This window comes from Alteribacillus iranensis, from assembly GCF_900113025.1.
Lineage (GTDB): Bacteria > Bacillota > Bacilli > Bacillales > Marinococcaceae > Alteribacillus_A > Alteribacillus_A iranensis.
Genome location: NZ_FONT01000010.1, coordinates 1 through 56,669, shown reverse-complemented (window position 1 = coordinate 56,669; position 56,669 = coordinate 1). Strand labels below are relative to the sequence as shown.

Sequence of the window (56,669 nt, the reverse complement as noted above, 5' to 3'; positions counted from 1 at the left end):
CCACGACATCATTGGCATCGAGGATTTGCAGGTGTCGAACATGGTAAAAAACCGCCGCCTTTCAAAAGCCATTCATGAAGTTAGCTGGTCTCTCTTCCGTACGATGCTGGAATACAAAGCCGATTGGTATGGCAAAAAAGTCGTTGTCGTTCCAAGTAACTTTCCATCCAGTCAGCTATGCTCCGAGTGCGGATACCAGCATAAAGACGTCAAAGATCTCGCCGTGCGTGAATGGGAGTGTCCTTCGTGCAGAGCTCATCATGACAGAGACCTTAACGCCAGTAAGAATATTCGTAAAGAAGCCTTACGATTAACCGAAGGGACGTCGGGGATCGCCTAATCCATATCTGCTCCATAGAGCGGAGTTCTTAGGAATCTCCCACTTCAAGCAAAGCTAAGTGGGAGTAGTTCAAGATAATAGTTCATCCTGTCAGTTCTCAGTCTTTCTTAATATGTTAATCACCAAGCTTTTCTTTTAACGGATAAAAAGTGAGACTTTGAACAATAAGAGAAAGCATGATCATCATGAAAGCCCAGGACAGCAGACCATCATCGGAGCCGCCTGATTGGCCAGTAATACTTAATAACAGTGCAAGTGACATTGTGCCTTTGATGCCACCCCATGTTACTAGGGTGATGTCACCATTGGTGTAAGATTTCCGCCACGGTTTAACACTTTTAATCGTTGCCAGTAGAACGATTCCCCGTACAATAACTGATAGAAGAAATCCGATAATAACAAAAAGAAGACCATCCATTTGAATAAAATCAATACTCTCGATGCCAATGAAGACAAAAACGATAGATAGCAAAAATGGTTCCATAATTCCCCAAAAGTTTTTTAGGTCGCGTCTTAATTCCTTCTCCTCTTCTTCTTCTTTGTTAGTCAACTCTTTTGCCAGCAAAAGGCCGCTGACTACTGTAGCAATTACTCCAGAAACGCCGAGGGCTTCTCCGATATAAAAACTTCCATACGCAAGTAGGATTGTTAACCAGACCTGGTAGACGTGAAAAGTAATTTTGTGGATCCCTTTTGCGACAAACCAACTGATCAACAATCCAACGATTGCTCCACCAAGGGCAGTATAGAAGAAGTCCAAAATGAATGTCCCTATATGAAGAGATTGACTGCCGAAGTAATATCCGCTAAACAAGCTGAAAATAACTACACTTGTTCCGTCATTTAATAAAGATTCTCCTTCTATCGTCTCGGCAAGATGATGTTTATCGTTGCCCTGGGTTAGAATGGAAACGACCGTCACGGGATCCGTAGGTATCAATAGAGAGGAGATAAGCATAGCGCCAGCCAATGAGACACCAACCAGTAGTTGGCCGGCAGCATAAAGTGCGAATCCTAACATGACTGCAGTGATGGCAATGCAGACGGTACCTAATGTAACAATGATAGCAGCTTTTCTTTTTAGTTGGTCTTGAGGGAACTGGTACGCAGAAGTGAACAGCAGAGCGGGTAAAATCCAATGAAAAATAAATTCTTTCGTTAATTCCATGGAGGAAAAGTATGGAAATACAGCAAGGAACATACCAGCTGCTATTAAGATAATTGGGGCAGGAAATTTCTTCTGGTTTTTGTCTAGAGCGAACACAAAAAATCCAATGGCAGCAATAGTCATTAATTTATAAGCGTCCATTCCTATGTCTCCTTCTTACAGATACTTACAGATCTATTAGCCTAAAGAACAAGCCATCAAACATTGTTTCGGAATATGCTATGATTGGCAAAGAAAAGTAACTTTAGAAAGGGTTTTTTTATGAATAAATCGTTGATACTTGCAGAAAAACCTTCTGTTGGAAAAGATATAGCAAAGGTAATGAACTGCCGGAAGCAAGGAAACGGCTTTCTAGAAGGGGATAAATATATTGTGACATGGGCATTTGGTCATTTAGTTACCTTGGCAGAGCCTGAAGCTTATGAGGCTCGTTATAAAACATGGCGTCTTGAAGATCTTCCTATGCTGCCATCTCCGTTAAAGCTTTCTGTTATCAATAAGACTGGTAAACAGTTCCGCACCGTAAAAGCACAATTAAACCGGAAAGATGTTAGTGATGTGGTTATAGCGACCGACGCAGGGAGAGAAGGAGAGCTCGTGGCACGATGGATACTTGAAAAAGCGAAAGTAAAAAAGCCTATAAAACGGCTTTGGATTTCTTCGGTAACCGATCAAGCTATAAGAAAAGGATTTCAGCAGCTGCAAGAGGGGAGAAGGTTCGACTCTTTATACGAGGCGGCTCAGGCAAGGTCAGAGGCGGATTGGTATGTCGGAATGAATGCGACAAGAGCACTAACGGTAAAACATAATGCCTCCTTATCTTGTGGCAGAGTTCAAACACCAACATTGGCAATGGTGCATGAACGGGAAGAAGAGATTAAATCATTCCAGCCCGCTTCTTATAAAAAAGTTTTCGTCACATTAGGTAATGGACTACATGCATGGTATCAGGATAAACGTGGAAATAATCGTATATTCTCTGGCGTAGATGCAGATAAAATATTAGAAAATGTAAAAAGCGAAAAAGCAGTAGTTACTAAAGTGAAGAGGAAAAAGAAAGTGGAACCCACTCCTCTCTTGTATGATTTAACAGAGATCCAGAGAGAGGCTAATAATAAATTTGGTTTCTCAGCAAAGGAAACACTAAATACATTACAAAAATTATATGAAAACCATAAAGTTTTAACATACCCGCGGACGGATTCGCGTTACCTATCTTCAGATTTAATCGATACGATACCTGAACGTTTGAAATCATGCGATGTAAAGCCATTCTCAAAGAATGTCTTGAAGATAAAAAAAGAGAAGTGGTCGATGGCCAGAACGTTATTTAATGATCAAAAAGTATCGGATCATCATGCTCTTATTCCTACAGAAGTGGCACCAGTCTTTTCTAACATGTCAGACAGAGAGAAAAAGATTTACAATTTAGTGGTCCAACGATTTATTGCTTCCTTTTATCCTGCTGCCGAATATGAGATAACAGACATTGAGACCAAAGTAAAAGAATATGACTTTGTGTGCAAAGAGAAGCAATTGACAAAGTTAGGATGGAAAGAAATTTACGAAAGGTCACCAAATGAAAAACTAGGAGGCGCCTTACCTCAAGTAGAAGAAGGTGCAGCTCTCTCCATTAAGCAATCGGGGACAGAACATGGAGAGACTCAACCGCCTTCTTCTTTCACGGAGGCTTCTCTATTAGCAGCAATGGTAAACCCGGAAAGGTTTATCAAAGAGAAAAATAAAAAAGACTTAGCTAAAACTTTAAAATCCAGCGGCGGGATAGGTACAGTTGCTACAAGAGCTGATATTATTGAAAAACTTTTAAATCACTCCATGATAGAGAAAAAAGGTAAATATCTTCACACCACTTTAAAAGGCAGACAATTACTCACATTAGCACCAGAGGAACTGGTTTCGCCTGCTTTAACGGCGGAATGGGAACAAAAATTATTAGAGATAGAAAGAGGGAACATTCATAAGGCTTCTTTCTTAAAGGAGATAAAACAGTATACTCAGGATGCCGTGCAAAGTATTAAGCAAAGCAAACAGTCATTTAAGCATGATAACGTGACAGGAACTCCTTGCCCTCATTGCGGAAAATTACTCTTAGAAGTTAAAGGGAAGAATGGGAAAAGAAAAGTGTGTCAGGATAGATCATGTGGGTACATAAAGAACATTTCGAAAACAACGAATGCACGCTGTCCTCAATGTAAAAAGCGGATGGAGCTCCGAGGGGAAGGAGAAGGGCAAATTTTTGTCTGCCGATGCGGACATAAAGAAAAAGTAACAACATTCAACGAGCGACGAAAACGGGAAAAACAAAACAAAGCTTCGAAACGAGACGTAAATAAATATTTAAAGTCACAGGACAAGGAAGAAATGAAGAATCCGGCATTAGCTGAAGCTCTAGCCAAGCTTAAAGGAAAAGATTAGTATTATAACTCGCATTTACACAAAGAACGTGCTATGATAGGATCAATGGTTTGAAGGTACGTGATTTTTTAGAATGAGAAGATGCTGGTTTTGAAGCAGGCTGCATTCCGTTCCATACCGGAATGCAGTTTTTTATTGTTTTAGTAATTAATGTTTGGAGTGTGCATCAAGAATTCTTAAAAATGATGTTTTTCTTTATTAATTTTCATGAAATATATAAATAAGGAACAACCTAAACCTAAAAAGAAAAAAGGAGTCATGTATAGTGGCATTATTTACAGAGTTACAGCTGGATGAACAAATTTTAAAAGCAGTAAATGAAATGGGATTCGAGGAAGCAACTCCCATTCAATCAGAAGTGATACCGAAAGTAAAAGAAGGAAACGATATCATTGGACAAGCACAAACGGGGACAGGTAAAACAGCTGCATTTGGAATTCCTCTTATTGAACAGATGAATACCGAAGAAAAACACCCGCAAGGATTAGTGTTAGCCCCAACAAGAGAGCTAGCTATCCAAGTAGCAGAAGAAATAAATCGTCTCGGTCGGTTTAAAGGGGTAAAAGCGTTAGCTGTATATGGAGGACAGGAAATTAGCAGGCAAATTAAAGCACTAAAGAGACATCCTCAAATTATTGTGGCAACGCCTGGTCGATTTATGGATCATATGAGAAGAAGAACAATTCGTCCTGCTTATATGAATATGGTTGTTCTGGATGAGGCCGATGAAATGCTCAGTATGGGTTTCATTGAAGATATTGAGACGATACTCGCAGAAGTCCCGGAAGAAAGACAAACGTTATTGTTCTCCGCCACAATGCCTAAGCGTTTGCAATCTGTGACAGAAAGATTTATGGAGAACCCAGAATCTGTAAAAGTAAAAAGTAAAGGATTAACTGTATCTAATATTGAGCAGAGATATATCGAGGTACCAGAAAAGCAAAAGTTTGAGACGCTCTGTCATCTGTTAGATATTACTCCTCCTGAGCTTGCGATCGTATTTGGCCGTACGAAGCGAAGGGTGGATGAACTGTCTGAAGCCTTGTCTCAGCGCGGTTATGCTGCGGAAGGGATACATGGCGACTTGAAGCAGGAACAGCGTGATAAAGTACTGCGGAAATTCAAGAACAAAACCATTGATATTCTTGTCGCTACTGACGTTGCGGCTCGTGGTTTAGATGTTAGCGGGGTCACTCACGTATATAATTTTGACTTACCTCAAGATCCAGAAAGCTATGTCCACCGTATTGGCAGGACAGGGCGAGCAGGTAAGGAAGGGATTGCATTTAGTTTCGCAACTCCAAAAGAAATTTCCCATCTTAAATTTATAGAATCAACGACGAAGAAAAAAATGATCCGTCAGGACATTCCTACTTTTCGCGAAGCGATGCAAGGTAGATATCAGCAAGCTGTCGATAAGCTCCTTGAAACTGTAAAGAATGAAGATATAGAGGAACTCGAGCATACTGCTAAGACACTGTTAAGCGGGTATGACCCGGTTACTCTCGTAGCGGCTGCTTTAAAAATGAACACGAAAGAACCAGACCAAGGAACCATTAAGCTTACGGAAGAAGCATCGCTTAGACCGAAAAAGAGCCGAGGAGACCGCAACAGAGGCGGCGACCGACGCGGAAGAAATAGAGGATTTAGAGGAAACCGAGGGAATAGGAAAAAGAGAAGGTAAATGAGAACAACACCAATTATGGAATGCCTGTCACCCGAATGAAGGGATAGGCATTCTTTTTTGCGTTTTCGAATATCGTTACAGAGAATACAGGGACTGTCTCAACCGCTCAAGGTCTCGGTGGAGAAAGCGAATATGATAAAATGACAAGATAGTGATAAAGGGGGCTGGGCTATGAGCATACTACGTGCTGAAGAACTATATAAAACATACGGGGAAAAAGAATTATTCAAATATATATCTTTTGTCGTGGAGAATAGAGATCGAATAGGTGTAATCGGCGTGAATGGCACGGGGAAATCTACTCTGTTAAAAGTGATTGCTCAATTAGAGAGCGTGGAATCAGGAAAGTTGTATCATGCAAACGATCTTAAAATCGAATACTTGCCGCAAGAACCATACTTAGAAGAGGAACTTAGTGTGTTAGAACAAATATATTATGGAGATTCCCCATTAATGAGAGCGTTACGGAAGTATGAACAGGCTCTTTACGAACTGAACCAAATGCCAGAGGATCAAGGGACTCAAGAGAAATTTCTTAAAGCACAACAAAAAATGGATGAAGAAGAAGCATGGGAAGCAAATACTACGGCTAAACAAGTACTTACTCGATTAGGAATTTATGACTTCACAAAAAAAGTAAAAGACTTGTCTGGAGGACAAAAAAAACGAACAGCCATAGCAAAAGCGCTTATCCAACCAACAGACTTACTTATTTTAGACGAACCGACGAACCACTTGGATAGCGAGTCTATTGAGTGGCTGGAGGAATATTTAAGTCATTACAAAGGAGCTATTTTACTTGTCACTCATGATCGTTATTTTTTGAACCGAGTGACAAATCGAATTTTTGAACTCGATCAAGGGAATTTATACATCTATAAGGGTAACTATGAATTATTTTTAGAAAAGAAGGCAGAAAGAGAAGCGTTAGCGGAACAACAGGAAGCGAAACGTCAAAATATATTGCGTACGGAATTAGAGTGGCTGCGCCGAAGCCCGAAAGCCCGAGGAACGAAACAGAAGGCTCGGAAAGGTAGAGCGGAAGAACTTAAAGACCAAAAAGGACCAGAGAAGAAAGAGTATATTGACTTTGCTGTTGGCTCAAAACGTCTAGGAAAAAAGGTCATTGAAGCTGAAAATATATCGATATCGTTTTCTGGGTCAAACATTATATCCGCTTTCACATATACTATCTCGCCTAACGAGAGGCTGGGGATCGTCGGACCAAACGGCAGTGGGAAGACTACTCTGTTAAATATTTTAGCCACACAAATTGCACCAGACAGTGGAACCATCGATATTGGTACGACAGTACAAATTGGCTACTATACGCAAGAAAACGAGAATTTAGATGAAGGGAAAAGGGTTATTGAGTATATTAGAGACATTGCAGAAGTCGTGGAAACAATACACGGACGCGTCATCACAGCAGAACAAATGCTTGAGCGCTTTTTGTTTCCGAGGCCTGTCCAATGGAACTATATTCACCGCTTATCAGGTGGGGAAAGAAGGCGTCTCTATTTACTGAGCATACTCATGCAAGAACCTAATGTGTTATTTTTGGATGAGCCGACTAACGATTTAGATACAGAAACATTAAGTATTTTAGAGACTTATTTGGAAGATTTCCCTGGGGCTGTAGTGACAGTTTCGCATGACCGGTACTTTTTGGATCGAGTCGTAAATAAGTTACTTGTTTTTGGTAACGATGACATCAATACTTTTTACGGAAATTATTCGGAGTGGCTGGAACAGAGAAGAAGTAGTACAGATCCTGTTACGGAAAAGCACAAGGACAAGCATTTACAGTCAGAGAAACCTTTAAGCTCCACGCGATCAAGAAAAAAATTATCCTATAAAGATCAGCAAGAGTGGAATGGCTTAGAGGATAAAATTACAGAATTAGAAAATAAAAAAAAGGAAATGGAACATCACATTGCTGAGGCAGGAAGTGATTTTGAGAAAGTGGAGGAGTGGACGACAAAGCTTCAGGAAGTCGAGAAAGAGCTGGATGCAGCAATAGAACGTTGGACCGAGCTGTCTCTTCTTATAGAGGAATTAAACAACTAAATTGTTCTAGTATAAGATGCCCGGAGTGCTGGATAAAATAAACCAATCCAGCATGTAGGGGAGAAAGATAGTTATGGATGTACAATTGCTGCTAGAATATGGATGGGTATTAGTTGTCCTTGTTTTACTTGAAGGAATTCTTGCCGCCGATAATGCTTTAGTTCTTGCCATCATGGTGAAAAATTTACCAGAAGCTCAAAGAAAAAAGGCATTATTTTATGGGTTAGCTGGTGCCTTTGTTTTTCGGTTTATTTCTTTATTTATTATTTCTTTTATAGTAGACGTATGGCAAGTCCAAGCAATCGGGGCAGTATATTTGTTATTCATGTCTATTAACCACCTCGCACGGAAAGTTTGGTTGAAAAAAGAAAATTCTGCGGAAAATAAAGCTAAAAATAAGCCGAAACGGAATGCGAGCTTTTGGGGTACGGTATTTAAAGTAGAGCTTGCTGATATTGCGTTTGCTGTAGATTCAATTTTAGCTGCAGTGGCGTTGGCAGTGACTCTGCCAGATACTCCTCTTCCTTCCATAGGAGGATTGGATGGGGGGAAATTCCTTGTTATTTTAACGGGGGGATTGATAGGCGTTGTTCTGATGAGGATTGCAGCATCAGCATTCGTCAGGTTATTAAAAAAGAGGCCTGGTCTCGAAGTTGCCGCGTTTCTCATTGTGGGCTGGGTAGGGATAAAACTGTTAGTCTATACCCTGGCTCATCCTGCTTTGAGCATATTGCCTGAGGAATTTCCGGAATCCCCCATTTGGAAAGTTACATTTTACGTAGTTTTGGTTCTAATTGCTCTTGGTGGCTGGTTTCTCTCTGGTACGACAAAAGCAGCGGAGTCGCATTGAGGAAAAAAACGAAGGGGTATAGGGGTACAGAAGGCCAAAAGGGGAAGCTCTTTTGGCCTGTTTCGCTAGTTTACATTTGTTTTAATTACTCCGCAAGCAATACGTCCTCCTGCATCACCAGCTTTGAGTGTTTCTTCATCGGGACCGCCCTGCTTACTATTTTCAGAATGGTATCTCTCTGGTATGTTAGCAAAATTGTCAGGGTTTGCATGCACGATAACAGATCGATTTTCATGTGCTAGTTGTTTTGCGTCGAAGCGATCTAAGGCAGCCAACAGGTATGCCGAGCCATCTTCTAAGGCGTATAGAGGAAGCATATCTCCTGCGTGATCAGGATGGCTTGTGTCCTCTGGGTTATAATGACCGCCGGCAGAGGCAAAGGGACCTTCAGGATCATAAGGGTCACACATCCCATTTTCGTGAATATGGAAGCCATGGAAACCAGGAGTGAGACCTGATTGAAGCAAGCCCTCTACTAGGACAGATTTGTCTTTTTGGTAAAAGGCGACCGTTCCTATTACATTTCCGTCTATGTCATGCATGATAGCCTGAGCAGACTTTTTATCTGCCGGGTCTCGAACCTCAGCTACTACTTCCTGCGCTTCGTCGGATGAAAATTTACTGTTTTCCATGGTTTGACTAATTGGCGGATGATCTTTGTCATTCAGCTGACATCCCCCAATTACGAAAATAAGGGTGGAAAGGAAAAGAAACTTGTTGTATTTCATCGTGTTGACCTCCTTTCCCCCTACTTTTTCCAAAATGCTCCGGTTTCATAATTTATTACCAACTTTTTTTAAAAAAAGCTGATGGAATCGAGGAAATGAGTTATAATAAGAACGGATTAGCTAGGAACCTCTAATAAAAATGTAAGGTGATGTAATTGACGAACGTGTTAAAAGTGTTAAGTGGGATATGGTTCATCATCTTAGTAATGCAAATCGTGGCTGGATTTAGTTCCTACATAGCAAATTTGCCTGATTACTTAGTTATTGTTTTCATGCTGTTGTTTTCCGTGCCGGTAGTGTATGAGTTTAAAAAAGGAATTGAACGTGAGCTTGAAAAAGACTCACCTGAACAATAAATAGCAGGGCCTTAGATTAGGAGGCTCTGCTATTTTTTTAATGTTACTAAAAGGGTGCTCATTTTGCTTCAGCAATACAAGGGTCGGGGATCATCTTTATGTATGACAACCTGCACTTTTCATTATAATTTTATTAAAGATATTTTGTTTTTAAGAAAAAATTATCAAAATGGACAGCATAATCATTGATTGGGACAAGCAAAATAGTGTATTGTTTTAGGCCGAGATCAAGAATTTTATTCGTACGTCTATAAAAATCAACAAATAGAAAGGGCAGCCATTATGTTTGATTCTATCTTAACCCATCTTATGCTAATTGGCCTGTTAGGCATTGGTTCTCAGTGGTTTGCGTGGCGTTTTCGGATGCCAGCTATCGTAGTTATGTCGGTTGCAGGGCTATTGATCGGTCCTGTTTTAGGTATAATGAATCCACAAGAAGATTTCGGTAATTTGTTTAACCCCGTAATATCAGTAGCAGTAGCGATTATATTATTCGAAGGTAGTCTGAACTTAGATTTTAGGGAAATTAGAGGGCTTGGTAAGTCTGTCTTCAGAATTATTACGCTTGGCGCCTTTATTGCATGGATTTTAGGATCCCTTGCTGCTTATTATGTAGCTGGTTTGTCGTGGGCAGTTGCTTTCATTATTGGGGGATTGTTTATTGTAACGGGGCCAACTGTGATATTGCCTCTTCTACGTCAAGCCAAATTAAAACCCCGTCCTGCCGCTATTCTAAAGTGGGAAGGGATAGTGGTTGATCCTTTTGGCGCGTTATTAGCAGTGTTTGCCTTTGAAATTATCACTTTTATAACAATGGATTCTGTTACGGCTGAGTCATTGCTTTTATTTTTCTTGGCTTCTTTGTTTGCTGTGTTAATCGGAGTGGCTTCAGGAAAAGTCATAGGTGAAATGTTCGAACGCGGGTATGTACCTGAATTTTTAAAGTCACCACTCGTGTTTGCCGCAGTTATCGGTTGCTTTACAGTGGCAGACGAAGTGATGCATGAAACAGGTTTACTCGCCGTGACAGCGATGGGAATGACAATGGCGAACGTTCATACAGCATCATTAGCAGAGATGCGACATTTTAAAGAAAATATTTCAGTCTTGCTTATATCGGGTATATTTATTATGCTTACGGCATCTTTAGACAGGGACACGCTGATGCAGGTCTTTGATCCTAATGTCATTTTCTATGTCATTCTCATGTTAATTGTCGTTCGTCCGATATCCATATGGCTTTCTACCATAAACACAGAACTTACCTTTAAAGAAAAAGCATTAATTGGTTGGATCGCGCCGCGAGGGATTGTGGCACTAACTGTAGCGGGTTACTTTGAAAACGTGCTGACAGAGTCAGGACATTTAGATGCTCCTATTGTAACCCCCCTTACGTTTGCTCTCGTCTTTGCTACTGTCTGTGCTCATGGCTTCACCCTGGCTCCGATAGCCAAAAAGCTAGGATTATCACTTGAAGGGAAGCCAGGTGTACTCATTGTAGGAGGCAGCCGCTTCACGACGGAGTTTGCCAAAGTTTTACAGGAGTTGGATATCCCTGTCTTGCTTACTGATTCTTCTTTTGAACAGTTGTTTAGCGCTAAAAAAGCGGGGGTACCTTATTATAGAGGAGAAATTTTGTCAGAACAGACAGAGTACTATTTAGATATGACTCCATACGATAAGTTGATTGCCGCAACAGATAGGGATTCGTACAATTCGTTAGTAGCTACGACATTTGTGCCTGACTTCGGCCGTAATAATATATTTCAGTTCAGCTGGCATGTAGATGAGAAAGATCATCCTAATGATCTTGTGAAGCGAGCAGAAGCACAAATATTGTTTGAAAAAGGGGCTACGTACGAGGAATTAAATCAAAGAGTGAATGAAGGATATGTTTTTCGTAAAACAAAGTTAACAAAACAATACACCTTCGAACAGTACAGCAAAGAGAGAGAAAAAGGGAATATCATTTTGTTTGTATTAAAACAATCTGGAAAGCTAAATTTCGTTACGACTAGTTTTACTATTAAACCAGAACCAGGTGACACGATTGTTAGTCTATCACCAACAGGAAAAGAGAAAAAGAAAATCGAGGAAAAATTACTCTCGCAGCGAAAAGAACAAAGAGAACAAAAGTGAGAAAAATTACGAGTGAGGGAAACACATGTATGAAAAAGGGTTAATGCTTGTGAATGGATCTTCGAGCCAATTAGATCTTCAAAAAAATATAGAGCTTGTGACGGGTGTGTTAGTAACTAAGGTAAACGATTTAACGATAAGAAAAACTTCTTATAAAGGGGAAGCAGAAGACTTTTCACGCAATAATGGAGAAGAGTTTGATGTTATTTTTATTTTAGGAGGAGATGGTTTAGTCCATGAGACAATAAATGGGCTAGCCCTCTTATCCGATCCTCCTGTAATTGGAATTTTACCTGGAGGCACATGTAATGATTTCTCCAGAAGCTTGTCGATACCTCAGCCATTAAAACGGGCTGCAGAAACCTTAGCAGATGGCTCGGTCCGATACGTAGATATCGGGCAAATGAATCATCGCTATTTCACGAATTTTTTGGGATTAGGACTGATTGCAGATACTTCCGAGAATATAAACCCTGAATTAAAAGGGGTGCTCGGCAGATTTAGTTACTTTATAAGCGCTGTGCAAATGTTTAACAGCGCGGAGCCTTTCTCTTTTACGATGAAATTAGATAAAGAAGTAGTGAAAGATGAAGCAGTCATGGTGCTTATTGCGAATGGAAGATTTCTCGGTACGAACCTCCTTCCGTTTCCTGAAATATCACTAGACGATGGCTTGTTTAACATTTTCGTTATTAATGAAGGAGGGGTAAACTTATTACGAGAATACATAAGTGCTAAAAATCCTTTTATGTGGGATACGGCACAAAGTGATATTAAGCAATATACAAGTCAACACATTCATATAGAAACCGCCGGTACCAAAAAGGCAGATACCGACGGCGAAATATATATGCGTACTCCCGTTACATTAAAAAATTTAAACCAGAAGCTTCCTTTTATCGTTCCGGCTTCTCTTGAGGATTTTTAGAGGTTCGACCACATCCTATGAGCTGGCCAGCTGCCAAGCCAATAATGACCGGCAGAATCCATCCAAGCCCCATTGAAAATAATGGTAAATGTGAGTATACCTCCGTTATTAATGGTATCTCTATACCTAATTCTCTGATGCCATCATAAATACTAACAATCGCGGCTCCCATCACACCACCTTGATAGTGGGAGGGGCGAAGCGGGAGTTTCAATTGCAAGAAAGAAAGAAGGATAAGTACAATGGCAACAGGATAAATCGTAATAAGCACAGGAGCAGAGATAGAGATGATAGCGTCCAGCCCCAAATTTGCAACCGTAACACTCACCAACACAGTAAGCAGCACAAAGGTGCGATAGGAAAACATAGGGAGTACGTTACTGAAATATTGTCCGCAGGCTGTTACTAGTCCTACACACGTGGTAAAGCAAGCTAACGTTACGATAATTCCTAAGAGAAAAGCTCCAGGCATTCCAAAAGTTTGTGCTGCTGCATAGGAGAGGATTAAGCTGCCATTCTCAAACGTGGAGGTGGCGGCTGTTTGAACACCAATCCAACCAATGGAAATATATACAACTGCTAAACCAAGCCCCGCGATAATCCCAGCAAGACTCACTGCTCTTAAAAGTTTATTATTATCGGTAACCCCTTTTTCTTTTATGGCATTAACAATCACAAGACCGAATGCTAAAGCTGCGATCGTATCCATTGTTAAATATCCTTCCAATATACCGCCAGCAGAAGGATAATCAACATAAGGATCATTAGGAGTGCGCTCTAACGCACTGATTCCAGAAAAGACACTTCCGCCCGCTAATAAAGCGATAGCAACGAGAAGAATGGGGGAAATGACATTTCCGATCCTCTCTACTAGCTTCGTAGGATTTAAGCTCACCCAGTATACGAGAATAAAAAATATCACAGAAAAAATAAATAATGCTATTTGTGAATTTGAGCTTGAGAGAAACGGTACAATTCCCATCTCAAATGAAACATTCATGGCGCGAGGAACGCCAAAAAATGGACCAATGGACATATAAAGAAGGAGGGTAAATACGATCGCAAACCGAAAGCCGACATGTTTTGCAATTGTTTCTACACTGTTACCGCTGAGAGCAATAGCGATGACGCCTAAGACGGGAAGCCCTACTCCCGTTAAAACAAAACCCATTATAGCTGGCCAATAATGATTTCCAGCCTCTTGTCCCAGGAAGGGAGGAAATATGAGGTTCCCAGCCCCGAAAAATAAAGCAAACAGCATAAGACCTATAAAAATAATTTCCCTCTTTTTGATGTTGTTCATAGATGCCTCCTGTTTTGCCTCTCTATTCTCCAAATAACCTTACCTATCCTAACTCTCCCATGAATCTTTGTAAAGGAATAGATGCTAAAAATAAGTATAAAATCACTAGGCCTTATCGGATGTAACCGACTTGGTTTAGTAGAAATCCATCATTTCTTTTAGGATTGTTGACAAATGATGCAGTTAGAATTAAGTTATATCAAGAATCAATAACTTTAACGCTAAAAAGCGTTACATTGACAAACACTTGTAATGAGGAAGGGATAGGACAGCATGAATAAACAGAATGATCCTATAAATAATATATCGTTAGCTGGAGCCGTTATAGTGTTAAGTCTCATCTTAACTCTTATTGCTGTTAGTTTAATAGTTTTTGAAGCTCCTCCCCATATCCCTATTTTATTAGCTGTTATGTTTCTTATTGGATATGGAATGTGGCGAGAAGTAGAATGGTACCGTATTCAAACTGGAATTGTCGATGGAGTGAGGGCGGGGATTATACCGATTCTTATTTTTATATTTATCGGTGTCTTGATCAGTGTTTGGATTAGCGCAGGGACGATTCCAACAATGATTTATTATAGCTTTCATATGATATCTTTAGACTTTTTCCTTCCGAGCATATTTATCGTTACCGCCATAGTAGGGGTTTGTATCGGAAGCTCTTTGACCACTGTATCAACGATAGGAGTTTCTTTTATGGCACTAGGAGGGTTTATGGACATGAATCCGGCTGTTACAGCTGGAGCCATTGTCTCTGGGGCCATGTTGGGCGATAAAATGTCACCGCTGTCGGATACGACGAACTTAGCATCTTCTGTCGCAAAAGTAGACTTGTTTACGCACATTCGTCACATGATTTGGACCGCAATTCCAATGGCAGTTATTACATTCATCATCTATTTAGTTTTAGGTTCTGGGTCATCGACGGGGAACGGAGGATTAGACAAGATGATGAATGATCTCCATGATCATTTCTCCGTTCACCCGATTTCTCTCTTACCTGCACTAGTTATCGTTATATTGGCTGTAAAGAGAATACCGGCTATCCCAGCAATGATGGGGGGAATTGTTTCGGGGTTTGTCGTAATACTTATTACTCAACCAGGATATAGTGTGAGTGACTACATGACCTTTATGCAGGATGGGTTCACTTCTCATACTGGAAATAGTGATTTAGATGAAATGTTAACTCGCGGGGGGATACAAGAAATGATGTGGCCTATCTCCCTATTAATTCTCACTTTAAGTATGGGAGGTTTGCTTTCAACTTTAGGAGTGATCAATAAAATTCTATCAGCTGCCCAAGAACTAATGAATACCACAGGGAAGTTGGTATTATCTACGGTTCTTGCTGGTATAGGGATTAATGTAACATTGGGAGAACAATATATGTCGGTGATATTACCAGGAGAAGCCTTTGTAGATAAGTATGAAAGAATGGGTCTTGCTCGAGAAAACTTATCAAGAACTTTAGAGAATGCCGGGACATTAATGAACCCGCTTATTCCTTACGGGGTGTGTGGCGTGTTTATGGCAAGCGTGTTAGATGTAGATGTTTTCGCTTATCTTCCTTATGCTATATTTTGTTTGTTAGGCCCTGTATTTGCTCTCCTCTATGGATTCACAGGGTTTACTATGAAAAAGAACGGGGAATGAATGCTCCTCTCTGCTCGTAGTTAAATGGATGGCAACATTTCCGTAACGAAACGAATTGTTATAAGATCTGTTGACAATCATACAAGGGAAGAATGCTTCTTTATAATGACAGCCCGCCTGCTTACAACATAGTAAAGTTAGGCGGGCTTTAATGAGAAATGATTTTTTTATTCTGCTTTCTTCGAAATCGAACTTGGCTAATGAAAATACCACTCAGAATACACAATCCTCCGATAGCCATTGGAAAGGTAAATGCTTCATTTAAAAGAAGGTTGCCAAAAATAACTCCAAATACTGGAACAAGCATAGTTGATATGGTTGCTGTAACCGTATTGATGATTTTTAGCAAGGAATACCACAGAGAGAAACATAAGGCAGAGGCGACAATACCAGTAAATAATACTGCAAAAGTACTTTCCTTTGTCCAATGGATGGTCTGGTCACTTTCCAAGAAAAGAGCAGGTATGAAAAATACTACTCCTCCCAATAGCATTTGATATGCATTTACCGCTAACTGGTTTGCATGAGATAATTTCAGACGTAAATATATGGTCGCAGAGGCCCAGCATATAGCAGCCAACAACACTAAAAGGATACCTATAATGTTTTGGATGGAGGATGTTAGGAATATATCATTTCCTATAATAAAAATTAGGCCGGCAGTACCTAACAAAAGTCCGAATGCATTTTGTTTCGTCATCGTCTCTTTCAGAAACAATGGAGCTAAAATACTCGACCAAATTGGCATAGTGTACAATATGATTGAGGTTTTTCCAGCCTCTACAAACATGAGAGCGTATGTAATGAATCCAAATACAGCAAAAGTTTGCAAAAATCCTAAAACAATGAGGCTTCCCCATTCTTTCCTGCTAAAAGAGGATAGAGAAGGGCGGTATAGAAACATTAAAAAAACCAGAAGGGTTAATCCTCCTGTTACAAAACGTAAAGCTGAAAAGGTGAAGGGGCCCATATAGTCTAAACCGATTTTAATGAGAGGCCAGGAAAAACCCCAGGATACAGCAATTAAAAATATATAAGAACCGATAATTAATTTATTATCCTGCATTTTTGACCCTAATCTTGATGTAAACTACGTAATTCTTTTTTTAATGTCTTTATTTCCAATTCCATTTGCTCTAATTGATTTAACGCTGGTTTTGCATCTCCTCCAACAGACTCTAGTTTCTCTACGTCTCCTTGGATTCTAGCGTAATCCATTTTCAAAACGCGAAGTTTATCTTCGATTTCAGAACGTTTCATCATGTCACCTCATTTTTTACCATTAATAAAAAAGTAACATAACCATCAATGAATCTCAAATCATGAAATCTGTTCTATTATTAATTTTTGTTTATGATCGACTCATAGAGGGAAATGTTTTACAATATAGATACATCAAAGAATCTATACCTAGCAATATAAAAAGCGGGAGGGATTCATGATGGCGGTTGAATTAATGGCAACATTTGGTTTGGCATTTGGATTGGTTTTTTCAAGTGTAGTAATGGCGTTTTATTTTCTCAAACAGGCGGAATCTAAAGACAGATAAAGAGGATCATCAATAAGAGCAGGCCGGACACATATATGTGTCCGGCTGTCTTTTTTTAGGTTGGTTATCGTTATTAAAATACTTCAATACAGACAACGGTTCGTCCGTTGGTAAGCGAACCCTCTGCTTCAAGCAACTAAGAAAAAGCGAAAATATATCAGCACGGAGAGATAAAAGCCGAGAAGGAAAATGGAAAAAAGCATAATACCCCACATATGAGGAAGCTTTACGTACTTTGACTGCTTCTTTACGGTTAGTGCTGAAAGAGTAAAGGAAATAAATAAAGCACCTAGCAGGAGGAAAACCAACCATTCTGCTATTTGCTCCCAAGGCAGGAAGTAAACGAAAGGCATGAAAGCAAGCATAATACAAATAATAGCGAAAGAATATAAAGAAGCTCTGTACATATAACTATCTAATTTCGATTCCTTACGTTGTTGTTTTCTCTCCATTCGGCTTACTGGCTCTGTGGTATCATGTTCTTTCTCTCCGAACATCTCTTCTTTTTCTCTAAAAAACCATTTTTTTGGATGAAGAGAAGTTATTTTATATTTGAAACGCATACAGACTCTCTCCTCCATATCTTTTCCACCTATGTATCATAACATAAAGAAAGACAGTATTGAGAAAAAAAGACAGCCATTTACTCTCGGCAAGAGCTTCTGGCTGTCTCTAGAATGTGCTTAATTTAAAATTGTGACCTCGAGGTTACGGCGGCCAAATTCAAGAGCTTGTCCTTTGTTAGGCATGTGAATATCGATTCGATTGCCGTTAATAGCACCGCCAGTGTCAGCAGCAGTATAAACACCATGTCCTTCAACGCGAACTTTAGATCCAAGCGGGATGACATCAGGATCGACTGCAATTACTTTTGCATTTCGATTTGCATTTAAATCTACCCCAGTTGCAGTGATGCCAGAACACCCGGTACAGTCAGCAGTATAAGCAGTAGCGTTCACTTGTAATGTTCGACCTTCAGACTGTGTATTAGATTCATTAGAAGATTGCTCGGATGCTACTTTCTCTGTCGTTTCACTAGTCTCTTTTGATTGTTTTTTTGCTTCTTTTTCGCTAGCTTTCACTTCCTCAGAAGAAGATGTGGATTTCTTAGCAGCATCTTTCTCAATGGCAGAAAAAGTTTGTGGTCCAGCTAAACCATCAACAAGTATATTGGCGGCCTGTTGGAAGTCCCTCACAGCTTCATCAGTATGTGGACCAAACTTACCGTCTGATGCGTATTCATAGAATCCAAGATTCTTCAATTTTTCCTGTAATGTCTCAACAGGCTTCCCTTCGTCACCTTCACCAAGAATTTCTAAAGCACCTATGGTATGTGGACCAGCAATTCCATCCTTGTTGAGATTATGTTCGTCTTGATAAGACTCAATGGCTTGTGCCGTTTCTTTATCAAACTCGCCATCGACTTCATCTTTTTCAAGAAGCCCTTGATCATGCAACAGGTCTTGCAGTTCTTCTACTGTGCTGCCTTTATCGCCGGAAGCTAAGTTTTTATCTCCAAGTTCATTGGCATCCGATTCCGATGGGTTGGCAAGGATAACCAAACCAGCTGCGAAAAGAGGAACACCAATCTTTTTAATTGAAAATGTTGGTTGTAGTTTCAACATACAAACCTCCAATTCAGAATTTGTTATGATTTTCTTTTGCTGACGATTCACATCGTATCAGGGGGTGAGAGGGGAAAGCAATGAAAAAGCGGCCTTTTAAATGAAATGAAATACACTTGTAATCAGTGAAATCTTCCCATAATAGTTTTCATTATGGTGAGAAAATAGTCGGAAGTTAGGAGGAGGCGGACTTGAATAGAGATAGGATATTACTAATGAAAGAGGGGGATTCTGACTGGGGAAGTGTCCTTTGTTGCAAAAAGTGTAGAAGATGATTCGATGAAAAGTAATAGTCCTATACAAAAACAAACAAAATAGTCTGGGCTGATCCAGACTATTCGTCACGAAATCCGTATTTAATGAATGTCCACACATCACGCGTAACACCGATATCCATTAAAATAACAATGATGACAAGAAGCGCAGGTCCTAAAAATAACCCAACAGCTCCGAACAATTTTAAACCGGCAAATAGGGAGACTAACACAGCAATTGGATTTAAGTTCATACTAGACGAGAGAACTTTAGGCTCGATCGTCTGTCTTATGAGCATAGTGATTCCATATAACACTGCTAGGCTGATACTCAAACCCATTTTACCGGTAATTAACATGTAAAGAGCCCAAGGGAGTAAAATAGTGCCCGTTCCTAGGTATGGAAGAAATTCCGCAATCCCAACAATAATAGCTAAAGTGAAAGCATGATCTATCCTTAGTAGAGATAGCCCAATAAGAACGATAACTCCCGTTACACTCATAAGTATAAATTGGGCACGGACATAACCAAAAACCCTAAACCACATAGCTCGGTGAAATGCGCGAAGTTTTTCATGAATGGGAAGAGGTAGGTATTTATGCCCGAGTTCCTTAAAGCGCTCCCAATCTTTTCCTAAAAAATAAATCGCTAATAGAATAAATAAAAATGCAACCAAAAACGTCGGTACGCCGAGAACCAGCTGAGTGAGACCATCGGCAATCCGCTCTGCAAACTGGCTGAGAGTGGTGCCTATTTGGTTGGAAAACTGTGTCATTCCATCAGAAAAAGTCTCATCCGTGCTTAAATCTTTAGCAACTCCACTCACGTTTTGCCAGAATGGTAAAATGGCGTTGTTCATAAAATGCTGCAGTTCCATCAGGGCGTTTTCAATCCAACCGGGAGCTTGATCTGCGAAGCGTTGGATACTACCAATAACTAAGAATGTTATCCCTGTAATGATTCCACTTAACACTGATAGACTTAATAATAATGAAGTTAAGGCTGCCAGCCCGGCTGGAAACTTTAACTTTTTTCTAAAAAATGAGGATAGGGGAGCTAACATCCACACAAAAAAAGCGGCAATCCAAAAGGGATACGTCAATTTGAATAGAAAAATAGACGCCCATATTACGATAACTATTAATATTACTGTCATAAAAAATCTTAAAATTCTCCAAGCCGTTTCTTTTTTCACAAATTACTCCCTCTTTCTTACAAAAGGCCGGTTTGAATTCTGTTATTTTGCACACTATTCATCATTTTACCCATTTTCATAGATAAATTACCTGTTTAAGAGAAACATAATTCATAAAAGTTACACCGTTGACACGTTCTTTTATCGTCTGTTTTCGGAAATTGATCTAAAGGAAGAGGTTTGTTTAGATGTACGTCGTCTAAGTATTCATTCATCCATTCCGTACTGGTTCCAATGAGTTCTTGCACTTTATCAAGTGTTACAGGGTCAAGCTGGTGTTCTGTACTAGTCCCATCAAGTAAATATTCATTACGGATTATTATATTTTTATAGGAAGGAATCGGATAAGTTTCTAGCAAATAAAGAGCATAGAGAGCAAGCTGATAAGGGTCTTCTTCCGATTGCTTACCAGTTTTCCAATCTACTATCACCCATTTATCACGTTCATAATCGCGATAAAGAAGGTCAAGGACGACATAGATTTTTAGCTTTCCGACTTGTAAAATACGAAACTTTTCAGCTTCTAAAAATTCAATTTGTTCATTATATGCCATTTCTTTTAATGTATCGCTTTCTAAAAAATGATTCATGGTCACTTCTAAGCGATATTTAATTTTATCTGTTTTGTCTGCAGGCAATACATTTGTTTGTCCATAATACAGTTCATGAAACATAGTAAATTTGCCAGGCCGGCTTAACCAATCTTTAAAGTGTCTGCTGGATTGAACGAACCCTTTGTTCATACGATTCCTGACAGCATTTGTTAATTGGTCTTCACTAGGAACGATTCCCGTGTTTAAGTAATGGTCAATAGCTTTTTCAATAATGTCGTGAACTACTTGACCGAAGAACATTTCGACATTGGTTAGTTTTTTTAACCGATAAGCTTGTTTGCTGTGTTCAGATGAATCTCGGAGCCAGCCATTATGAGCGGTATAATATTGGTAGGCATATTGCCGGGCGCATTGACTTAATGTTTTATGCCTGGATAGCGACCAGGAAAACTCAGGGTATAATTTTATATCAAACAAGGAACCACCTTCTTTATTCTTACTAAATCGAATGCCTAATCATATTTTAACAGAAATAACAGAGTAAGGAGTCATTGGCGATTAAACTGTTTCAGTAGGTTCGAGAGAAGGAAAGGATAAAACACGAAGATAGAATTCAGGAGGTGCACCATGTACAAAGAGGCAAGCGTGGAATTTGAAAGTGACTTTACCTTAAAGGGTACGTTAACCTTACCGAGACAAGAAACAAATGTGCAATTTCCGGCTGTAGTATTCATTCATGGCTCGGGACCGCTTAATAGGGATGAAAACACAAAAAAAATCCAATTAAATGTGTTTAATCGTATGGCTCATTGGCTGGCTGGTCAAGGATTAGCAAGCTTGCGGTATGACAAAAGAGGGGTCGAGGAGAGTGAAGGTAATTATTATCAAGCAGGCGTTCATGATCTCATTAAAGATGCATACCACGCTGTAGAATTTATTCGTCATCACCCCGACATTGCTCAAAGCAATATATTTCTTATCGGACACAGTGAAGGAGGCATGCTGTCCCCGCAAATTGCCCATCAAACCGCCGTGAAAGGCATGATTTTATTAGCTTCCACTGCGTCTCCGTTAAAATATATTATCGACGAACAAGGACAGCGTCTTGAACAAGAACTAGCGAATGAAAAAGGCTTGATATACAGAATGTTACGCTTTGTGGGATCACATAAAAAGGTATTAGAAAAGCAAGATAAATTAATAAGGAAAGCATTGGCATCCGAGAAAGATGTTATTCGGGCTGGAGGTATTACCAAAGTAAATGCTAAATGGTTTAGAGAGCACGATACGTATCATCCTGGTAATGCATTAAACCTCGTGTCTACACCTGTCTTAGCTATTAACGGATCAAAAGATGTTCAAGTTCGTGGTGAAGATGTAAGTGGTATATCAGAAGCAGCGGGAGGTCCGGCAGAAGTTCATGTTGTGAACAATATGAACCATATTTTACGCATTCAAGAAGAGCCTGAGAGCCTGCTAAAACTCAATAAATACTACGCCAAATATAGTCAGCAGGATATTGCTCAAGAATTATACGATGTCATATCTCCTTGGCTTAAAAAGCGTTTGACCGAATAAAAAAGTAAGAGGCTGGGACAAAAGTATTTAAGTGAAAGATAAATCCGAACAACTTATGTTGTCGCTTTGTCAAAATACTTCGCTTTCCGCGGGCACGGCTTCAGCTTCCTCGGAAAGCGAAAACGGCTTTCCTGCGGGATCTTCAGCTCGTGCTGTTCCCGCTGGAGTCTACGTATTTTGACTACGCTGATACACTGCGTTTATGAAACGGGTGACTCCTTCAACATGTGATCGTTCGTCTTTAGAGTTGACTATTCTAGTTTTGTCCCAGCCTCTTATTTGCACGGAGTATTGAAGAGTACCGTACTCTGGATATAACAAAAATATGTTGTTTATACGGAAGCTTTTTGTAGTTTGTCAATGATTTTAAGGGATTGACCAGTTCCTTCCGCTACGGCTTCTAATGGGTTAGAAGCTATATGAATAGGTACAATAATTTGTTCACTTAACCATTCTTGCATATCATTTAAAAGGGCGCCTCCTCCAGTTAGGATAATACCTTGGTCCACGATATCTCCACTTAATTCAGGCGGGCACGTCTCCAATGTACTGCGTATCGTTTCAAGTATGTGTTCCAATGATTCGGTGATTGCACCATGAATCTCTTTTGATTGTAAAGTAATAGATTTTGGGAGTCCTGTCACTAAATCACGCCCACGAACTTCCATTTGTTCTTCCTTATGGTCCGGGAGTGCATGACCAATCGTCATCTTAATATCTTCTGCAGTTCTTTCTCCAATTAATAAATTATATGTTTTGCGAACATAGTAAATAATGTCTTCATCTAAATTATCACCACCACGTCGGATGGATTGAGAAGAAACGACACCTCCGTAGGAAATGATACCTACCTCTGTTGTCCCTCCGCCAATATCTACAACCACATTGGCTCTCGGTTCAGCAACGGGAAGTCCTGCTCCGATCGCAGCAGCGACGGGTTCTTCAATCAAATGCACTGTTTTCGCCCCGCAACTTAATATAGCATCACGGATAGCTCTTCTTTCTACGGCAGTGGAACCGCATGGTGTACAGACGATAACTTTCGGCTTGCGTATGGAGAAGCCTGTCTCTTTGCTCACTTTATTCATTAATTGTCGAAGCATGGCAGCAGTCACATCAAAATCTGCGATTACCCCCTGTTTTAATGGACGCATGGCAACAATCTTCCCGGGTGTTTTTCCTACCATTTCTTTGGCTTCTTTCCCTACTGCCAGCACCTCACCAGATTCTGTATTAAGAGCAGCTACAGATGGCTCGTTTAAAACAATGCCTTTTTCTTTTGTATACACTAGTAAATTTGCTGTACCTAAATCAATTCCAATTTCTACATTTGAAATCAATACGTTCACCTTCTTCCAGGATTATTCCTCTACGCCATTTTAAAAGTAGACTACTCAAGGAGTAAGGGTCTAATTAATTAGAAAAAAGTGAGCGTTGATCTTGTTAGTTCTTTAGATTTGGTATAAAAGTACCAATAGAAAAGGTATGCAGACCAAATAGAGAAAAAAGAATCAGAAAGTACTGTGAAAAAAATTAAAAAGAAGTCGGTGTTATGATATTAGACTTAGACTAGAAAGATATGCCTTCTTTATTTAATGGAATTGTAATCCTTTGTAACCATTTAGAAATAATCAAGAAAAAATTAATAAATCAATTCGGTAATTTGGTCTGCGGTAATATCGCCGAAGTAGTCTTGCATATGAAAAGGAGTTAATGATTTGCGAATGGAAGCAGGTTCATATTTCGTTCCAGATAACGCGAGTTCCACATCTTTTATATCTTTCACACCAAAAAAGTCACCATAAATTTTACAGTGTTGGATATAACCTTTTCTTACATTGAATCGGATATCAATGAGGCCAGCGGGAAACTTTTTCGATCTTTTGGTGTCAAAAGCAGGAGACTTACCATAATTCCAATCCCAATTTTTATATCGTTTGTTAGAAATAGCGCGAATTTCGTCCCAGTCGGAATCCGTTAGTTGATAGGTAGGTATCTCGTCTACATGATGAAAAATAGACTGCAGTAACACATTTTTAAATTCATTGATGGTAAGTTTATGATCTAAATAGTCATTAATGTTACCAACTCTGCTTTTTATCGATTTAATCCCTTTTGACTTTATTTTTTCATCTTTCACTCTCAAGGAGGCGACAACGTTTTCGATCTCAGAATCAAGCATTAAAGTACCGTGGCTGAACATACGACCTTTAGTGGAAAACTGAGCATTTCCTGATATTTTTTTACCATCTGCCTCAATATCGTTTCTACCTGAGAGCTCAGCAGGCACACCTATGTCTCGGAGTGCACGGATCACTGGTTCGGTAAATTTGGCGAAGTTCTGAAAGCTATTCCCATCATCTTTTGTCAGGAAGCTGAAATTCAAATTGCCTAAGTCATGATAGACGGCGCCTCCTCCTGATAAACGACGTACTATATGGATACCGTTTTTTTCTACGTAGTCCACGTTTATTTCTTCTATCGTGTTTTGGTTTTTGCCAATGATGATGGAGGGTTCATTAATGTAAAAGAGAAGATATGTGTCTTCTTCATTCAAGTCCATCTTTTGCAAAGCAAATTCTTCGATAGCGAGGTTTATACGTGGGTCTGTAATTCCTTCGTTATCAATAAAACGCAACGAAAAACACCTCCAAATGTTAATGTGTAGCGAAAGATATTCAATGTTTTATTATTCCACACAACAACCGCCATTACCATTCACTTCATCATTTCAATCATTTCACCAGTAAATCATGTAGGACAAGAAAAGGCTACAAAATTTTTGATTGAAACATGGATAGAAGACCCTTATACTTTAGTTTGGCAAATGGCTAAACAACTAAAGGAGTTTACGTATGATTACAGTTATATCCTCAGTTTTGGTGATGATTATACTTAGTTTGTTAAGAGTTAATGTGGTTCTGGCAGTATTAGCGGCAGGGATCACTGCAGGCCTTATATCTGGACTGGGATGGCAAGAAGGATTGGACTTATTGATTTCTGGGATGGGCGGACAAGCCGAAACAGCACTAAGTTACATCCTGCTTGGTGTGTTTGCTGTGATGATTGGCAAATCGGGAATAACGGGAGTTCTCGTTTCTTTTCTGTTACGGGTTATTCAAGGGAGACGAGGTCTTTTAATAATGATAATCGCGGCAGTTGCTTCTTTATCTCAAAATGTTGTACCAGTACATATCGCTTTTATTCCTATACTCATTCCACCCTTATTAAAATTATTTAATGAGTTGAAAATAGATAGAAGAGCTGTCGCTTCTGCACTGACGTTCGGTTTAAAGGCACCCTACGTCACGCTTCCAGTCGGGTTTGGATTTATCTATCATAATACAATCGCAAGCGAGATGACTGCAAGCGGTCTAGACATTTCAGTAAATGAAATATGGAAAGCGATGGTTCTTCCAGGAGCTGGAATGGTTGTCGGTCTATTCATTGCTGTATTTATTACGTATAGAAAACCGCGAGAGTATGCATCTATTGGGGAAGAACAAGAAGACGTTCTTATTGATAAGAAATCTGAAAGCTTATCTGTCAGTCATATTTTCACGATTATAGCTATTATTGCTGCACTAGTGACACAAATTGTAATGGATTCCTTGATCTTTGGCGCGTTGGCTGGAATTGTCCTCATGTTTTTATTTAAAGTTATACCATTTAAAACGGGGGATGAAACAGTTAATGAAGGTGTAAGGTTAATGGGAATGATTGCATTTGTAATGCTTATAGCTTCTGGATTTGCTACCGTTCTTCAAGAAACTGGAGCAGTAGATGACATGGTAGAAAAGGCTGTTGAAGTGTCGGGAAGCGCTAACCTTTGGACAGCAGCAGTCATTTTACTATCTGGCTTAGTAGTCACATTGGGGATCGGCACATCCTTTGGTACTGTACCTATCTTAGCAGCCCTTTTTGTACCTTTTTGTATGAGTGTTGGATTTTCCCCACTTGCTACAGTCGCTTTAATCGGCACAGCAGGGGCAATGGGGGATGCAGGCTCTCCAGCTTCGGATAGTACGCTTGGTCCTACGGCTGGATTAAAAGTGGATGGAAAACACCACCACATTTGGGATACATGTGTCCCTACTTTTTTACATTATAATATTCCATTATTCTTATTTGGTCTGCTTGCAGCCATGGTTTTGTAATGAGAAATTTTGCTGACGCCTGAGAGAGCCGTAACAAAACTTTTGTAATCAATTTTCGTGTGAAGGACGAAAATCCCCCCGCGTTGAATGTCACCATTGACCTCTTCTCGAAAAGAAACGTTAAAAAGATAAAGATATTTGTTTAATATTAGACTGGAATGGAAAACACAATAACAGAAAGACTTTTTAACGTAACCTTTTAAGGAGGAGCACACCATGATTAAAAAATGGCTTTACATGGCAATGACAGGCATTTTTGCAGCAGGTGTCCTTACAGCATGTGGTGGAGGAGATACAGAACAGCAAGAGCAGCCGGCAGAAGGGCCTACTGTGGATCCTAACCCAGCATTAGAGGAAGAACATCCTCAGATGAACCAAACAGAAGAAGATGAAAGCGTTGAGGACGGCGAGGGAGAAAATGGTGATGAAGGCAACGACTCACCTACAGAAAATAGTGAAACGGGCACTAGCGGTGGTGCAGAAGAAGGAAGTATGCATGGACAAGAGAATGATGGCGATATCAATACAGAAGAAGAGACCGATAATCCGGAAGAGGAAGATGACTAATATAATTCATGTGAGAAGGACCTGGTTGAACGGGTCCTTCTTTTTCCTGTTAAGATAGTTAAACATAAGTAAATAAACATTCTTCGTAAAGCCGGATAAAAGCTACATTTTTTCATGAGGAGCATGTTATCATAGTTCTAACTACACATGATTAAAGGAGAGAGTCCATTGAGTGGAGTGGATATCTTTTTCATTATTGTTCTTCCTCTTATAGTGTCGTGTATTACGATAGGGGTCACGCTTTCCATGAAATGGATGTTAGAGAGAGAAGTAAATAATAAAAACCCCTATTCTGTTTTCCACTTTTGTAATATTATGTTCACGATTATGATGTGTGGTACGAGTTCTATTGTCTTTCACGGTATGGTGCTAGACGGTTTGCAAAAAGGCTGGTTGGTTGTTACGTTGTATGCATACGTTTACCCATTGCCAATCCTATTGATATTGTATTCCATATGCACCTATGTTTTTGAAAACTATTTTCAACCTTATCGCATAAAAAAAGGGAGCAACGTCGTGTATCTCAGAAGAAAGAGAACATAAGAACAGGAGAAATAGCATGGCAAAGAAAAAGAAATGGTATGTCGTTTGGAAAGGGAGAAAGCCGGGAGTTTACAATAATTGGGTCGAATGTGAAAAACAGGTAAAAGGTTATGCTGGAGCGTCTTTTCGGTCGTTTCCCTCTGAAAAAGAGGCAAGAGACGCATTTGAAAATAACAAATCCCATTCTTTAGGAGAGCAGACCCATTATATGGAAGATAGTATATCAGTAGACGTTGGTTCCCACGGAAATCCTGGGTTTGTGGAATATAAAGGTGTTTATACAAAAACTGGAGAAGTTGTTTTTTTCCATCCCGGTATTGAGATGGGAACAAACAACATGGGAGAGTTTTTAGCCATTGTTCACGCCCTTGCCTACTTAAAAAAGAAAAGCAGCAGTATACCAGTATACTCTGACTCTGCAACTGCCATGAAGTGGGTGAGACAAAAAAAAGCGAACTCCAGTTTAAAACGTACGCCAGAGACTGAACAAATATGGCAGCTCATAGAGAAAGCAGAGAATTGGCTGCACGATAACACTTGGGAAAACCCCCTCTTAAAATGGGATACAAAAGCCTGGGGAGAAATTAAGGCTGATTATGGAAGAAAGGGATAACCTATTAATGGCGTACAAATAACAGAGAAATGTTTACCCGAAGATTATATACGGGTATAACAACTAACGTCACACTAATAAAAGGAGTGAGACGTTATGAGCAAGAAAATAGCGGTGTTAATGACAGACATGGTGGAGGACGTAGAATTTACTCAACCAAGAGATGCAATTGAAAAAGAAGGTCATACTCTTACACTAATAGAAAAAGAAAAAGGAAAAACAATAGAAGGGAAAAACGGCGAAGCAAAAGTGACTGTCGACGCATCAATCGATGATGTCAAACCAGAGGACTTCGACGCTTTATTTATCCCAGGTGGTTTCTCTCCTGACATGCTGCGAGCCGATGAACGTTTCGTAACCTTTGCGAAAAAGTTTATGGATGAAGATAAACCGGTATTCGCCATATGTCATGGACCCCAGCTGTTGATAACAGCGAAAGCCTTAGAAGGACGAAATGTGACAGGATTTACTTCTATCCTTGTCGATCTTGAATACGCGAAAGCGAAAGTACACGATGAAGAAGTAGTCGTATGTCATAACCTTGTATCCAGCAGGAATCCAGACGACATTCCAGCATTTAACCGGGAAGTATTAAAGCAATTAGCATAAGAATAAAAAAGCAGCCATTGAAGGCTGCTTTTTTATTAGTTATATTCATAAATTACTTTTCAGCTATAAAGCTGTTTCAAATTTCCCGGCGGCAGAAAGTTCAGCGGCGGTTCTACAGCGCATCGTAACAATAGGCCCGAGACCTCTTATAGCTGTGAGCTAACTAGTAGTAAGTTGAGTCTTATTAATGGGCCTTGAATCTAAAGATACTATAAGCACATCGTTCATTGTTACCGCTGGAAAGTGTTATACTATAGAAAAATTGGTGTAGGAAAGGAGTGGATGCTATGCATACAAAGTTAGCAACGTTTGCAGGCGGATGCTTCTGGTGTATGGTGGGTCCGTTTGAACAACTCGCCGGAGTGCAATCGGTGATTTCTGGTTACACGGGAGGGCACAAAGAAAATCCCACTTATGAGGAAGTTTGTTCTGATACCACCGGTCATGTGGAAGCTGTGCAAATAGAATATGACCCAGATAAAACATCATATAAAGAATTGCTTAATGTATTTTGGAAACAAATTGATCCTACCGATCAGGGCGGTCAATTTAATGACCGCGGGGAATCTTATCAAACAGCTATATTTTACCATGATGAAGAACAAAGAACACTGGCGGAAACATCTAAAGACGAACTAGATAAAGAAGGTCCCTTTCAACAGCCGATAGTGACTCCAATTTTGCCGGCAAAAACTTTTTATAAGGCAGAGGAACATCATCAGGACTATCACAAAAAAAATCAGTTTCACTATTTGCTTTATCGAAAAGGGTCCGGCCGAGAAGCTTTTATTCAAGAACATTGGGAGGGAAGAGAACAATGAGTGAGAAAAAAGACTTAGAGAAAAGGCTCACACCGATCCAGCTTGATGTTACTCAAAATAATGGTACAGAGCCTCCATTTCAAAATGAATATTGGGATTTGATGGACGATGGTATCTATGTAGATATAGTATCTGGTGTTCCTCTTTTCAGCTCAATAAATAAATTTGAATCGAATTGTGGGTGGCCCAGCTTTACAAAACCGCTTCAGGAGTCTGAAATCGTAGAAAGATTTGATACCTCATTTGGAATGAGACGTACTGAAGTAAGAAGCAAAACAGCAGATTCACACTTGGGACATGTGTTTCCAGATGGTCCTCCTCCTGAAGGGCTTCGTTATTGTATTAATTCCGCAGCACTGCGGTTTATTCCAAGAGAGAAACTGGAAGAAGAGGGCTACGGTGAGTATGAAAAGTTATTTGATGAAGAGGCTTAATGAATGATTGTTTACCCTGGGAGAAAGAGGGGTATTACTATTTATGGATGAATCACCATTACACGTATCAAACATTCACGACGAATCCAACTAAAACATTTCGATTTTATTGAAGGAGGTATCCGTAAATGGATCAGAAAACGAAAGAACTAATTGACGGTTTAAATGAAGATTTGGCCAATGAATATGCATCTGTGATCATGTACACGAATTACGCAGCGGTAGTTAGTGGGATGTACCGCCAAGTACTAAAACCGTTTTTTGAAGAAGAAACGTCAGATGAATTAGGCCATGCCCTTTATTTATCAGAAAAAATAAAAGTGCTCGGTGGAACACCGACTACGACTCCAGCTGAAGTAAAAGAAACTACTGATGTGAAAGAGATGCTTGAAAATGCACGACAAGCTGAAAAAGAAACAATTGAACGCTATAAAAAACGAGTACAGCAAGCGGAAGAACTAGGTTTAATTGAGCTGCAGGTGAAAATTGAGGACTTAATTGCCGATGAAACGGGTCATATGGAAGAGATGGATCGTTTATTAGCTGATCCACGTATGCAATAATTAATAAGGCCGCCTTCATATAAAATAGAAGGCGGCTTTTTTTATTAAAAATATTTTTGGCTTCGTTTAAGAGAATATTGACTTGAAGTGGTTTAAACTGTAATTGTGAGGCCAAGTTTCCCTAGGTAAGTTGTGAAAAATTATTCCGAAGGATTGGGTTTGGGCCTCTTATAATAACGTGTAAATTAGCCAATATTATAATTAGCAATAAGAAATATAGGCAAGGGGCTATGTAAGTGATAACGGAACAATATATGAGAAAATACGCAGAATCATATGGCATGCCGACAGAGGACACCGTTCATGACTGGTTCGAGGTGTCTTACAATCATAAAAAGCTGATGGTACAAATGTTCACACCACATTCATGGAAAAATAACGTATTGTTCATACATGGGTTTTTTGATCATTCAGGAACTCATGCAGAAACAATTCAATTTCTCGTTAAAAAAGGTTTCCGGGTGACCGTATTTGACTTACCTGGTCACGGGCTTTCCGGAGGAGCTCGATTCCAGATTGATCACTTCAAGCATTATCAAGGAAGTCTGTTAGCCGTACTAGATTGGCTACAAGACAACGGTGTGACATCTACCCACGCGGTGGGACATAGTACCGGAGGCGCCATCCTTGCAGAAAATTTGTTAACTCGTAAAAGAGAGAAGCATTTTTTTGATGAAGTCTGTTTAATTGCCCCTTTACTTCGCTCGAATCAATGGTGGGTTAGTAAAATATTCACTTCTCTTCTATCCCCCTTTTTCGATAAAATTCCGAGGAAATTTCCAAGGGAACCCTCTGCAAAGTTATTTATAAAGGAAGTGAGAAAAGATCCGTTACAAGGTCAGTTTTTACATCTTACATGGGTAGAAGCTATGTTCCAATGGGAAGAAGAGTTGTCTAATCAAATTCCAGTTGAAGATAATATTCTAATTTTACAAGGAGTTAACGATAGTACAGTCGATTGGAAGCACAATATGGAGGAGTATGGGAGACTTTTTCCAAAAGCGAGGAGAATCATGATAGATAATGGGACACATTACTTGTTGAATGGAAACCTTGCCAGAAAAAAGATTGTTTATTACTTATTACTCAAACAGTTTAGTAAGCACAACGAAAGCATGAAATAAAAATACGGAGCTTATGTAGCTCCGTTGTAATGTTAAAAGATAGGAAAGTATAACTTTCATGGATTGATGTCGAGCTCCAGCGCCCAGACGCTCTGGAGGCCCACAGATGAATGTTCTTTTGCTAAAAGCGCAAACGGTCCTGTTTGCAACGCAAAAGTCAGCACATCCTGTGCAAGTCAGCGCGCTTGCGATTTTCTTATTAATTAACTATTTTTTTATTTTCTAAACTTTCCATGTAGACTTCTCTTGCTTTACGATTTTCAAGTTTCTCTTCAATCTCACTAATTGCCTTAGGATCTTCCATTAATTCTTTCTTGTTCGCTGCAATGAGTTCTTCCATGGTAGTACGTCTCGTTTTTCTCATTGTTTATCCCTTCCTTATTGTTTATATTATAAAAATGAAGTATTTATTTGTTTATAACTATTATAAATTAAAATGTACCAAAAATGTGCATATAAATGTTACTAAATTTTGAATACTTGCGAAAACCTTCGAATTATAGCATGATGTAAGTAAAATACCCACATTCTATATTTATAAACCTATTTAATAAAGATACGCAGAAATTAATTTATATAAACAAAGAAATCATCTAAAAAATTTTAGAAAAAGGTGGTCTTTTATATGGATAAGAATGAAAAACAGAGTAATAACAAGGGTATAATAATGGGAGCAGCGATTGGAGGAGCGTCTGTGTTAGCGCTTGCTCTTAATAAAAAAGCTCGTGCAACAGTCATAAAGGGAGCGAAACAAGCGATAACCCAGATTAACCATACGACTTCATTTATTGCAGATAATCGTGAAGAGATTCTTACTCAGATCAAAAATGCATCAAATGAGTTCTCACATTTATTAAAAACGGCAAATCAAGATATACAAGTGATCTCTGAAAAAGCTGGCCATTTGCGTGATGTAACGAAGTCGGTGAAGGATACGACTCAGCAAACAGCCTCAGAATTGAGGGACATGAAGAAACAAACCAATTCTTCAGAAGAACCTTCTGTCTCTCATGAGGAATAAATATTGATTATGTACGAATGCTGTAAGGGCCTCTCCTTTCAATGAGAGGTACTTACAGCTTTTTCATTTTAGGAAAAGGTATGATTTACTCTCGTTTTTTTGCCGAATACTAAGGATTCTTTCATGTACAGAGTATATGTTTATATAGGAATTCATTGAGGAAATATACAATTAGAAGTTAGCTTCATGACATGCAGAAGATAGAAGAGGAGGACTTGAATGATGGCATTGCCAAATGAGCTAAAAAGTTATAAATCTCAGCAGGATGACATGGGAATTCTCACGATATATTTAAACACGGATTTTGGAGACGGTGATCAACACAGTGGTGAATGGAAAATTCGCTTGAAAAATGGGTTGAAAAAAATAGAAGAATATGTGGAGCAAGACGGAACAAAGGACGAACGCAAGGCCCTTAAAAATTTAGCAGAGGTGGCAAATCGATCCATTTACGATCAGCAATCCAATATGAAAAAAAGCTTTGTATTTATGGCCTCCGCCGATGAGTCATTTCATGAAGAAAAAATACTTCAAGTCCCTGTAGAAACTTCTTTTCATTGGGAAAAGCAACCAGTGATTGATCAATTAGAACAGCTTCACACGAAGTTTCCGGCAGCAGGAATGCTTTTAGTACAAAAAAATGAAGTAGTCCTCTTAGACACTGCTCTTGGAGAAGTACGCGAGGAAAAGGTCTTTCACTGGGATGTTGATTCTGAGGATTGGAGACGTTATGAAGGGAATGCAGATATGAATGTCACAGCTTCCGGCTCCACTCAAGTAGACGAAGTCCAAAGACGATTTGATGAAAACCGCCAGCGTTGGTATAAAAAATTAGCTCCTCAACTTGATAAGGAAATAAAAAATAGAAGTTTAGAAGGAATTTATTTAATTGGTGACAAAGAGTATACTCAAGATATCGAGCAACACTTAGGAGCAAAAATTCTGGGTCATATTCCGAAGAATTTAATATCAAAGCAAGCACATGAAATTTTAAATGAGGTATATAAAGAAGAAATCAGATAGTGGGATAACAATAAAAAATACTACGGAAAGAAATGCCAAATGAATCCTCCGTTCAGGCAGGAGAGGGACATCTCCTAGGGAAAGCTTTTAAGAAGGAATAGCTGGAGAAGTCCCTTGACATGTTTGATGGAGGGGGGGCATTTCTTTTTTTAGAAAGGGTCATATTTGTTAAGTACCAAGGTCAGCTTTACATAGGAAAGTGACTTTTCTCTCATTCAAGGTATTTATCAGGCAATAACGAGGTAAAAGTTGGCTTATTTTGTTATCATTAATAAAGGTTCAAAGTACAATGATAAAGAAGTGCAAAATGCCTGATATTTTCAAACAAGTCAGGAGTCTTACACAAAAGATTGAATTGTTGCGTGACTTGCGTCTATGGGAAAAGCAGAGTACGTCTCCGCTGATAACACCTTTTTTAGACATCTTCAGAAATTCTCAAAATAGATAGCTTATAAATTGAAAGGGGAAGATAGGTATGGAATTTTCAATGAAAGAACAAGCTTTTACGACAGAAACAGATTTTGGAGAATTACAAGTGTCGAGTAACGATGAATATGGATTCCGACCTTATCAGCTGTTGGTCTCCTCCTTGGCTGTTTGCAGCGGGTCTACTTTGCGTAAAATCATGGAAAAGAGAAGACAAAACGTTCAAGACATCCATATTAAGACAGATGTTACAAGAAGTGAAGAAGGGGCTCGTCAAATAGAAAAAGTCCATATGCATTTTATTGTGGAAGCAGAAGGTGTATCTGAAACTCAAATGAAGAAGAACTTAGAATGGACGAAGAAAAATTGTTCTATGGTCCAGTCCGTGATGAACAGTATTGAAATTACCGAGACATTTGAAATGAAATAATTATTTTGGCGTGTGTACATACACCATGGAACAGGGGAGTAGGCTGAATGGGAGTCAATAAACAACAACTTGATTTTACAGAAGGAAGCATCATGAACAAAATGATTCTTTTTTCTGCGCCAATCTTCCTTGGTAACCTGCTTCAAAGTTCTTACCAAATAATTGACAGTCTCTGGGTAGGTAATTTGCTAGGTGCTGAGGCCTTGGGAGCGGTTTCCATCTCATCAACGGTAATATTTACCATTCTATCGTTTATCATTGGTATTAACAGTTCTACACTCACTGTTTTATCTCAGCGACGTGGTGCGAATGACGAAGAAGGTTTAAAAGTTTCATTAAATGCCTTTGTTTTTGTGCTGGGTGTTCTTTCTATATTTTTAGGCATTGTCGGATTTATTTTAGCACCGTATATTTTAAGTTGGATGGGGACTCCGTCCAGCATTTTACCGATGGCCGCCAGTTATCTTCGAATTAACTTTTTAGGGATTGTTTTTTTATTTGGTTATAACTTTATCGGAACTGTACTTAGGGCCGTAGGTGACAGTAGGACACCGCTTCGCTTTATTTCATTAGCAGTAATATTGAACACTGTGCTCGATCCCTTGTTCATTAGTGTTTGGGATTTAGGTATGGAAGGGGCAGCGATTGCCACGGTTATATCACAAGGGACAGCTTTTTTATATGGTGTGATATATTCTATTTTGAAAAAAGGGTTACCTTTCACGATTCCTTCTCCACCCCCGTGGACTGAATTCATGAGAATATTTAAATTGGGACTGCCCTCAGGGTTTTCCATGATGGCGATCTCCGGTGGAATTTTAGCTATTATGACGGTAGTCACTTCATTTGGAGAAACAGTTATCGCTGGATACGGTGCAGCGCAACGAATTGACAGCCTTATTATGATGCCGGCGACGACGTTAGGGTCAGCCATCACAAGTATGTCCGGACAGAATATCGGAGCGGATAAGTGGAATCGTGTCAGCGACATTGTAAAAAGTGGTCTGATGCTGATTTTAAGCGTGTCGTTACTAATCAGTTTACTTGTGTTTCTTTCCGCAGAATTATTGATGAGCATGTTTGTCGATGATCCTGAAACGATAAGGTATGGAGCAACCTATCTTAAAATAATCGCTTTCTTTTACCCTTTCTTAGGAATTAACTTTGTTCTTAATGGAATTGTTCGTTCCTCGGGGGCTATGGTGCAAGTATTGGTGTTAAACATTGTATCTTTTTGGGTGCTTCGTTTTCCTTTAGCATGGGCTTTTTCTTCTTGGATTGGGGAAAATGGGATAGCTATCGGGATTGGCGCAAGCTTTATTGTGAGTAGTATAATTGCCGCACTTTATTATCGGTTCGGAAATTGGAGAAAGATAGACATTTTCTCTGACGAACAAAGAAATACCAATTAATCGAACTGTTCGTTCATAAGCAATGAGGGGGGAAGGGGTATGGAAATATATTTAATCCGTCACGCAGAATCCATGGGGAATATCTCTCGAACCATTCAAGGGTGTCAAGATGTGGTATTAACAGAGAAAGGGAAAAAGCAGGCGGCATTATTAGGAGAGTATTTAGCAGATGTCTCTTTTGATTACTTATATAGCAGTGATTTAATAAGGGCTAAAGATACTGTAAAAGCAGTAGAAAAGTATCAGGATACACAAGCTCAAATCATCCCTTTCGTACGAGAAATAAACTTAGGACCTCTGCAAGGAAAAGACAGACGAATGATTTATGAGATGTATCCACAGGTGAGAGAGAAAAGTATCTTGCAAAGCGGTATAGAGGGGACAGAAACAGAAGAAGAAATTACGGAGCGTTGTCGACGTTTTTATGAGCTTTTACGTGCCATAAAGAATAAAGAAACTGCAGCTGTCGTTTCACATGGGGGATTTTTAACCATTTTTCTTATGTACTTATTAGCGGGCGAAGAATGGAATAAACTACACAGACCATTTCTTATCCACAATACTGGTATTTCCAAGTTGAGCTGGCGAGATAACAGATTAACGATTCACTACATTAATCAATATCCTCACTTAATGACAAAAAAGACTGACCACGTGAACGTATGAATGACGTGAAAGTTTCCTTTCCCTCGTTTGTGTCTATATCCATAGGAGAAGCCCCCTTACAATGGCGGGGCTTCTTCTTCCTTTCCATACGCTCTTTAAGGATTCACGTCAACCAGCCTGCTGCCCATCTGATAGCAATCCGATTCTCATATAGTGTCATTCAACCTACAAAAAAGCCGAACAGACCTGTGCACATTTAAACATGAAATTATTCCAGAATATTATAAGCAAAGTAACATAACCTACCATTAAAAACACGGAGGAAAGATATGAGAGCGTGGGTCGCAGTCTTAAGTGTAATTATGTTAGTGGCAAGCCCTACTTCAGTATTCGGAGAGGAGGTCTATGATTGGAACTTCAAACCGATGCCTGACAATGAACCTTCTGACACGGAGAAAACGTATAAAGTTCTGCTTGATAAGTATGGCGGGTTATTTATAGGGAATTCGAAAAAAAAGACGCTGTACCTGACATTTGACAATGGTTATGAGAATGGGTATACAGAGAAAATTTTAGATGTCTTAAAAGAGAAAGATGTTCCGGCAACCTTTTTTGTTACGGGACATTATTTAAACTCTGCTCCTGATTTAGTCAAAAGGATGGCTACAGAAGGTCATATTGTTGGTAATCACTCGTGGCATCATCCGAGTCTTCCAGAGAAATCAAAAGAAACAATAAAAAAGGAATTAGACGCCGTTAAAAATAAATATAAGGAGTTAACGGGAAAGGAAGATATGTATTATTTACGTCCGCCACAAGGAAAGTTTAACGAAAGGTCGCTCGCTGTCACACAGGATTTAGGATATATCAACGTATTCTGGTCTTTTGCCTATATGGATTGGGATACTAGTAATCAGCTCGGGGAAAAAGCAGCATTTCACTCTATTATGAAACGTATTCATCCAGGTGCTATCATGCTGTTGCATTCTGTATCAAAGGACAATGCAAATGTGTTGGGCAAAGTAATTGATGAGTGTCGAAAGCAAGGATATACCTTTAAAAGTTTGGATGAACTGATTTATGAGGACTGGATGGAAGCGGAAGATGCCATTTAAAAAAAGGCTGGTATATATTTAGGCTAAGAACAAAATTGTTAGTATTCGTAAACAAAAAGCTTCCGGTTTCTCCATTTGGACAACCGGAAGCTTACTTCCCCTTTTTAAAGACCGTTCAATCAAAACTTTTTACAGAGATGCCCCTAATGCAGCAGCCACTTTTTCTAAGGTAGATACGTCAGTGACATCAAACACAATCCATTGCTGGCTTTTCACTACTAACGTACCGATCTCCCTGTCTTGTTTTTTAATCGGAAACGTTAGCTGACTTTGCATTTTTCTATCAGGAAGTGATGAGGCATGTGCCCGTAACACTTTTTCCTCTCCATTATGTAAATAAATTCCTGCCCAGTCGATATACTCCACTTTTTCACAAAGGGTCGCTACTGTGTCCTCACAAAACTTCGTAGGAGTGCTGTTGCTATAAATTGATGAAAGGACATGGATCGATGCTAGATCTGTTGCAATAGACAATAGTATCCTCCTCTTTCGTAAAAGTCTATTACTATTTTATCAGAGATTCTAAGGAAGCTGATCTAGTAAGTTTAGGAAATACGGGCTTAATTATTTCTAATGATAAGATAAATAATCAAGCCTAAAACGGGAAAGAATAGGGTTCCTAACAGAATGAGGAGGGCGTATTCTTTGCTGTTCCCTTTGTTAATAGAATCTCTATATGCCCAAATACTTGTAATAATGTTTAGGAGGAACAAACCAACTATAAAAAATAACATAATAAAAATAACAAAGAGACCTTCCACACTATTCACCTCTCGTAACTCTATGTTAGTTTCTCACGTTTCCTAATATATTTGATCCATTTTTACACAAAAAGATCCTGGGGATGCATCCATCATATCATCCTCCAGGATCTTCCTTCATACGTTTATGAACAATCCAGTTGACATTTATTAAGAAGTCACGAGATTCTTTTCAGATACAACTTTTTCCACAGCTTTTTCAATAATAGACAGACCTTTGTCTAATCCTTCATCGTCGATAGTAATAGGAGGGAACAATTTAAAAACCTCGTCATCTGGACCGGCAGTTTCCATAATTAATCCTTGTTCAAAGCACTTTTCCGTAACTTTGTCGGAAAATCCATCGACTTCACTGGCGATCCCTTGCATGAAACCTCTTCCACGATGAGAGCCTTTCATGTTTGGATATTTTTTAATTAATCCATTCAGGAACTCTTCCATACGTTTAGACTTTTCCTGGACATTCTTTTCTAAACTATCATCTTTCCAATAGTTCAATGCCTCTGTTGCAGTTACGAAAGCCAAGTTGTTTCCGCGGAACGTTCCGTTGTGCTCTCCTGGGGCAAACTTATCAAAGTCAGGGTGGATTAACGTAAGAGCCAGAGGAGTTCCATACCCGCCAATTGATTTGGAAAGACAAACGATATCTGGTTTAATTCCAGCTGGTTCAAAGCTGAAGAAGGTACCAGTACGCCCCACTCCTGCTTGAATGTCATCAATAATGAGCAGGATGTCACGATCACGGCATATTTTTTCGATAGATTGAAGCCATTCCATACGCGCTGCATTCAATCCACCTTCGCCTTGTACTGTTTCAAGGATAAAGGCTGCAGGCTTATCCACACCGCTGCCGCTATTATCCAACATTTTTTCGATATATTTTAAGCTCTCTTCCGTATCGTCCATAAAGTTGTCATAAGGCATAGATGTAGCATTGTTGAGAGGCATCCCAGCGCCTGCGCGTTTAAATGCATTCCCAGTTACAGAAAGGGCACCAATTGTCATTCCATGAAACCCTTTTGTAAAGCTGACGATATTCGTGCGTCCTGTAACTTTGCGTGCAAGTTTTAAAGCACTTTCTACTGTATTTGCACCAGTTGGCCCAGGGAACATTACTTTGTAATCGAGGTTACGAGGTTTGAGAATAATCTCGTGGAATTTCTCCAGGAACTCGCCTTTCGCTTTCGAAGCCATGTCAAGAGAATGAGTGACTCCATCTTCCTGAATGTACTCGATCATTTTCTTTTTCATATTCTCGTCGTTATGTCCATAATTCAAGGCGCCAGCGCCTGAAAAGAAATCAATATATTCTTTGTTGTCTAAGTCCCATAATTTGTAGCCCTTGGCTTTGTGAAAAACAGTTGGAAATCCTCTTACATAACTTCGTACTTCAGATTCGTGCTTCTCAAAAATGCTCAGATTATTTTCGGTCATATTTATCTATAAATCCTCCTTTAGTATAAAAAAACGGCTCTCAAATCCCGGAAAGTATTATTTATCAAAAGGTCCAATACGGAAAGTCAGTTCAGCTTCGTGACCTTCGCCCGGAAATAGATCTTCTGCGAAACATTCGGAAACCTCACAATCGGTTTCATGTGTGCGGGCAAGCTTCTTGAATAATGCTTGAGAAGCTGCATTTGATGGTGTGACAGTAGCTTCCAAATATTTCACATCAGCGCTTTTTGTACGCTCTACCAGTGCGTTCAGCAGTCTAGAACCCATTCCTTTTCCACGTTGGGATTCATCTACACCAATTTGCCAAACAAACACAGTATCTTGTTTTTCCGGCAGAATGAAGGCTGTTACAAATCCAACAAGCTTGCCATTCTCCTTAGCAACTACGCATGTCTCTGAGAAAAATTCACACATCATAATATATTTGTAAGAAGAGTTCAAGTCTAATGTGGAATTTTTCACAAGCTCCCACATAGCTGCGCCATCTTCAGCTGTTGGCTTTTCAAATGTTAGTGTAGCTGTTGCATTTCCCGTATCGGTTTCATTCATACTCATCTTATCACCTTCGCTTTGATTAATAAGAACCTTAATGACATATTCCTCCTGACTCATTCTTAAAATAACACTTTTGCTAATTTAAATCATGTTAACTTTGGAACCATGCATTAATAATAGGATGACTTTGGGAAAAGTTCAAATGCCTTTGTTTAGAATTATTCAGTGTTAGTTAGGTTTAGTTGGGATAGGTGGCAATAATACTTACCGCGCTTTCATAATGCTGGCAAATGATACGTTATGCACCGTTTTGCGGAGAAAATGTTGAATTTGTAATACAAATTTGAATAATAATCACATAGAAACCACTTTATCATTTCACTTTGCTATAGTGTGAGTAATGCTTAGAAAATGAAAAAGAGACGTAGCTTCTCTGATCACCTTTGTTCCGACCCGGGAACGAAGGTGTATAAAGAAAAGAATTCTGCCCAGCAAAATAATGGATGATGAAAGCTACCGTCCATGAAGTAATTGTTTAAATGCCGTTTCAACAGTCGGGTACGTGAATGTATAACCATGAGATATTAAGCGGTTAGGGCTTACGTGTTGTCCTTCAAGAATAAGCGTACTCATGTCCCCTAAACCTTTTTCTACTATCTTACTGGGCACACGTAGCCAGTGAGGTCGGTTTGTTTCTTTACTAAGCTTTTTCCCGAAGTTTTCCATTCTTTCTGGATAGGGTGAAGTAATATTTACGGGGCCTTCACACTTCTCATGATGGAGTAGAAAGTATATACTTTCCACAACATCTCTTAAATGAATCCATGAATACCACTGCTCTCCATGACCCAGCGGACCTCCTGCAAACATTTGGTAAGGTAGTAGGAGTTTTGGAAATGCACCAGATTTGTTGTCGAGTATGAGCCCGAAGCGAGCGTAAATCGTTCGAATTCCCAATTTGACAGCTTCACTAGCCTCTTTTTCCCATTCTCGGCAAACAAAATGGAGAAAGCTTGCGTCAATGGGAGGGCTGTCTTCATGAAAAGTATGTTCTGTGGAAGTACCATAGTAGCCGATTGCTGAAGCATTAATAAGTACTTTCGGTACCTGGGGTAATGACTGAGTTAATCTTATAGTCTCTTTTGTTGCCTGTAAGCGACTATGGAGTATTTTTTCTTTGTATGGGCGAGTCCAACGACGATTAAGTGTCGCACCAGCTAGGTTAATGATGGCATCCAAAGAAGGTAGATGTTCTTCTGGACATGCATTTTCGTTAAGCCACTCAACAAACGTAATGCTTTCGGTATTCTGTTTGTTCCTTGAGTTTCTTGTTAGAATAAATACATGATGACCTAACGTGGTGAGATAACCAGTTAAAGCAGAACCTACGAAACCAGTTCCACCTGTAATAGCAATATTCATCATGATCACTCCTTATATTTATTTGTTTTACATACCCTGTAGTTCTGTCTCTTAACCATACGAGGTGATACGATGGAAATAGCGAAGATAACCACCCAGAAAAAACGAACAGATCGTTATAATGTATATATTTTTGTTGATGGGAAGGAAGAGTATGCTTTTAGTGTTGACGAAGATGTCCTTATTAAATGGCAGCTTAGGAAAGGCATCATACTCTCCGAAGAGGATGTTGTCCGTATATTAGAACAGGATGAGGCACGAAAAGCATGGAATGATACATTGCAATATATAACTCACTCTATGAGGACAGAATATCAAATTGAACAACACTTAAGAAAGAAGGAATACGAGGAAGAAGCAATTATACGCGCCATAGAAAAAGCAAAAAACTACCGTTACGTGGATGATCTGAACTACGCGAATTCTTATGTGCGAACTAAAATGAAAACAACAGATAAAGGACCTGCAATTATTAGGCAAGAGTTAAAAGAAAAAGGAGTACATCTTTCTTTCATTGAAACAGCCTTAGAGCAATTCACCCCCTCAAAACAATTAGAGTCAGCACTTCAATTTCTTGAAAAGAAAGCAAATATAAAACGTCATGATTCGAGTCAGGCATTTAAGAAGAGAATGCTCGAGTCGTTAGTCAGGAAAGGTTTTTCAACCGACATTGCACTCGAGTCATGGGAAGCCTCAGGGATCTCTCTTCCTAGAGAAGTGGAAAAAGCGGCGGTTCAACAGAGCGGTGAAAAAGCTGTGAAGAAGTGGAAAAAGAAATACAGTGGCTCAGAATTAGAATGGAAAGTAAAAGAGGTTTTATACCGGAAGGGGTTTTCCCTTTCGGATATCGAAGAATTTCTAAGAGAACAGGAGATGGAAGACCATGGAGAAACGTTATAGCCAAATGACTGCTATTGAACTACGGAATGAGATTGCTTCGCTAAATGAAAAGGCTAAAAAAGCTGAACAAATGGGAATGATAAGTGAGTTTGCCGTCTACGAAAGAAAGCGCGTGATGGCTGAAGCTTATTTACTAGACCCAGATGACTTTATGTCAGGTCAAACGTATAACATAAAAGGGGAAGGCGGTTCTTTTTTCGTTAAATTCATTAATGGCGTGTTTGCTTGGGGATACCGAAATGAATCGGAGGAAGAAGAAGCTCTGCCAATTTCATTGTTGGAATGAGTAAAGGAAGAAGGGGGAGACAATTTATTGAACATGTTTCGCCCCTTGTTTTAATCGCTTCTCTAAAGTTTCGTTACTATAGATCCATCCGGTAAATGACGTAAGAATATTTAAATCTTTATCCATCCTAACAACCGCAACGAAAGGATAATAACCTTTACTCCGATATCGAAGGTCAATAAACTTTACTTCCCATCCTTCCTCATTCTCATTGACAATCCAGCGGTACGTAGGAGAAAAAGAAAGAAAAGATGCTAAGTTGTGATCTTTTTTGGCCGCTTGAATGACTGGATCATTCGGAATAGGTTCAAACGGATAACTTTCCAAATAACGGATTAATCCATGTCTTGACTCGGTCACGTGTAACCGTTGTGGTGTTCGAATAACTACGTGCCACTTATGCCAACTATATGTTGGTGATATAAATACATGGGTAGCTCCAGGGTGGAATCGCGACGCATTTCGAACCACTTTATTTCTCGCTCTGCACCTCCAAACATAATAGAAAAAGAGAATGATATATAATATAGAAAAGGTCCATCCAGGAGGAGCACCATACCTCCAGAAAATAAATGCGATGATATGGGCTAGAAAGATGAGTGGATCAAATATATTAATAACACCTAGTGCTATCCAGCGTTTGGTAAAAGGAGAGAGAGCTTGTGTTCCGTATGCGTTAAATATATCGACGAAGACATGTAAAAAAACTGCTATAAACGACCATAACAATAGATGGGAAAAAGGCAGCTCAGGAGAAATAAGGTAGACTCCGCCGGCTACGAGCAACGGCCAGAGGAGTACAGCTGGAATAGAATGTGTCGGTCCACGGTGGTAACGGATATAAACGGCGTTGTTTCGCAGTTTAAGTACCGTATCGAAGTCAGGCGCTTGTGATCCTATAATAGTTGCGAACATTACAGTTTGAGCAGCAGCAGCGCTTTGGGAGACGACAGGATCCAGCATCGCCAGTCCTCCTAATCCAATTCCCATAACTACGTGGGTAGCAGTATCCATCAGCGTGTCCCCCTCTCCTTAGAAAAGTGCCATACATAATTCTACATCTAGTATAACGAAAAATACGAAAAAGTTGATGTATTTGTTGATACAGATACGAATTAATGAATAAACGATTCACCATTATTGATTCATCATTATTATGTATGAAACGAAGATGGTATAGTTATACCCGATTTTGAAGTCTATCAAAAGGACGGAAGGAAATTTCTGATTTAAGTAGTGAGTGAAAACGGAGGAGACAATAGATGACATCTCATCACGAAAACATAGATATAGCTGCATTTCAAGAAGATTTGCTCCAATGGTATGAAGAAAACAAGCGTGAGCTTCCATGGAGAGAAAATCAGGACCCTTACCGGGTTTGGGTGTCTGAAATAATGCTCCAACAAACGAAAGTAGAAACGGTCATTCCATATTTTAAGCGCTTTTTAGAGAATTTCCCAACCGTTTCTTCGTTGGCAGAAGCCGAGGAGGAACAAGTATTAAAAACTTGGGAAGGGTTAGGTTATTATTCGAGAGCTCGTAATTTACATTCGGCGGTGAAGGAAATTAAAGAAGTATATGGAGGAGAAGTCCCTTCATCAAAAGAAGATTTTTCATCTTTGAAAGGGGTAGGTCCATACACAGCAGGAGCGGTAATGAGTATAGCTTTTGATAAGCCTGAGCCCGCAGTAGATGGGAATGTAATGAGAGTGTTTTCGAGAATACTTCTGATCCGAGATGATATTGGGAAGTCAAAAACAAGAAAGAAGTTTGAACAAATATTGCCTTCTTTTCTGGAAGGGATACGTCCGTCTCAATTTAATCAAGCCCTGATGGAATTAGGAGCACTTGTCTGTACTCCAAAATCACCAGGCTGCTTACTTTGTCCCGTACAAGATTATTGTCTTGCAAGAGCAGAAGGTGTTCAAACCGAGCTACCGGTGAAAGCAAAAAAGAAGTCACCCTCTACAAAAGAAATGGCAGCTGTCATCGTGAAGAACAAGGAAGGAAAAACGTTATTTCATCAGAGAGGAGAAACAGGGCTATTAGCCCGCCTCTGGGAATACCCGAACATAGAAGTGGAAAAAGGAAAAGAACAAGAGCAAGTAGAAAAATACTTAAGAGAACAATTTGGTATCACAGCCACGATAAGTAAGACGGTTCAATATGTTCAACACGTTTTCTCTCATTTAATTTGGAATATCACTGTATATGACGCTCACTTCCATGATAAAGAAGCAGTGGATCTCAAAGCTGGTGAATGGCTGCATGTGGAGGAAGCTGAAAAGTTAACGTTCCCAGTTTCACATCAAAAAATTTTGCGCAATCAAAAGGAAAGGGAAGATGAAATTGGATCTTAATTTAAATGGAAAAAATGTATTGGTAACTGGAGGCTCAAGAGGTATTGGGAAAGGCGTAGCAGAAAAGTTTATGGAAGAAGGAGCGAACGTTACAGTTATTGGACGCACTTCAAGCAGCTTAGAAGCAATAAAAAATGAACGAAAAGATGTCAAAACGATACAGGCAAATTTAATTGATCTTCAAGAGAGGGAAAGGGCTTTCCAGCGTTTTTTAGAAGAGAACAGTTATATTGATATCCTAATTAATAATGTTGGAGGCAGTAATGGATCTACAATCGAAGACACAACCATGAGTGAGTTTGAAGAAGCGATGCAGCTGAACTATTATTCCGCTGTCCACTTTAGTAAGCTGGCTTTACCGCTTATGAAAAAGAGGCAACACGGATCCATCGTTAATATTTCTTCTATATATGGAAGGGAATCTGGGGGAAAGGCGACGTATAATAACTCGAAAGCAGCAATGATTAGTTTCACAAAAGCATTAGCTGATGAGGCGATGCCTTATGGCGTACGAGTTAATTCCGTCGCTCCTGGTGCCATTCTGCATCCAGATGGAAATTGGCAAAAAAGGTTGGATGCAGAGCCTGAAAGAATAAATGCTTTCGTAAAGCGAGAAATCCCAGGGGGAAGGTTCGGGACTATAGAAGAAGTAGCCAACGTCGTTGTGTTTTTATCCTCTGATAAGGCATACTGGGTATCTGGCGCTAGTCTCAATGTAGATGGTGGACAGTCTAAAATGAATATGTGATCATTCCTTAGTGTTTTGGGCTTCTATTTGGTGATAGGTCCATCACGCCCATTTCATCAAGCTGCCCCTTCGTTTCGGGAGTACCATATTCATAAATCTTTTCAAAAATACGATTCATGCCATACTGTACCTCTTTGGAATCAACATCAGTGGCATCTTGATTATAATGTTCAAACGTAAATAAATTATGGAGTTCGAGATCATGAGCTTGTGTTTCTTCCAAAATATATTCCATCTCCTCTAGTTCAGTAGGGGTAACTTCAATTTCATATTGGATTAAGGAGGAATCGGGAATTTTTACAGGGCTGATGTCATCCATACTGAGAGGATGTAAATTAACATAGTATTTTTGCTTGTGCATGATCTGTCCTCTCCTTTTATTAAAGGTTATTTTTAGCTTGTGTAAGGAGAGGACTTTTATTCTGGTAACATTCGGATTTCCTCTAGTTAGAGTGCATTAAGGTCTCAGTCACAGCCCAAAAATCTTTGACGGTAGTTCTTCTGTTCATTATTACTGTCGATAGACCACTTATCATCAAGTCATTTCCGTCGAATTAAAAGGTTGCCATTCCTTGTTCTTCAAGGAATTTTTTTGTTTCAGGTGTGCCAAGTTCATAAATCTTTTGGAAAAGTTGCTTTGTTTCCATATTTAGGCCAGCTTTAGCATCTTCCTCCAAATACTCATCGTGTACTCGTTCTAGCAGAAGAGAAGGACTTGCATCGTCTCTTTGCACTTCGTCCATTCGTTTTTCCAATTCAAGTTTTTCTTCAGGAGTAGCTCTTACTCCATATTGGATAGTATTATCATCGAGCTTTACATTAGTAATTCTCATCATATTAGGATGCATTTGTATATAATACGTGTTTCGTTCCATAAACCAATCTCTCCTTTTTGTTGAAGTCTTTTTAAAGTACATATACCCACGCAAAGGGTGGTTTCACACACGAAAACAGTGTAGTCGCTAATGTTTTTGCGTTATACTAAGGCTTAGAAAGATTAATATTTTGTATGATAGGAATCAAGGAGGAAAAATATTGAGTAATAAGGTAGCATTAGTCACGGGAAGCAGTAGAGGAATTGGAAAAGAGATCGCCATCGAGCTTGCGAAATTAGGTTATAATATTGTAATTAATTACGCTCGCAGCAAACAGGCCGCTTTGGAAACCGCCGATGAGATCAAAAGGTTAGGCGTTCAAACATTAGTAGTAAAAGCAAATGTAGGAAAGCAAGATAAGGTAAAGCATTTGTTTCAACAAGTTGATGATACATTTGGAAGGCTGGATATATTTGTAAATAATGCAGCTTCGGGTGTTTTGCGTCCTGTCATGGAGCTTGAAGAGAGCCATTGGGATTGGACCATGAATATTAATAGTAAGGCTTTACTCTTTTGCGCACAGGAAGCTGCCAAGATAATGGAGAGGAATAATGGAGGAAAAATTGTAAGTTTGAGCTCCATTGGAGCACAAAGGTATTTAGAAAATTACACCGCAGTAGGTGTCTCTAAAGCAGCTGTTGAAGCGTTAACTCGTTATTTGGCTGTGGAATTAGCAGAAAAAGATATTATCGTTAATGCGGTTTCTGGTGGAGCTGTTGACACCGATGCATTAAGTCATTTTCCTAATCGAGAGGAGTTACTCGAACAGGCAAAAGATCGTACTCCTGCAGGAAGAATGGTGGAAAAGGAAGATTTGGCAAATGCCGTCATGTTCTTGCTTTCTGACAAGGCTGCTATGATTAGAGGGCAAACAATTATCGTCGATGGCGGTATTTCTCTCCTAACATAACATTAATCCATACTACAAAAAAAGTTATTGTTTTTTCACTTTTGCATGGATAATTTCTCTTTAGGTGGAGAAAGTAAGCGATGTGGAGGTGAATACAATGGCTGACAAACAAAAAAACGCTTCACAAACAAACCCTCAACAAGTACGTAAGCAGAACCAAGCTGCTGTTCAGGGGCGAGAGGCTGAATTTGCGAGCGAAACAGATGCTCAAGAAGTGAGACAACAAAATCAAAAAGCAGAACAAAACAAACAAAAAAACCAACAGTAATTTAGTGAAACAAGTAGGCTCTTTGGAAGGTATTAATCTTCCAAAGAGCTGCCTGTTTTCTAAAACATAGGAAATACATATTGAACGAGAAACCATAGGAAACCAAAGAATATAATGATATAAGCAAGGTATTTGATAAATGTAGAAGCGACATGTGATTTGTCCTCTTTCTTTTCTATATGACGTTCTTCATATTCTTCATCAGGAGTTCTTCTTGGCATGACCCTTCCTCCCTTCTTGTGATCCTTATTATTCACCCTTTTCCCCTGTATGACTTTAAGATAAACAAACATAGAACATGGTGAGAATATATTGCTAATGAGTATGTCAGTTTTCTTTCCCTTGGACAAAATGTATAATGAAATGATAGGCAAGCATAGAAGAAAGACAGGAAGGAGAGGGGCATGGATTTCCCGGAAACTGGAAGAGAGATCGAAATTCAAAGTTACAAACATAACGGCACCCTTCATCGTGTCTGGGAGGAAACGGTTGTCTTACAAGGGACATCTAAGGAAATTATTTGTGGGAATGATCGGATATTAGTACATGAATCAGATGGCCGTACTTGGAGGACGAGAGAGCCGGCAATCTGCTATTTTAACAGGGATAAGTGGTTTAATGTAATAGGAATGGTACGCTCGGACGGTATCCACTATTATTGTAACTTAGGGACGCCTTTTGTTTGGGATGAAGAGGCTCTAAAATACATTGATTATGATCTTGACATTAAAGTATACCCTGACATGACATTTCATCTGTTAGATGAAGACGAATATGAGCTGCATAAAGAAGAGATGAATTACCCAGACAAGATTGACCTGCAATTGAAACAATCAGTCGATGAATTGCAAAGTTGGATTTGTCAGAGAAAAGGCCCTTTTGCGCCACAGTATGTAGAGCGGTGGTATGAACGTTTTTTATTTTTTCGTTAGGTCTCTGACCAAGGAAGCGGCTCATTCTATTAGTAGTCAATATAGAGACCGTGTTATTCCATAGAGGTGAAGCATGGACAGTATTAAAAGATATTTGTATTTTGTCAAACCATACAAAAAAATTATCATAATAACGATTATAATAGGGATCCTGAAATTTGGTATCCCTCTCTTGACACCGCTGATATTAGCGTACGCTATTGATGATATTATCCTTGCAGAGGAAATGGCGACTCAGGATAAACTTAGCACACTCGCCTGGATAGTTGGAGGAGCCATCGCCGCTTTTCTTGTGTTGAGGCCGCCAATTGAGTACTATCGTCAATACTTTGCACAATGGACAGCAAGTAAAATTCTTTACGATATTCGGGATCAGCTTTTTTCTCACATACAGAAACTCAGCCTGCGGTTTTATTCTAATCGAAAAGCCGGAGAAATTATTTCAAGGGTGATCAATGACGTTGAACAAACCAAAAACTTCGTCGTCACGGGGTTAATGAACATATGGCTCGATATGGCAACTATTTTAATCGTTATCGCTATTATGTTTACCATGAACGGTTGGTTAACATTAGTTGCGATATCTTTATTTCCCTTGTATATATTTTCAATTAAATATTTTTATTCGAGACTTCGTCATCTGACAAAAGTTAGGTCTCAAGCATTAGCGGATGTCCAAGCTCATCTCCACGAGAGAGTACAAGGAATGAACGTGATTAGAAGTTTTGCGCTTGAGGACTATGAGCAAAAGCAATTTGATGAGCGAAACAATCAATTTCTTGACAGAGCTGTTGATCACACAAAGTGGAATGCGAAAACATTTGCGGTCGTCAATACGATAACGGATATAGCACCCTTAATTGTTATTCTTACTGCCGGATATTTTGTTATTACCTCTGGTCTGGCTGTTGGTGAAATGGTTGCATTTGTTTCTTATATGGAACGTCTCTATAATCCTTTACGGCGTTTAATTAACTCTTCAACTACTTTGACTCAGTCGATTGCTTCTATGGATCGTGTGTTTGAATTTGTGGACGAAAAATATGATATCCAGGATCATGAACGCGCGGTTCCCCTTGAACATACAAGTGGAAGTATCGAGTTTGAAAATGTGAGCTTTTCTTACGAAGAAAGCGTAGATAAGGTTCTCAAGAATATTCATTTAGCCATTCAACCTGGAGAAACAATAGCGCTTGTTGGTATGAGTGGTGGTGGCAAAAGTACGTTGGTAAGTTTAATTCCTCGGTTTTACGACGTAACCGCAGGCGCTATTAAATTAGACGGAAAAGATATTAGAGACTATAAAGTTCGAACGTTAAGGGACAAAATTGGAATGGTACTTCAAGATAATATTCTATTTAGTGATTCAGTGAAGATGAATATTATGATGGGAAATCCTGATGCAACAGATGAGGAAGTCATAGATGCAGCAAAAGCAGCAAATGCTCATCACTTTATTTGTGACCTTCCTGATGGTTACGATACACCTGTTGGAGAGCGAGGAGTGAAATTATCAGGTGGTCAAAAGCAGAGAATTGCTATTGCTCGTGTGTTTTTGAAAAACCCTCCCATACTTATTTTTGATGAAGCCACTTCCGCTCTCGATTTAGAAAGTGAGCACTTGATACAAGAGGCAATGGAAGCGTTGGCTAAAAACAGAACAACGTTCATTGTGGCGCACCGACTTTCTACAATTACTCATGCGGATCGTATCGTTGTTGTAGAGGATGGTCAAATTAAAGAAACCGGCAGCCATCACGAATTAATGAGTAGAGAGGGTCCGTATAAAAAGTTATATGACGTTCAATATGTATAGGAGAATAATTGAAAAGAGGCTGGGACAAATCTAGCTAAAACTTAATTATAAAAAGGTTCCGAACATCAAAATTGTTGTTCGGAACCTTTTTTGTTGGATATTTTGTGATTTATTGTCCCATTAACTGCTCATGGGCTGAATCAAATTGTGTTACTCCGTTGAAAAACATTCCGCTTCCACCACGGGCACAAGTGCTGCATCTGTTCAAGCTGCACTATGTTTGCTTTCACTGTGTCTTCTTAGCCGCAGGGCGACGCTTTCCCGAGGGAGCTGATGCAAACGAGCGTCTTTTAGCAAAAATCAACAACAAAGTTATAGAGCGTAAAAGGAAAGAGAGACACCCATCCAAACTTTTTGGAATGAGTGCCTCTCATTTTTATTTATTGGGTTTTGTCCCAGCCTCTTTCTCGGTTGATGTTAGTCTTCTGTTCTTTCTTCAATATCTACCGTATTGTCTGATTGGTGATAGCTGAAGAAGCTTTCGAGTAAAATATCTAAGTGTTCGAGGTGCTCATTATATTCAGTGATATGAGAAATGATTGGTAACACACGTAACCACTGTTCCCTGCTTATTTCATTGTGGTCATATAAATCCATAAATAAGTCGGTTAACGATTCTCTCCCCTCATCGACTTCTTCTGCCATGTCATCCGTCAATTGAGTATTTACTTTCCCAACATATCTTAGCAGAATCCGATCATGATAATCAGTTAAATGATCTAACTGCTGTTGAATGAGTTTCTGCAAACGTTCTGGCATTAACGTCAGCTCATTTTCATATCGATCTAATGCTTTCAACAGCATGACGGCCTTTTTCAAACTAACGATCATTTGTTTAAACACTACAAGTTTTCTAGCTTTTGTCAGTTTCTCTTTTTTAAAATAACTTCTCTCTTCTTTGTATAAAAGATAGTAGTTATCTAATTTAATTAACTGTTCGTTGATCAATGGTATTTCTCTTTTAATAGAGGATTGGTTTAGTTCATGTCTGGTGATTAACCGAATCCAACGAATTGTTTCCTCTGTAATATCAGCAGTTTTATAATATAAGCGTGTTTCATGCTTCGGTGGTAAGAATAGAAGGTTCACGATAAAGGCAGCACCGACACCAAGCATAATGGTAGCGAACCGTTCGGAAGCGTATAAAAGAAATTGTTCATGTGGGTTTCCCATGATAATGATCACTGTAACGATCGCCAATGAAAGGGCCGAGGCTTCCAGTTTGAGTTTTAATATAATAGCTATAGAAAACATAACAGCTGCACCGATAACGATCGGATCATGACCAAATATGGTAACAAATAAAACAGCTATACTAGCTCCTATAAAATTGGCTTGTATTTGTTCAAGAATCGTTTTATACGTTTTAAAAATAGATGGTTGAATGGCAAAAGTAGCAGAGATAGCAGCGTAAAACGCTGGTTCCAACCCTAACCAAGCGGCCGTGTACAACGCGAGTACAATAGCTAACCCCGTTTTTAATATCCTAGCCCCTAATCTCATAGGAACTTCTGAATCCTTTCTATCCAATCGGTTTTAACCGAAGGGTATTGGTGGCATCTTCTATTATTATCATATCTCTTCTGCTAATTCTCTAAACGCATGCTCAGCAGCAATTAACGTTTCATCAATGTCTTTTTCAACATGGGCCGTCGTGATGAACCACGCTTCGTATTTTGAAGGAGCAAGATTAATACCTTGATGGAGCATTTTCTTAAAGAAAGATGCAAATAGTTGACCGTCACTACTTTCAGCTTCCTCATAGTTAGTTACCGGTTGCGTAGTGAAATATAAAGTTAATGCTCCTTTCAAACGATTAACGGTCGCAGGAATGTTATATTTCTGAATAAGTTCTACGAGACCTTCTTCGAGCTTGTTACCAAGAAAATCTAGTCGTTCATACGTTCCTTCTTCCTTTAATACTTCTAAACAAGCAATTCCCGCGCGCATGGATGCTGGATTGCCTGACATCGTACCGGCAGAATAAGCAGGTCCTAATGGGGCTACGCTTTCCATGATTTTAGTTTTACCCCCGTAAGCTCCAATTGGCAAACCTCCTCCAATGATTTTGCCCATAGCCGTCATATCAGGGGTGAGATTAAGTAGGTTTTGGGCACCGCCATAGGTGAAACGGAAAGCAGTGATCACTTCATCATAGATAATGAGAGCACCAGCCTCATGAGTGAGTGAGTGAACACGCTCTAAAAAGCCAGGTGCCGGTTCTACAATGCCAAAATTACCTACAATCGGTTCAACCAACACTGCCGCTATTTGATCTCCCCATTTATTAATAGCAGTTTCGAAAGCTTTCGGATCATTAAATGGAACGGTAATGACCTCTTCTGCAATATTTTGAGTAACTCCAGCAGAGTCAGGAGAACCTAATGTAGAGGGACCGGATCCTGCTGCCACTAAAACTAAATCAGAATGACCATGATAACATCCTGCAAATTTTATGATTTTGTTACGACCTGTATAAGCTCTGGCTACACGGATGGTTGTCATGACAGCCTCTGTTCCAGAATTAACGAAGCGAACTTTTTCCAGAGACGGAATAGCTCCTTTTAGCATTTTTGAGAATTGATTTTCGAAACGAGTAGGAGTTCCGTAAAGGGTGCCATCTTCCGCAGATCTTTTGATAGCTTCAGTAATGTGCGGATGAGCGTGACCAGTAATAATAGGTCCATAAGCTCCTAAATAATCGATATAACGATTTCCGTCCACATCATAAAAATAAGCGCCTTCCCCTCGTTCCATAAATATAGGAGCGCCTCCGCCAACACCTTGGAAAGAACGAGAAGGACTATTTACACCACCAACAATATGTTCGCATGCTTCTTTATATAACTCTTCAGATTGTTTCACATTCATTTCTTGATATCCTCCTTGTATTATACGATCTCTCGAACCATAGAATATTGTATCATGCGGGAGGAAAGCGTTGATATACTTAAGACGCTAACATTGTTCAAGTTTAAAATTAAAGGTAAGATTTATAGAGAGGAATGAATCTCTTGAAAGGATGATAAACATGAAAGCGAATGTTGGAGAAAAAGCGCCAGAATTTAGTTTACCATCAAGCAGCGGGGGAGAGGTGTCATTAGCTGATTTAAAAGGAAAGAATGTAGTATTATATTTCTATCCAAAAGATATGACTCCAGGTTGCACAACAGAAGCGTGTGATTTCCGGGATTACAATAAAGAGTTTGAGCAGCTGGAGACAGTCATTTTGGGAGTGAGTCCTGATCCATTAGATAAGCATCAAAAGTTTATAGATAAACATGATTTGCCGTTTCCTCTATTAGCAGATGAAGATAAGGAAGTCGCTGAATTATATGATGTATGGAAACTGAAAAAGAATTTTGGCAAGGAATACATGGGTATTGTTCGTTCCACATTTGTAATAGACAAAAACGGGGTATTAGTGAAAGAATGGAAAAATGTAAAAGTGAAGAATCATGTGAATGAGGTGCTGAATTATATCAAAGAAGAACTCCAACAGTAAGGTGAGCAGGTTATTTCAGGGGGTTAAAAAATGAAATTAATGGTCTGTATAGTAAATGACTTTTATACGCCTGAAATAGAGAATAGGATGGAAGAGAAAGGTTATAGAATGACGGAATTGTCTAGTACTGGTGGTTTTTTAAGGAGAGGGAACACTACCTTTTTATTCGGAATTGAAGATAACCAACTAGAAGATTTTAAGAAAGATTTAAAAGATGTGTGTGTAACTTATGAAAAGAAGAAAGGCAAAAAAGCAGAAACGTCCCACCGATTTACATCGTTTTTATTAAATACAGAAGATGCGTTATTTCTTTCTGCAAAGATGAAGTGATTAATATGTTGATTTATTGACAACGCTCCTATGTATCAGATAAAATAATTTATAAGAATTACAATGTAAGAATCGTTTTACAAGGAAAGAGAGGTGCATGACGATGGCGAACGAACAACTGCAGGAAGCGATCGATGCTTTGAAAAGCACGAAGGTTCGCATGACTCCGCAGCGTCATGCCATTTTGGAATACTTGTATAATTCAATGAGCCATCCTACGGCAGATGAAATATATAAGGCCCTCGAAGGCAAATTTCCTAATATGAGCGTTGCGACAGTATATAATAATCTTCGTGTGTTTAAAGACGTTGGTATAGTTAAAGAGCTAACTTATGGAGATTCTTCCAGCCGTTTTGATTGTGTCACTACGGAGCATTATCATGTTATTTGTTCTGATTGTGGAAAGATCGTTGACTTTCATTATCCTGGCCTTAATGAAGTTGAAACGCTCGCAGAACATGTGACAGGTTTTAAAGTAGATAATCATCGTATGGAAGTGTACGGGACGTGTCCAGATTGTAGTCAACAGACACAACACTAAAATGAAAAGAATAGAAGGACATAAAAAAAGAACCGTATCGGCAAAACCGATTGGTTCTTTTTTAACAGTTAGGAAGGTATAAAATTGAGCGATCGTTGTCCAGCTTCAGCGCCCACTCGCTCGAGGTTGGTTCAGCGGTTGATCTTCTGCTAAAAGCGCAAACGTCCTGTGCAAGCCAGGGCGTTTGCGCTTTTCTTAATGCTCCATTTTCTTTCGATTATATTTAGGGTCCAGTTCCTTTCCCTCTAAGTCAGGATCAAGGGTTAACGGCTCATCACAATGCATGCACGCGTCTACCCTCCCGAGGATCTTTGTTATTTTGTTACAGTTAGGGCAGTATACTTTAACTGTGTTGGTTGATATCATACCTATCCAAAAATACACTCCACTGCTAGCTATTATAAATAAGAAGCCGAGCAGCATAGAAATGGTCATAATTATTGGGGACGTTCTGAAAAATATACCTATATACATAATCAGAATGCCGACGAAAACAAGAGATAAAGCAAACGTGCGTATGCGATTAATTTTATTAGAAGCTTTAGGTGCCATCATATTCCCTCCTGCCAATTGATTATAGCATAATACATTTGTTGCTCGCATGGATTATCTGATAAAAAGCAGACCTTTTATGAAAACTACTTATTGAAAAAAGAGGTCATAAATGGTCCAATAATAAAAAGGGTGATTGTAACTTTTTATTATAAGGAAGAAAATGAATCATTTAAGAAGTTTCAAATTCCTCCTTTTCAAGCTATCGATTCAAGGGCTTCCATCTGTATGATAATGACAAATAACCTAGAGAATCTTCTGTGTTGGTCGCAAACAGGGGTAAGCCTTTCACTTCTCTTGTGTTCTTTGTGATATAGCTGTATCTTTCTTATAGAGTCTCATTTATAGTCTCACTTCAAAAGTTTTTATTTTTTTATCAAAAAGTGTTGACCGACCTATAAACAGGTGGTATAGTATTTATTGTCGCTGACAGGGAAGCAAAACGTCAGCACACACAAATAAAAATAAAATTAAGTATTGACTTAATCGAGCGAAACTGTTATTATTAAAAAGTCGCCAAAAAAACAAGCGACTTGGTTGTCCTTTGAAAATTGAATGAAAGTCAAGCGTCTGTTAATTTCTTTATAAAAGAAACAAAGCGAGCAATCGCTTTACAGCTTGTATCAAAT

At 39.2% G+C, this 56,669-nt stretch carries 59 protein-coding genes and 1 pseudogene; 36 read left to right on the top strand and 24 right to left on the bottom strand.

All coding sequences use genetic code 11. The features are described from left to right. On the top strand, positions 1 to 340 hold a 340-nt coding region (locus tag BM095_RS15445), incomplete at its 5' end, for an RNA-guided endonuclease TnpB family protein (protein ID WP_143083243.1). Positions 341 to 455: 115 nt separating this feature from the next. On the opposite strand, the gene BM095_RS15440 is transcribed toward BM095_RS15445, so the two are convergent. Further along, positions 456 to 1,649: a cation:proton antiporter gene (locus BM095_RS15440; protein WP_091663952.1), complete on the bottom strand. Its 1,194-nt coding sequence runs from the start codon at positions 1,647 to 1,649 to the stop codon at positions 456 to 458. 120 nt (positions 1,650 to 1,769) lie between these two features. Here BM095_RS15440 and BM095_RS15435 point away from each other — a divergent pair, with 120 nt between their 5' ends. The 4 genes from BM095_RS15435 to BM095_RS15420 all read left to right on the top strand — a co-directional run bounded on the left by BM095_RS15435 (position 1,770) and on the right by BM095_RS15420 (position 8,551). Beyond that, positions 1,770 to 3,944: a DNA topoisomerase III gene (locus BM095_RS15435; protein WP_091663949.1), complete on the top strand. Its 2,175-nt coding sequence runs from the start codon at positions 1,770 to 1,772 to the stop codon at positions 3,942 to 3,944. A 265-nt stretch (positions 3,945 to 4,209) separates the two neighbouring features. After that, complete coding sequence (locus BM095_RS15430) at positions 4,210 to 5,628, top strand: DEAD/DEAH box helicase (protein ID WP_091663946.1); 1,419 nt, start codon at positions 4,210 to 4,212, stop codon at positions 5,626 to 5,628. Between the two features lie 174 nt (positions 5,629 to 5,802). Beyond that, positions 5,803 to 7,701, top strand: a complete 1,899-nt coding sequence (locus BM095_RS15425) for an ABC-F family ATP-binding cassette domain-containing protein (protein ID WP_091663943.1) — start codon at positions 5,803 to 5,805, stop codon at positions 7,699 to 7,701. A 73-nt stretch (positions 7,702 to 7,774) separates the two neighbouring features. Beyond that, positions 7,775 to 8,551, top strand: coding sequence for a TerC family protein (locus BM095_RS15420; protein WP_091663940.1), 777 nt, complete (start codon positions 7,775 to 7,777; stop codon positions 8,549 to 8,551). A gap of 65 nt (positions 8,552 to 8,616) precedes the next feature. Here BM095_RS15420 and BM095_RS15415 read toward each other — a convergent pair whose 3' ends face one another. Next, positions 8,617 to 9,279, bottom strand: coding sequence for a superoxide dismutase family protein (locus BM095_RS15415; protein WP_091663938.1), 663 nt, complete (start codon positions 9,277 to 9,279; stop codon positions 8,617 to 8,619). A gap of 155 nt (positions 9,280 to 9,434) precedes the next feature. Here BM095_RS15415 and BM095_RS15410 point away from each other — a divergent pair, with 155 nt between their 5' ends. The 3 genes from BM095_RS15410 to BM095_RS15400 all read left to right on the top strand — a co-directional run bounded on the left by BM095_RS15410 (position 9,435) and on the right by BM095_RS15400 (position 12,702). Further along, complete coding sequence (locus BM095_RS15410) at positions 9,435 to 9,635, top strand: hypothetical protein (RefSeq protein WP_091663935.1); 201 nt, start codon at positions 9,435 to 9,437, stop codon at positions 9,633 to 9,635. Positions 9,636 to 9,917: 282 nt separating this feature from the next. Then, positions 9,918 to 11,774, top strand: a complete 1,857-nt coding sequence (locus BM095_RS15405) for a cation:proton antiporter (protein WP_091663933.1) — start codon at positions 9,918 to 9,920, stop codon at positions 11,772 to 11,774. A gap of 25 nt (positions 11,775 to 11,799) precedes the next feature. Next, positions 11,800 to 12,702, top strand: a complete 903-nt coding sequence (locus BM095_RS15400; protein WP_091663930.1) for a diacylglycerol/lipid kinase family protein — start codon at positions 11,800 to 11,802, stop codon at positions 12,700 to 12,702. Here the strand turns inward: BM095_RS15400 and brnQ are convergent. Next, positions 12,671 to 14,005 carry a branched-chain amino acid transport system II carrier protein gene (gene brnQ / locus BM095_RS15395; protein ID WP_091663927.1) on the bottom strand — a complete coding sequence of 445 codons (1,335 nt, stop codon included), beginning with the start codon at positions 14,003 to 14,005 and terminating at the stop codon, positions 12,671 to 12,673. The two genes, BM095_RS15400 and brnQ, sit on opposite strands and share 32 nt — an antisense overlap. Positions 14,006 to 14,278: 273 nt before the next feature. Here brnQ and nhaC point away from each other — a divergent pair, with 273 nt between their 5' ends. Continuing rightward, positions 14,279 to 15,664 carry a Na+/H+ antiporter NhaC gene (gene nhaC / locus BM095_RS15390; RefSeq protein ID WP_091663924.1) on the top strand — a complete coding sequence of 462 codons (1,386 nt, stop codon included), beginning with the start codon at positions 14,279 to 14,281 and terminating at the stop codon, positions 15,662 to 15,664. Between the two features lie 148 nt (positions 15,665 to 15,812). Here the strand turns inward: nhaC and BM095_RS15385 are convergent, their stop codons facing one another. From BM095_RS15385 to BM095_RS15360, 6 genes are all read right to left on the bottom strand, one after another. Further along, positions 15,813 to 16,730 (bottom strand): DMT family transporter, encoded by a 918-nt coding sequence (locus tag BM095_RS15385; protein ID WP_091663922.1) that lies wholly within the window; start codon positions 16,728 to 16,730, stop codon positions 15,813 to 15,815. A gap of 8 nt (positions 16,731 to 16,738) precedes the next feature. Continuing rightward, positions 16,739 to 16,924 carry an SE1832 family protein gene (locus BM095_RS15380; protein WP_091663919.1) on the bottom strand — a complete coding sequence of 62 codons (186 nt, stop codon included), beginning with the start codon at positions 16,922 to 16,924 and terminating at the stop codon, positions 16,739 to 16,741. A gap of 417 nt (positions 16,925 to 17,341) precedes the next feature. Next, entirely contained in the window at positions 17,342 to 17,776 is a 435-nt protein-coding gene (locus BM095_RS15375) for a DUF2157 domain-containing protein (protein ID WP_091663916.1), read from the bottom strand. Between the two features lie 120 nt (positions 17,777 to 17,896). Further along, positions 17,897 to 18,838: a peptidoglycan-binding protein gene (locus BM095_RS15370; protein WP_091663913.1), complete on the bottom strand. Its 942-nt coding sequence runs from the start codon at positions 18,836 to 18,838 to the stop codon at positions 17,897 to 17,899. Positions 18,839 to 19,172: 334 nt separating this feature from the next. Continuing rightward, positions 19,173 to 20,288 (bottom strand): sporulation integral membrane protein YtvI, encoded by a 1,116-nt coding sequence (ytvI, locus tag BM095_RS15365; protein ID WP_091663910.1) that lies wholly within the window; start codon positions 20,286 to 20,288, stop codon positions 19,173 to 19,175. Between the two features lie 95 nt (positions 20,289 to 20,383). Continuing rightward, a complete protein-coding gene (locus BM095_RS15360) occupies positions 20,384 to 21,319 on the bottom strand; it encodes a PD-(D/E)XK nuclease family protein (protein ID WP_091663907.1) in 936 nt (311 codons plus the stop codon). A gap of 150 nt (positions 21,320 to 21,469) precedes the next feature. On the opposite strand from BM095_RS15360, the gene BM095_RS15355 reads away from it, so the two are divergent. After that, positions 21,470 to 22,420: an alpha/beta hydrolase family protein gene (locus BM095_RS15355; protein ID WP_091663905.1), complete on the top strand. Its 951-nt coding sequence runs from the start codon at positions 21,470 to 21,472 to the stop codon at positions 22,418 to 22,420. 332 nt (positions 22,421 to 22,752) lie between these two features. On the opposite strand, the gene mreBH is transcribed toward BM095_RS15355, so the two are convergent. Both mreBH and BM095_RS15345 read right to left on the bottom strand, forming a co-directional pair. Further along, entirely contained in the window at positions 22,753 to 23,760 is a 1,008-nt protein-coding gene (gene mreBH / locus BM095_RS15350; RefSeq protein WP_091663903.1) for a rod-share determining protein MreBH, read from the bottom strand. A 302-nt stretch (positions 23,761 to 24,062) separates the two neighbouring features. Beyond that, positions 24,063 to 25,058, bottom strand: coding sequence for a lipoate--protein ligase (locus BM095_RS15345; RefSeq protein WP_091663901.1), 996 nt, complete (start codon positions 25,056 to 25,058; stop codon positions 24,063 to 24,065). A gap of 217 nt (positions 25,059 to 25,275) precedes the next feature. On the opposite strand from BM095_RS15345, the gene BM095_RS15340 reads away from it, so the two are divergent. From BM095_RS15340 to BM095_RS15300, 9 genes are all read left to right on the top strand, one after another. After that, positions 25,276 to 26,577 carry a Na+/H+ antiporter family protein gene (locus tag BM095_RS15340; protein WP_091663898.1) on the top strand — a complete coding sequence of 434 codons (1,302 nt, stop codon included), beginning with the start codon at positions 25,276 to 25,278 and terminating at the stop codon, positions 26,575 to 26,577. A gap of 216 nt (positions 26,578 to 26,793) precedes the next feature. Continuing rightward, positions 26,794 to 27,144 carry a hypothetical protein gene (locus BM095_RS15335; RefSeq protein WP_091663895.1) on the top strand — a complete coding sequence of 117 codons (351 nt, stop codon included), beginning with the start codon at positions 26,794 to 26,796 and terminating at the stop codon, positions 27,142 to 27,144. Between the two features lie 168 nt (positions 27,145 to 27,312). Next, a complete protein-coding gene (locus tag BM095_RS15330) occupies positions 27,313 to 27,687 on the top strand; it encodes a hypothetical protein (protein WP_091663892.1) in 375 nt (124 codons plus the stop codon). 16 nt (positions 27,688 to 27,703) lie between these two features. Beyond that, positions 27,704 to 28,300, top strand: a complete 597-nt coding sequence (locus BM095_RS15325; protein ID WP_091663889.1) for a ribonuclease H1 domain-containing protein — start codon at positions 27,704 to 27,706, stop codon at positions 28,298 to 28,300. 96 nt (positions 28,301 to 28,396) lie between these two features. Next, complete coding sequence (locus BM095_RS15320; protein WP_091663886.1) at positions 28,397 to 28,909, top strand: type 1 glutamine amidotransferase domain-containing protein; 513 nt, start codon at positions 28,397 to 28,399, stop codon at positions 28,907 to 28,909. Between the two features lie 287 nt (positions 28,910 to 29,196). Then, positions 29,197 to 29,730 carry a peptide-methionine (S)-S-oxide reductase MsrA gene (msrA, locus tag BM095_RS15315; protein WP_091663884.1) on the top strand — a complete coding sequence of 178 codons (534 nt, stop codon included), beginning with the start codon at positions 29,197 to 29,199 and terminating at the stop codon, positions 29,728 to 29,730. Further along, on the top strand, positions 29,727 to 30,164 hold the full coding sequence (msrB, locus tag BM095_RS15310) for a peptide-methionine (R)-S-oxide reductase MsrB (RefSeq protein ID WP_091663881.1): 438 nt from the start codon (positions 29,727 to 29,729) through the stop codon (positions 30,162 to 30,164). The genes msrA and msrB overlap by 4 nt, the downstream gene beginning before the upstream one ends. 128 nt (positions 30,165 to 30,292) lie before the next feature. After that, positions 30,293 to 30,727, top strand: coding sequence for a ferritin-like domain-containing protein (locus tag BM095_RS15305; RefSeq protein WP_091663879.1), 435 nt, complete (start codon positions 30,293 to 30,295; stop codon positions 30,725 to 30,727). A 236-nt stretch (positions 30,728 to 30,963) separates the two neighbouring features. After that, positions 30,964 to 31,851 carry an alpha/beta hydrolase gene (locus tag BM095_RS15300; protein ID WP_091663876.1) on the top strand — a complete coding sequence of 296 codons (888 nt, stop codon included), beginning with the start codon at positions 30,964 to 30,966 and terminating at the stop codon, positions 31,849 to 31,851. 199 nt (positions 31,852 to 32,050) lie between these two features. On the opposite strand, the gene BM095_RS15295 is transcribed toward BM095_RS15300, so the two are convergent. Next, positions 32,051 to 32,215 carry an FbpB family small basic protein gene (locus BM095_RS15295; RefSeq protein ID WP_091663873.1) on the bottom strand — a complete coding sequence of 55 codons (165 nt, stop codon included), beginning with the start codon at positions 32,213 to 32,215 and terminating at the stop codon, positions 32,051 to 32,053. Positions 32,216 to 32,476: 261 nt separating this feature from the next. Between BM095_RS15295 and BM095_RS15290 the strand changes: the two genes are divergently transcribed. From BM095_RS15290 to pdaA, 6 genes are all read left to right on the top strand, one after another. Beyond that, positions 32,477 to 32,872 (top strand): hypothetical protein, encoded by a 396-nt coding sequence (locus tag BM095_RS15290; RefSeq protein WP_091663871.1) that lies wholly within the window; start codon positions 32,477 to 32,479, stop codon positions 32,870 to 32,872. 219 nt (positions 32,873 to 33,091) lie between these two features. After that, positions 33,092 to 33,895, top strand: a complete 804-nt coding sequence (locus BM095_RS15285) for a VLRF1 family aeRF1-type release factor (protein ID WP_091663868.1) — start codon at positions 33,092 to 33,094, stop codon at positions 33,893 to 33,895. Between the two features lie 475 nt (positions 33,896 to 34,370). Continuing rightward, a complete protein-coding gene (locus BM095_RS15280) occupies positions 34,371 to 34,751 on the top strand; it encodes an OsmC family protein (protein ID WP_091663865.1) in 381 nt (126 codons plus the stop codon). 47 nt (positions 34,752 to 34,798) lie between these two features. Next, complete coding sequence (locus BM095_RS15275) at positions 34,799 to 36,163, top strand: MATE family efflux transporter (RefSeq protein ID WP_091663863.1); 1,365 nt, start codon at positions 34,799 to 34,801, stop codon at positions 36,161 to 36,163. A gap of 39 nt (positions 36,164 to 36,202) precedes the next feature. Beyond that, entirely contained in the window at positions 36,203 to 36,829 is a 627-nt protein-coding gene (locus BM095_RS15270; protein ID WP_091663860.1) for a histidine phosphatase family protein, read from the top strand. Positions 36,830 to 37,098: 269 nt separating this feature from the next. Beyond that, positions 37,099 to 37,884 (top strand): delta-lactam-biosynthetic de-N-acetylase, encoded by a 786-nt coding sequence (gene pdaA, locus BM095_RS15265; protein WP_091663857.1) that lies wholly within the window; start codon positions 37,099 to 37,101, stop codon positions 37,882 to 37,884. 129 nt (positions 37,885 to 38,013) lie between these two features. On the opposite strand, the gene BM095_RS15260 is transcribed toward pdaA, so the two are convergent. The 5 genes from BM095_RS15260 to BM095_RS15240 all read right to left on the bottom strand — a co-directional run bounded on the left by BM095_RS15260 (position 38,014) and on the right by BM095_RS15240 (position 42,017). Further along, positions 38,014 to 38,358, bottom strand: a complete 345-nt coding sequence (locus BM095_RS15260; RefSeq protein WP_091663855.1) for a hypothetical protein — start codon at positions 38,356 to 38,358, stop codon at positions 38,014 to 38,016. 86 nt (positions 38,359 to 38,444) lie between these two features. Then, the gene (locus tag BM095_RS15255) at positions 38,445 to 38,618 is read right to left on the bottom strand and encodes a PLDc N-terminal domain-containing protein (protein WP_091663967.1); all 174 of its coding nucleotides are present in this window, start codon (positions 38,616 to 38,618) and stop codon (positions 38,445 to 38,447) included. A 177-nt stretch (positions 38,619 to 38,795) separates the two neighbouring features. Continuing rightward, complete coding sequence (ectB, locus tag BM095_RS15250; RefSeq protein WP_091663852.1) at positions 38,796 to 40,079, bottom strand: diaminobutyrate--2-oxoglutarate transaminase; 1,284 nt, start codon at positions 40,077 to 40,079, stop codon at positions 38,796 to 38,798. A 57-nt stretch (positions 40,080 to 40,136) separates the two neighbouring features. Next, complete coding sequence (gene ectA / locus BM095_RS15245; RefSeq protein WP_091663964.1) at positions 40,137 to 40,649, bottom strand: diaminobutyrate acetyltransferase; 513 nt, start codon at positions 40,647 to 40,649, stop codon at positions 40,137 to 40,139. 459 nt (positions 40,650 to 41,108) lie between these two features. After that, positions 41,109 to 42,017: a TIGR01777 family oxidoreductase gene (locus BM095_RS15240; RefSeq protein WP_091663850.1), complete on the bottom strand. Its 909-nt coding sequence runs from the start codon at positions 42,015 to 42,017 to the stop codon at positions 41,109 to 41,111. Positions 42,018 to 42,089: 72 nt separating this feature from the next. On the opposite strand from BM095_RS15240, the gene recX reads away from it, so the two are divergent. Then, positions 42,090 to 42,917, top strand: coding sequence for a recombination regulator RecX (recX, locus tag BM095_RS15235; protein ID WP_091663847.1), 828 nt, complete (start codon positions 42,090 to 42,092; stop codon positions 42,915 to 42,917). After that, on the top strand, positions 42,901 to 43,203 hold the full coding sequence (locus BM095_RS15230; RefSeq protein ID WP_091663843.1) for a YfhH family protein: 303 nt from the start codon (positions 42,901 to 42,903) through the stop codon (positions 43,201 to 43,203). Before recX ends, BM095_RS15230 begins: the two co-directional genes overlap by 17 nt. Positions 43,204 to 43,227: 24 nt before the next feature. Here BM095_RS15230 and BM095_RS15225 read toward each other — a convergent pair whose 3' ends face one another. Continuing rightward, positions 43,228 to 44,217, bottom strand: a complete 990-nt coding sequence (locus BM095_RS15225; protein WP_091663838.1) for a metal-dependent hydrolase — start codon at positions 44,215 to 44,217, stop codon at positions 43,228 to 43,230. Positions 44,218 to 44,465: 248 nt separating this feature from the next. Between BM095_RS15225 and mutY the strand changes: the two genes are divergently transcribed. Together mutY and BM095_RS15215 are read left to right on the top strand one after the other, a co-directional pair. Further along, entirely contained in the window at positions 44,466 to 45,563 is a 1,098-nt protein-coding gene (gene mutY / locus BM095_RS15220) for an A/G-specific adenine glycosylase (RefSeq protein ID WP_091663833.1), read from the top strand. Beyond that, positions 45,553 to 46,311, top strand: coding sequence for an SDR family NAD(P)-dependent oxidoreductase (locus BM095_RS15215; protein ID WP_091663961.1), 759 nt, complete (start codon positions 45,553 to 45,555; stop codon positions 46,309 to 46,311). Before mutY ends, BM095_RS15215 begins: the two co-directional genes overlap by 11 nt. Before the next feature lie 7 nt (positions 46,312 to 46,318). Here the strand turns inward: BM095_RS15215 and BM095_RS15210 are convergent, their stop codons facing one another. Beyond that, positions 46,319 to 46,672, bottom strand: coding sequence for a hypothetical protein (locus tag BM095_RS15210; RefSeq protein WP_091663829.1), 354 nt, complete (start codon positions 46,670 to 46,672; stop codon positions 46,319 to 46,321). Between the two features lie 193 nt (positions 46,673 to 46,865). After that, positions 46,866 to 47,186 (bottom strand): hypothetical protein, encoded by a 321-nt coding sequence (locus tag BM095_RS15205; protein ID WP_091663824.1) that lies wholly within the window; start codon positions 47,184 to 47,186, stop codon positions 46,866 to 46,868. A 157-nt stretch (positions 47,187 to 47,343) separates the two neighbouring features. On the opposite strand from BM095_RS15205, the gene fabL reads away from it, so the two are divergent. Then, positions 47,344 to 48,096 (top strand): enoyl-[acyl-carrier-protein] reductase FabL, encoded by a 753-nt coding sequence (gene fabL / locus BM095_RS15200; protein WP_091663958.1) that lies wholly within the window; start codon positions 47,344 to 47,346, stop codon positions 48,094 to 48,096. Positions 48,097 to 48,214: 118 nt separating this feature from the next. Beyond that, positions 48,215 to 48,364 (top strand): annotated as a pseudogene (locus BM095_RS15195) (gamma-type small acid-soluble spore protein); the annotation flags it as partial. A 59-nt stretch (positions 48,365 to 48,423) separates the two neighbouring features. On the opposite strand, the gene BM095_RS16665 reads toward BM095_RS15195, so the two are convergent. Next, entirely contained in the window at positions 48,424 to 48,585 is a 162-nt protein-coding gene (locus tag BM095_RS16665) for a hypothetical protein (RefSeq protein WP_177194846.1), read from the bottom strand. Between the two features lie 183 nt (positions 48,586 to 48,768). Here BM095_RS16665 and ntdP point away from each other — a divergent pair, with 183 nt between their 5' ends. Then, positions 48,769 to 49,296 (top strand): nucleoside tri-diphosphate phosphatase, encoded by a 528-nt coding sequence (ntdP, locus tag BM095_RS15190; protein ID WP_091663813.1) that lies wholly within the window; start codon positions 48,769 to 48,771, stop codon positions 49,294 to 49,296. Between the two features lie 73 nt (positions 49,297 to 49,369). Further along, on the top strand, positions 49,370 to 51,112 hold the full coding sequence (locus BM095_RS15185; RefSeq protein WP_091663808.1) for an ABC transporter ATP-binding protein: 1,743 nt from the start codon (positions 49,370 to 49,372) through the stop codon (positions 51,110 to 51,112). Positions 51,113 to 51,529: 417 nt separating this feature from the next. On the opposite strand, the gene BM095_RS15180 is transcribed toward BM095_RS15185, so the two are convergent. Together BM095_RS15180 and BM095_RS15175 are read right to left on the bottom strand one after the other, a co-directional pair. Then, a complete protein-coding gene (locus BM095_RS15180) occupies positions 51,530 to 52,615 on the bottom strand; it encodes an FUSC family protein (protein ID WP_091663803.1) in 1,086 nt (361 codons plus the stop codon). A gap of 69 nt (positions 52,616 to 52,684) precedes the next feature. Next, on the bottom strand, positions 52,685 to 53,983 hold the full coding sequence (locus BM095_RS15175) for a glutamate-1-semialdehyde 2,1-aminomutase (RefSeq protein ID WP_091663801.1): 1,299 nt from the start codon (positions 53,981 to 53,983) through the stop codon (positions 52,685 to 52,687). Between the two features lie 160 nt (positions 53,984 to 54,143). On the opposite strand from BM095_RS15175, the gene bcp reads away from it, so the two are divergent. From bcp to perR, 3 genes are all read left to right on the top strand, one after another. Next, the gene (gene bcp, locus BM095_RS15170; protein WP_091663796.1) at positions 54,144 to 54,617 is read left to right on the top strand and encodes a thioredoxin-dependent thiol peroxidase; all 474 of its coding nucleotides are present in this window, start codon (positions 54,144 to 54,146) and stop codon (positions 54,615 to 54,617) included. Positions 54,618 to 54,647: 30 nt separating this feature from the next. Then, positions 54,648 to 54,947 carry a cyclic-di-AMP receptor gene (locus tag BM095_RS15165; RefSeq protein WP_091663792.1) on the top strand — a complete coding sequence of 100 codons (300 nt, stop codon included), beginning with the start codon at positions 54,648 to 54,650 and terminating at the stop codon, positions 54,945 to 54,947. 103 nt (positions 54,948 to 55,050) lie between these two features. Then, positions 55,051 to 55,488 carry a peroxide-responsive transcriptional repressor PerR gene (gene perR, locus BM095_RS15160; protein ID WP_091663955.1) on the top strand — a complete coding sequence of 146 codons (438 nt, stop codon included), beginning with the start codon at positions 55,051 to 55,053 and terminating at the stop codon, positions 55,486 to 55,488. A gap of 195 nt (positions 55,489 to 55,683) precedes the next feature. On the opposite strand, the gene BM095_RS15155 is transcribed toward perR, so the two are convergent. Then, a complete protein-coding gene (locus tag BM095_RS15155; RefSeq protein ID WP_091663790.1) occupies positions 55,684 to 56,040 on the bottom strand; it encodes a YgzB family protein in 357 nt (118 codons plus the stop codon). Positions 56,041 to 56,669: the final 629 nt, after the last annotated feature.

Coding starts and splice junctions, on each gene's coding strand:
- recX (WP_091663847.1), top strand. CDS start 42,090: ATGGAAATAGCGAAGATAACCACCCAGAAAAAACGAACAGATCGTTAT.
- BM095_RS15165 (WP_091663792.1), top strand. CDS start 54,648: ATGAAATTAATGGTCTGTATAGTAAATGACTTTTATACGCCTGAAATA.
- nhaC (WP_091663924.1), top strand. CDS start 14,279: ATGAATAAACAGAATGATCCTATAAATAATATATCGTTAGCTGGAGCC.
- BM095_RS15355 (WP_091663905.1), top strand. CDS start 21,470: ATGTACAAAGAGGCAAGCGTGGAATTTGAAAGTGACTTTACCTTAAAG.
- pdaA (WP_091663857.1), top strand. CDS start 37,099: ATGAGAGCGTGGGTCGCAGTCTTAAGTGTAATTATGTTAGTGGCAAGC.
- BM095_RS15210 (WP_091663829.1), bottom strand. CDS start 46,672: ATGCACAAGCAAAAATACTATGTTAATTTACATCCTCTCAGTATGGAT.
- msrB (WP_091663881.1), top strand. CDS start 29,727: ATGAGTGAGAAAAAAGACTTAGAGAAAAGGCTCACACCGATCCAGCTT.
- BM095_RS15280 (WP_091663865.1), top strand. CDS start 34,371: ATGGAATTTTCAATGAAAGAACAAGCTTTTACGACAGAAACAGATTTT.
- BM095_RS15375 (WP_091663916.1), bottom strand. CDS start 17,776: ATGCGTTTCAAATATAAAATAACTTCTCTTCATCCAAAAAAATGGTTT.
- BM095_RS15440 (WP_091663952.1), bottom strand. CDS start 1,649: ATGGACGCTTATAAATTAATGACTATTGCTGCCATTGGATTTTTTGTG.
- BM095_RS15325 (WP_091663889.1), top strand. CDS start 27,704: ATGGCAAAGAAAAAGAAATGGTATGTCGTTTGGAAAGGGAGAAAGCCG.
- BM095_RS15420 (WP_091663940.1), top strand. CDS start 7,775: ATGGATGTACAATTGCTGCTAGAATATGGATGGGTATTAGTTGTCCTT.
- perR (WP_091663955.1), top strand. CDS start 55,051: ATGGCGAACGAACAACTGCAGGAAGCGATCGATGCTTTGAAAAGCACG.
- BM095_RS15335 (WP_091663895.1), top strand. CDS start 26,794: ATGATTAAAAAATGGCTTTACATGGCAATGACAGGCATTTTTGCAGCA.
- bcp (WP_091663796.1), top strand. CDS start 54,144: ATGAAAGCGAATGTTGGAGAAAAAGCGCCAGAATTTAGTTTACCATCA.
- BM095_RS15255 (WP_091663967.1), bottom strand. CDS start 38,618: ATGTTATTTTTTATAGTTGGTTTGTTCCTCCTAAACATTATTACAAGT.
- BM095_RS15155 (WP_091663790.1), bottom strand. CDS start 56,040: ATGGCACCTAAAGCTTCTAATAAAATTAATCGCATACGCACGTTTGCT.
- BM095_RS15405 (WP_091663933.1), top strand. CDS start 9,918: ATGTTTGATTCTATCTTAACCCATCTTATGCTAATTGGCCTGTTAGGC.
- BM095_RS15180 (WP_091663803.1), bottom strand. CDS start 52,615: ATGAGATTAGGGGCTAGGATATTAAAAACGGGGTTAGCTATTGTACTC.
- BM095_RS15275 (WP_091663863.1), top strand. CDS start 34,799: ATGGGAGTCAATAAACAACAACTTGATTTTACAGAAGGAAGCATCATG.
- BM095_RS15435 (WP_091663949.1), top strand. CDS start 1,770: ATGAATAAATCGTTGATACTTGCAGAAAAACCTTCTGTTGGAAAAGAT.
- BM095_RS15340 (WP_091663898.1), top strand. CDS start 25,276: ATGATTACAGTTATATCCTCAGTTTTGGTGATGATTATACTTAGTTTG.
- ectB (WP_091663852.1), bottom strand. CDS start 40,079: ATGACCGAAAATAATCTGAGCATTTTTGAGAAGCACGAATCTGAAGTA.
- BM095_RS15240 (WP_091663850.1), bottom strand. CDS start 42,017: ATGAATATTGCTATTACAGGTGGAACTGGTTTCGTAGGTTCTGCTTTA.
- ntdP (WP_091663813.1), top strand. CDS start 48,769: ATGGATTTCCCGGAAACTGGAAGAGAGATCGAAATTCAAAGTTACAAA.
- brnQ (WP_091663927.1), bottom strand. CDS start 14,005: ATGAACAACATCAAAAAGAGGGAAATTATTTTTATAGGTCTTATGCTG.
- ectA (WP_091663964.1), bottom strand. CDS start 40,649: ATGAATGAAACCGATACGGGAAATGCAACAGCTACACTAACATTTGAA.
- BM095_RS16665 (WP_177194846.1), bottom strand. CDS start 48,585: ATGCCAAGAAGAACTCCTGATGAAGAATATGAAGAACGTCATATAGAA.
- BM095_RS15285 (WP_091663868.1), top strand. CDS start 33,092: ATGATGGCATTGCCAAATGAGCTAAAAAGTTATAAATCTCAGCAGGAT.
- BM095_RS15370 (WP_091663913.1), bottom strand. CDS start 18,838: ATGTTGAAACTACAACCAACATTTTCAATTAAAAAGATTGGTGTTCCT.
- BM095_RS15225 (WP_091663838.1), bottom strand. CDS start 44,217: ATGGATACTGCTACCCACGTAGTTATGGGAATTGGATTAGGAGGACTG.
- BM095_RS15185 (WP_091663808.1), top strand. CDS start 49,370: ATGGACAGTATTAAAAGATATTTGTATTTTGTCAAACCATACAAAAAA.
- BM095_RS15320 (WP_091663886.1), top strand. CDS start 28,397: ATGAGCAAGAAAATAGCGGTGTTAATGACAGACATGGTGGAGGACGTA.
- BM095_RS15205 (WP_091663824.1), bottom strand. CDS start 47,186: ATGGAACGAAACACGTATTATATACAAATGCATCCTAATATGATGAGA.
- BM095_RS15175 (WP_091663801.1), bottom strand. CDS start 53,983: ATGAATGTGAAACAATCTGAAGAGTTATATAAAGAAGCATGCGAACAT.
- BM095_RS15305 (WP_091663879.1), top strand. CDS start 30,293: ATGGATCAGAAAACGAAAGAACTAATTGACGGTTTAAATGAAGATTTG.
- BM095_RS15415 (WP_091663938.1), bottom strand. CDS start 9,279: ATGAAATACAACAAGTTTCTTTTCCTTTCCACCCTTATTTTCGTAATT.
- BM095_RS15290 (WP_091663871.1), top strand. CDS start 32,477: ATGGATAAGAATGAAAAACAGAGTAATAACAAGGGTATAATAATGGGA.
- BM095_RS15400 (WP_091663930.1), top strand. CDS start 11,800: ATGTATGAAAAAGGGTTAATGCTTGTGAATGGATCTTCGAGCCAATTA.
- BM095_RS15230 (WP_091663843.1), top strand. CDS start 42,901: ATGGAGAAACGTTATAGCCAAATGACTGCTATTGAACTACGGAATGAG.
- BM095_RS15380 (WP_091663919.1), bottom strand. CDS start 16,924: ATGAAACGTTCTGAAATCGAAGATAAACTTCGCGTTTTGAAAATGGAT.
- mutY (WP_091663833.1), top strand. CDS start 44,466: ATGACATCTCATCACGAAAACATAGATATAGCTGCATTTCAAGAAGAT.
- BM095_RS15385 (WP_091663922.1), bottom strand. CDS start 16,730: ATGCAGGATAATAAATTAATTATCGGTTCTTATATATTTTTAATTGCT.
- BM095_RS15270 (WP_091663860.1), top strand. CDS start 36,203: ATGGAAATATATTTAATCCGTCACGCAGAATCCATGGGGAATATCTCT.
- BM095_RS15295 (WP_091663873.1), bottom strand. CDS start 32,215: ATGAGAAAAACGAGACGTACTACCATGGAAGAACTCATTGCAGCGAAC.
- msrA (WP_091663884.1), top strand. CDS start 29,197: ATGCATACAAAGTTAGCAACGTTTGCAGGCGGATGCTTCTGGTGTATG.
- BM095_RS15425 (WP_091663943.1), top strand. CDS start 5,803: ATGAGCATACTACGTGCTGAAGAACTATATAAAACATACGGGGAAAAA.